This is a genomic window from Mesorhizobium sp. WSM4847, from assembly GCF_055811335.1.
Genome location: NZ_JBVVPY010000012.1, coordinates 1 through 57,671, shown reverse-complemented (window position 1 = coordinate 57,671; position 57,671 = coordinate 1). Strand labels below are relative to the sequence as shown.

Sequence of the window (57,671 nt, the reverse complement as noted above, 5' to 3'; positions counted from 1 at the left end):
GCCGGAGACGCGCGAAAGAGCCGTCTTGCGCCTGTCGCGCGGCGGCAGCGACGCGGTCGTGCATCGCGAATTCGACCTGAGCTCTCTGAGCTTTGTCGCCGACGGTTTCAATCTCCCCGAGGCCAAGGGTGACATTGATTGGCTCGACCCCAACACGCTTCTGCTTTCCAGTGCGCTTGGTCATGGCATGGCCACCCGCTCCGGTTACGCGCGCACCGTGCGACTGTGGAAGCGTGGCGCGGATCCCCTCACCGCGCCGGTAATCTTCGAGACCGGTTCCGAAACCCTGGGTGTGTCTGGCCATCTGGACCGTACCGCCGAGAGCGAGCGCGTGTGGTTCATCGAGCAGCTGGCCTACTTCGAGAAGATAGTCCGCATTGGCGATGATAGCGGGCCGAAGATTGAGATCGACCTTCCTAAGGACGCCTGGTGGGGTAACTTCGGCGATTGGCTGGCGGTAAAGCCGCGCACAGCATGGACGGTTGCCGGGACGACCTATCACGCCGACGCGCTGATCGGCATCTCGCTTTCCTCTTTCCTGGCCGGCGAACGCCGTTTCAGTACCCTGTTTGAACCGGACGAGAGGCGCTGTCTGCAGTCATTCTTCTGGAATGACGGGAAGCTCATTATCGCCTACCTGGCGAACCTCGTTCCGAGATTCGAGGTGTTCACGCCGGGCCCGCAGGAATGGACGCGCCGAGCCCTGGACACCGTTCCCGTGCAAGGGACTGTTCACCTCTGGTCACTCGATGCCGCAGATCACGAGACCAATGGGGAGGTTCTGGTCGGGGCTCATGATCCAATCACCCCGCCGCAGCTTTTCCTATTCGATCTCAATGCCGCGCCGCCTGTCAGCGCTTCAGTAATCCTGAAGCGCAGCCCGGAGAATTTCGACGCATCCGGCCTGGTGGTCACGCGCCACGAGGCAGTATCGATCGATGGTGAGATGATTCCCTATACACAGGTCGGTCCGGCGGATGGGAACGGGGATGCCCCGGTTCATCTCAGCGCCTATGGCGGGTTCGGCATATCGCTCCTGCCCTCCTACAACTCCTCGCTCGGCAAGCTGTGGCTCGAGCGCGGCGGCACGTGTGTGGTGGCGAACATCCGCGGGGGCGGCGAGTTCGGCACCCGGTGGCACGATGCCGGGCGGAGGGAGGGCAAGCGTCTCGCCCATGACGATTTCGCCGCCGTTGCCGCCGACCTCGTGCGAAGGGGCATTACGCTGCCGAGGCGGATTGCCGCCGAGGGCGGCTCAAATGGCGGCCTGCTGATCGCCAACATGCTTACCCGCTATCCTGAGCATTTCGGCGCGCTGTTCTGCACGGTTCCGCTTATCGATATGCGCCGCTACACCAAGCTCCTGGCGGGCGCGAGCTGGATCGACGAATATGGCGATCCCGACAAGGCTGACGATTGGGTTTTCTTGAGGGAAATCTCCGCCTATCACGCCGCGACACCCGGACAGCCCTATCCGCCGATCCTGCTCGCGACCACGAAGCGGGACGACCGCGTCCATCCGGGCCACGCGCGCAAGATGGCGGCAAAGCTGCAGGCCCTTGGCTATCCCGCGTTCTTCTACGAGCCCGGCGCGGGCGGCCACGGCTCCGGCAAGGACAATCGGGAGCGCGCTGCATTCAGTAGTCTTGGCATCAACTTCCTTCGCAGCGCGATCGGCTGGCACGCCGATAGCTTTCATAGACGACCGGGAGCTCGAGAAAGGCGGGCATCGAATGAGTGAGTAGAGGTCGAGGACTGCGACAAGGTGCAAATAATGCGAGCACGGTTTGCACAAACGCGCCCCGCACGCTGTCGATATCAATCAATACTGCAGGACTATTGCAGTCTACCATTTCTGAAGAGCAAGGAGAAATATCATGGCAACAAAGCGAGTGAAGGTGGCGCGGGGAGTAACAGCGGCCGTCGTCTTGATGCTGCTGGCACAGCCGGCTATCGCGATTCCAAAAGCCCCCTCCGCGTCTCCGCCTCCCCCTCCGCCTCCCCCTTACCCGTGCCCGTCTACGACACCAATCTAAGAGCCAAGCTCTGGGCAGTTCCGCCTGCGCCGCCTCGGGGTCATATTCGGGCTACGTTAATACGGTGCCTTCCCGCTTACTTCTATGGGACCAGCGCAGGCGGGCACAGCTACGGCAAGGACAATCCGAGCGGGCCGCATTCATTGCCTTGGGCGACGATTTCCTTGGCAGCGCGATCGGCTAGCACGCCGATAGCGTTCATTGGCGACCGGCAGGTCAACAAGGGCGAACCTTCGACGAAGTGAGTACAGGTCTAACAATGCGCGCAGAATTTGCGAATAATGCGCGCCAGTATTCTGTTGATAGCGATCAACACGGCAGGACTATTCACAGTGAAGTCTAACGAGCAAGGAAACAACATTATGGCAACAAAGCGAATGAACGTGTTGCGGGGACTCACAGCGGCCGTCGTCCTGTTGCTGGTAGGACAGCAGGCGGCCGCGGCAGACCTTGCAGAACCGTGCGACCCGGATAAGGGTGCCTTGTTCACGGAATGGCCAAGCCCTTGGCAGATCCGCCTGCGCGCGTTGGGGGTTATCACTGAGGATTCGGGCTACGTTAACGCGGTGCCCGGCTCCGGTCTTTCCTATTCGAACACCGTAACGCCGGAACTCGATATTTCGTATTTCTTCACGGACAACGTCGCAGCCGAGCTTATCCTCGGCACCACCTATGCCAACATCACAGGCCAAGGCTCGATTGGCGGGCTGGGGAATATCGGCAAGGTTTGGCTGCTGCCGCCCACGCTGACATTGCAGTATCACTTTACCGATTTCGGCGCCTTCAAGCCCTATGTCGGCGCCGGCGTGAACTATACGATCTTCTATCATCAGCAAGCCAGCAGCGCCGATGATCTCAAGGTCAAGAACACGTTCGGCACCGCGCTGCAGGTCGGGTTCGACTACATGGTCGACCAGCACTGGGGCGTCAACTTCGACGTGAAGAAGCTTTTCCTGAAGCCAGACTTCGACGTCACGGTGGCCGGCGCGAAGCAGACGGGAAAGGCGGAGCTCGATCCCTGGCTGATAGGCGCAGGCGTCACGTACCATTTCTGACAACGGAAGGCGAAGGCGGCTTACGCGCAGCCCGAGTCGAATGAAGGGCGCCTCGTGCGCCCTTTGCCGTCGGCCCGACGGTCCACTCTTGTCAACCCGACATACACCCAAGGTCAATGTGACTTGGGGTTATCCGAGCTGTCGGATATGCGACGCGTCGTCCTCCGGACACGGATCAACGGACTGACGCCAGCCATGCAGAGAATGTCGATAGCCAACGCCTTGTGCCTGGCCCCGTTCCGGCCGTTTCCGGTGCAGGAACAGGAAGGGAGTGTGATTGCAAGCGTCATCGGGCTTTGAACATTCCATCATTGTGGACATGGAAAATACCCTGCTGGCTCGGATGCCAACTCTTCAGTCTGGTTCACCCGGCCAGTTCCTGGAATCGGCGTAGGGCGACGGTCATGTTGACTGCCATCGAGGCCGCACCCGCGTGCTGGCTCCTTCGAGCAACGCTCAACGCTGCTGCACACCGGCGATGAAAAGCCAGATCCAACAATGTGTCTTCCGAAAACCGAAAGAGGTGAACAGATATGGTCAAGATCGGTTCGAACGGTGCACATCCACCGCTAGTGCTGAGCGATTGGGAGCGGGCACTGACGATCAACCGTCGCTATCGCGGGCTCACCGTAAATGTCCCCGAGGGGCCGTTCTGGCTGACTGGAGCCAACGCGTTCGTATACCGCCGGACTACCCATGGCGAGCAGCAGTTCATGCGGGTCGATGCTGCCACGGGTTTGAAACGGGCCGCCTTCGATCAGGCCCGTCTGGCGGCCGCGCTAAATGAAGCGAGCCATAAGAGCTATCAGGCCGGCGATCTTCCCTTCGAGCGTTTCGAACTGACCGAGGATGGTCGCAGGCTCGACTTCATGATTGAGCAGGTCCGGTGGAGCTGCGACATTGAAAGCTATGCCTGCACCAGCACAAACTTGGATGTGGACGCCCCGAAGTTTCAGCTCAGCCACCACTACACGCCACCGGCTGAGAACAACCGCGACCAGAGGAGCGACTCGCCCGACGGCAAATGGATCGTCTCTATAAAGAACTGCAATGTTTTGCTGCGCAGCAAGGACGGATTGCAGGATGTTGCGCTGAGCCGGGATGGATCCGAGGGCAATCACTACGTCTTTTCGACACTGAGCTGGTCGCCGGACTCGCGCCATCTCGCGGCCTACCGCGTTCGCCCCGGCTACAAGCGGGAGGTCCCCTACCTCAATTCGTCGACGGACCGGTTGCAGCGCGAATATTCGACAATGGTCTATCCCAAGCCGGGCGATGTCCTTCCGCTGCCCCAGCCGGTCCTGTTCGACATTGCCGGCCTGCGCCAAGTCGCGATTGACGACGCCCTGTTCTCCAACCCCTTCGAACTTTCCCCTTTCCGGTGGTGGGCGGACGGTCGCGGGTTTACTTTCGAATATAACCAGCGCGGGCATCAGCTCTATCGGCTGGTCGAGGTAGACGCCGCCACGGGCCGCGCACGCTCGCTGATCGAAGAGACCAGCACGACCTTCGTTGATTACCGGCCGCTGGTGATGAACCAGCACCGTACCGGGAAAATCTTTCGTTACGATGTCGACGACGGGAAGGAGATCATCTGGGCGTCCGAGCGCGACGGGCACGAGCACCTGTACCTGTTCGACGGCCAGACGGGCGCGCTCAAGAACCAGATCACCAGCGGTGAGTGGGTGGTCCGCGCGGTCAACCATGTCGATCCGGTCAAGCGCCAGATCTGGTTCGAGGCGAGCGGGAGGAACCCGGGGGAGGACCCCTATTTCGTCCATGCGTACCGCATCGGCTTCGACGGTGAGGGGCTGACTGAGCTCACGCCCGAGCCGGCCAACCACCATGTCGAGTTCTCTCCCGACGGCCGCTACTATGTCGATCTCTGGTCACGCATCGATCTGCCGCCCCGCATGATGCTCTACCGCGCCAGCGACGATGTCAAACTCATGGAGGTGGAGACCGCCGACATGTCCGAGCTCGTCGCCGCCGGCTGGCAGCCGCCACTCAGCTTCCACGCCAAGGGGCGCGACGGCAAGACTGATATTTGGGGCGTGATCCACCTGCCCGCCAATTTCGATCCGAAGAAGAACTACCCGGTGGTGGAGAAAATCTATGCCGGGCCCCAGGGCTCCTTCGTCCCAAAATCCTTCTCAAGACGGACAGAGCCGCTCACGCAGCTGGGCTTCGTCGTTGTGCAGATCGATGGCATGGGTACCAACAACCGCTCACGCGCCTTTCATGACGTCGCGTGGAAAAATCTGAAGGACGCAGGCTTTCCCGATCGCATTCTATGGCACAAGGCGGCCGCCGCGAGGTATCCGTGGTACGATATCTCCAATGTCGGCATTTTCGGCGGGTCCGCAGGCGGCCAGAGCGCGGTGAGCGCGCTACTCTTCCATCCCGAATTCTATAAGGTCGCGGTCGCCAACAGCGGCTGCTACGACAACCGGATAGACAAGATCTGGTGGAACGAAAAGTGGATGGGGTGGCCAGTCGGCATTGAATATTCCCAATCCTCCGCCATCGACAATGCTTACAGGCTGCGGGGCAAGCTGATGATCGTCATGGGCGAAATGGACCGCAACGTCGACCCGTCCTCCTCGCTGCAGCTTGCCGACCGACTCATCAAGGCGGGAAAAGATTTCGACATGGTCTATGTGCCTGGTGCCGATCACAACGTGCCAGGCATCTACACTGAGCGCAAACTCCTGGACTTCTTCGTTCGCAACATTCTTGGTCAGACCCCACCCGACCGAGCAAAAGAGCAAATATGATGCTTCGGCAGCTTCTGCCTATAGCAATCCTCGCGCCCGTTTTGTTGGCTATGATCGAGGCGTTAAGCGAGCGGAGAACTGCTCGGACGAGGGCCTGCGCCGATTCCTGCGCAATGGTGACCTTAGCAAGACGAAAACGGGAACGACATGGCGCCCCGCCTCTGCCTGCCTCTTCGATGACCGCACGCTTCTATCTTGCATGCGTCGTTTTGCCTCCGCTCGCCAATCGCGGCTTTCCCCGGAAGCGGGACGGAAGCGGGGCGGGCGGCGAGTTGCGACCGGAAGGGCCGCCGTCCAGGCGGATCGCATCCGAAGGACCGGAACGAAGAGAAGGACCCGAAGCGAGAGCGAAGGGTTGCGGTTCGACCCCAGAGCCTCGTGGGTGGCGATGATATCTTTCACGCTTGGGCCGAGCGGGACGCTCCGGCCGACCTTGGGGATGGCTCGTATCTCTTGAATCATCTTTTCCGCGAAGTCAGAATGTGGATGCGTCTTCGGTCAGTCCGCTGGCCGGCGGTCAGCGCATCATTTCGGTGACTAACCTCGACGAGCCGACGAGGCGGGCCGCCGGACGCACATCACCTCAAGTCAGCGACCCACACGCGACGCATGGCCAAAACCCAACCTCGCCCTGATCCGGAATGCTTGCCGCCAGGGCCTTGGCGACCTGCCGAGCCCTAGATTACCGGCACGAGTATAGGCGAGCCCTTGCGTATGGGGGGCGCTCGGCTTCATGCTCTCAGCCGAGCCGAACCCTACCGCGGCGCAGATACTCGGTAGTCGGCCCTGAACAACGTCTAAGGCGTTGATATGTTGATATTTCTAACCCGGGAAGACCAGTGGAAGCATCCGATTTCGTCGTTTTCGGCTGGAGTGCTTGCAGGCACCAGGCAAGCCAAAGCGCGAGAACCGTGAGGATCAGGCGCAGATTTTGGCCGCGGCGACCAGCAGCGCATTGATCGCATCGCCAGCATGACCGAGGAGAGCGTACCATCGATCGACTGCTCGCAAACCGGGCTCGCACTGGTGATCGCCCATTCGTCCCGATTGAACAACCGGCGGATTTTCAGCTCTTCCTTGTTCTTTTGTAGGTCCCGGGCGAGCACCTCCAGACGCTGCTGATAACGACGAACGTTGCCGCGAATGGCCGCTATCGCGTTGTCCCGCAAGACCGCTTAGGAGACAGGCCGCGCGATCGGTTGACACGATGCCCAAGCGGCGTCGCGGATATCGGGCTTGCGCAGGTTCAGACACCGTCGACCAGGGGCGGACGTGGCTATATCCGCGTTGCGCCTCGGCAAGCATCCCGGCGCGGCGCAGGGCTGGCGAAGGCGATGAGTTGGCGTCGGGATTTCGCGTGCGGTGCGCGCCGGAAAAGCCGCAAAGGTGCAGCCGGCATCGCCGAGAGAGGTGCCAGGCGGCGGCACTCGAATTGCCTCCGCCTGGCTTGGCTGGTTCATTCGGCCATGAACAGCGGCTGAACTCTGGCCCATTGATCGGCGGTGCGGAAGCCGCCCCGGGTCGTGTAGCTTTCGGGGGGAATTTCATCCAGCGCGGCAGCCATGCGTCGACTTTCTCCCTGCTGTTCTCGCCGAACAGGAAGTCGCGCTTTTGCGTCTTCACCTTCTCGAAACACTGCCGTGGGCGACATGCTTGCCGCCGATATCGGCGAAGTATCAGATTGGCAATTTCCTTGTCGCGCAACAGGTCGAAGAGTGCGTCGTCGGCTTGCCAGCAAGCGGCCATATCGACATTCAGGTGATTGGCAAGCGCCTCGATGACGGCGCTGCCGGCTTCGACCGTCTCGGCCATGACGATGGCGAGAACGCGCAGGACATCGTCGTCGGACAGCGTCGACAGCCGGGCGAAGACGCGCGCTGTGGCAAAGGCATCGCCGTTGCCGCCGACGACCGCGCCAGCCTCCTCCGGTTGCCCCAGCAGCGCCAAAACCTCGCGCCGCCTTCGCAGAATACGGCTTCGGCCTTGCAGGCTGCGAGGCTTGCCGCCACCGCTTCATTGGCGGTACGCTGCGGCTCGCGGCGAACCTGCCACAGGCCCGAACCTGTGATGGGATGCGCCCCCATCAGGCGCAGCGCGACACCCGGACGGTCGAGCATGGCCGCGCGCACCGCGGCATGGCAATGCAGATCGACATGGTTCTGCATCGGCCCGGTGAGTTCCGGTCGCGACGGCTATGCGGGGGTTTCTTCGTGCTCGCCGCCCTCGCCTTGCGGGCGGGCGCGGCGGGCATCCTTGCGCGACAGCCAGCCCTCGTGGCACTCGACCGCGCTGCGATGCGAGACTGATATGAAGACCTTGCCACCTTTTTTTCTTCGGCGTCTTTTCGTGGTCCCAAGACTTGGAAAAACTGCCCCGGTTCCAGCACGGCCACGTCGGCCAGCCGGCTTCCAGATAGGCGTCGCGTCTGGCAGCGATCGCCTCGTTCTGCTTTTGCCAGAACAGGTCGGCGTCGGCGAAATAGCTGTCCTCGCCGAACAGGTCGCAGACGATCAGGCCCGGATAATCCTCGACGACAAACAGCGCCACCTCTGAGGAAATCGACTGGCCGCCGAACAGCCATTGTTTCAACTGGTCGCCGCGCGGCGCGTATTGCTCCGGATCGGCATAAAGCGCCAGCCAATCCTTCTGCTGCGCCTTGGAGGCCATGGTCAGATTGCGCGCCGTCTCGGCGTCGATTTCCTCGCGCCGATAGGCCTCGCGGATTTTCGGCAAGAGGTCGCCGAGCGCCAGAATGCGTTTGACCAAAAGCTCGGTGATGCCGAAAGTGGCGGCGATGTCGGCACGCTGCAGCCCTCCTTGATCAGCCGCGAAAACGTCTCCCGCTGCGACACCTCGTCGGGATCGAGCCGGGCGAAGTTTTCGATCAGCAGGCCTCGAGCGCATCGGAGTCGTCGCCGTCTTCCATGATGGCGCAGGGCAAGGCATCGCCCTCACCGCGCTCGTCGGCGAGCGACTTCGCGGCGAGATAGCGGCGCCGGCCGGCGACGATCTCGAAGCTATCCGGCTCGATGTTGGGCCGCACCAGAAGCGGCACAAGGACGCCGCGCGCGCGAACGGACGGCAGCATGTCCAACACGTCGGGCGCGCTGGAATGGCCCCATGTGAGCGTGGAAATGCTGAGCCGGTCGAAAGGAATGTGGGCAAGCTGCATGGTTCGTCTCCTTCGTTGGGGGTGGAATTGTCCCCGCCGCAAGGGCCGAAGGCCGGCGCGGCGGGGGCGGTTTTGCGCCTTATCGGCGCTCTTGCTCCGCCGCGTCTGGCGGAAGCTCGGAATGGGATTTGGCAGTGCTTCCGCTGCCTGCCGCAGAAGCCGCTCGGCTTCGGTGATGTGGCCGGCGCTGCGCGCCGATTGGGCGTAAACGGAGAGCGGAAAGCGCGCCTTGAACCAGAGGTCGCGCTCGATGCCGAGGCCACGCCGAGCCTTGGCGCTTGCAAGCTCGGCAAGGCTGACGCTGCCGAGTTCCGGGAAGCCGAAGCCGAGGTCGCAAAGGCCGAACATTGTGTCGCCGTCGGCGTCGAGTTCGGTGAGAAGCCAGGTTGCTGGCCCGGTTGGATCGAATAGTCTTACCACCGGGACATGGTCGGTCTCGATGTCAGTTGCGCCATTGGCGAGCAGCTGGGCGCGCAGTTCGTCGGTGATCAAGATCATGGGAAAACTCCTCTCAAATCAGGTCGAGTTGATTTCTGTCGGCTTCATCGAGCAGCCCGGTATCGAGCGGCTTCTGCGCCGCGCGCGGGCGCGTCGGCCAAGAGGGCAAGGCGGTTGCGCGTGGTGACCGGCCGGACACGGGAATGAGCGTCTGCTCGCCTTGCGGCGTCGGTTCGGTCTGCAGGGTGTCGGGATCGCGCGACGCTCATGCCGCGATCTCATCTTGTTGCGCGCCTTCGGTCTCGGCGTTAAAGCCAAGAAGAAAATCGGCGGCTTTGGAGGCAAGGCTGGCGGCGCGGAAGATGGCGCGATTTTCCTCGCGCAGCACCTTCAGCCATGTGCCGATATAGTCGGCATGGCGCACGGTCGGCTCGATGCCGAGCGTCGAGCAGACAAAGGCTGCGGCGATTTCGGCAACCAATTCCTCGCGCGCATAGGTCTTGGAACCGAAGGCGCCGGAGAGGTCGCGCGCCAGCCGCGCCGGGTGGCCGGTCCAGTGGCCAAGCTCGTGGAAGCAGGTGCGGTAATAGTCGATCTGCTGAAAGAATGCCGGCTTCGGCGGCACCTGAATGGTGCCACTGCCCGGCATGTAGAAAGCGCGATCGCCGCCGATGCGGAAATCCGCGCCGCTTCCTCCAATAAGCGCCTCGGCCTGTGGGATGATCTCGCGTTCGGGCAGCGGTTCGGCGTTGCCGTAAAGGTGCTCGGGCAGGCCGTCGCACTGCGCGATGTTAAAGACGGTGAAGCGCTTCAAATAGGGCACGGCCTGCGGCTCGTCGCCGTCTGTCTTGGCGCGCTCCTTCTCGTTTTTGGGGACAAAGCGGTCGGCATGCACCATTGTTGTGCCGCGCTCGCCCTTCCTGACATTGCCGCCAAGAGCAAGCGCCTGCCGGAAGGTCAGCCAGTTCTGGCCGGGATAGCTGCGCTCGATGACGGCGCCCCACAGGATGAGGATGTTGATGCCGGAATAGCGGCGCCCGGTGGCGGCATTCCCCCGCAGACCGAGGTCGGCCTTTGCGCTGCCCCATGGCTTGACCCATGGCACGGTGCCGCGCTCCAGTTCGGCAATGATGCTGTCCGTGATCTCCTGATAAAGGCTGGCGCCCGGGCGCCCGCCCTTAGCCGCGCCAGCCTCTGCGCTGGCGCAACGCTTGTCGTTTGCACGCATTCCTTTCGTCCTCCGCTAACCACTCGCCGCGCCTTTCCCCGGAAGCGGGGTGGGCGGCGAGACGCGACCGGAAAGGCCCGCCGTCGGAGGCGGACCGCATCCGAACGACCGGAACGCAAGAGGAGGACCCGAAGCGAAGCGAAGGGTTGCGGGATGCCGCGGCGGCCTAGAAGGGAGTGCCGCCCACCGCGCGCCGCCGGGAAAGGCCAACAGACATACCGCGCCGGCCGACAGGCCGGCGACCGTCAGCAGCCGACAGGCTGCCCGCGCCAGGGGGCGAAGCCGGATGGCCGAGACCGCCTGAGCCTGTCGAAGAAAAAGCGGCCTCGGTTCACGAGCACCCGGCACGCGCTGTCAGGCGCGCGGGCGCCGTCAGGCTTAGGCCAAATCGGGTTCTTCCGCGTATTTGGTGCAGGGACTAACTTTTTCGGGTGTCCCTTTGTCCGGTTGGGTCAAGCGGCTGCCAGAAGTAGCCTCCGGAGGAGTGGATAGGCGGCGCGCCAGTACATCTGGCGCTTGATCGTCTTGAGGCGGTTGATCTGGCCTTCGACCGGGCTCGTACTCCAGGGCTGGGTGATTGCCGCCCGGGCAGCCTCAATGTCACGGCTGAGACCTGCTGCGAAGCGAAGCCAGTTCGCTGTTCATGGCATCCCCGATCCATTGAGCGAAGGCCTGCATCGTCGTCGCCACGTATCATCGCGGCAAAGCGGCGGGCCAGGTCAGCCGCGATTGAAAGTTCCGGAGCATGTTCATGCAGATGGTGGAGGAACCGCTCGGTCTGCTCAGCCGACGTCGCGTGCTTCACGCTCGATCACATCGAACGAATCGGGCCATTTCCTCGCTGCCGTGAATGTTCGGTGCGACGCGCTCTCAGTCGGCGGTGAACAACACCCGTTGGTACCGATCGTCCGATAAAAGTTGAACGCGGGTTCTGAGTGCGGCTCGACGTTGTTCTGGAAGCCGACGATTGAAGGCTATCAGCTCACAGCTGTCGCGATGGGCCTATTCGATGGCCCATCGGTTTGCATCTCTCCTAATACCATTGTCGGGGACAAGGGCGACTGCTGCGAGATCAGAGACGGTCTACCGCGGAACGACAGCTCGGCGAAAGAACGTCGTTCCTATCGCGCCCACCGATTTCTGCGCCGTCCGGACATCGGTTTGGGGCCGGTCGGGTTCATTCAATCAGAACGAGGTCTTGATGCCGACCATCACCGTCGCCGCGGCAAGATCGCCGCCGCTCATGTCGTCTTCGCCGCCAGTCTCTGCGCCGGTCGGAATGTCATAGGTGTTGTAGTCGCCGCGAGCGGTGAACACCTTTTCGTAGGAGCCGGAGACGAAGAAGCTGGTCCGCTCGTTGTACTGATAGCCGACGCTGCCGCCGACCATCAGAACCGGCGCCGATTTGAAATCATCCTCGAAGCGCTCGTCACCCGTCCAGTGATGATCGGTATCGCCGGCCGAGAACGTCATCCCGCCCTTCAGCGCAAAGCCGAAGTTCCAGTGATCCTTGACGTAGGTCGTATCGATGCCGGCAAAGGCGACCGGCAAGTTCTGCTGGTAGCTGGCGACCTTTGTGCCTCCTGGCCAGTCGCCAACCGAATCCCGGAAGCCGGCATCGCTGTGGACATAGGAGCCGCCATAGGCAGTCCACTTGACCGAGGTGTACTTGAAGCCACCGTTGACGTTAATCAGCAGCTGGTTGCTGACCTGGAAGTCATGGCCGATCGCGACGGTTGCCGAATAGAAGTGATCCAGATCGGTGTCGGAATGGCGCGAACGGTCGCTCCAGTCGTTCCAGCCATCTTTGGTCGAGAATGGCGGGATCCAGTCGTTCCAGCCATCATTGGTCGGGATCCAGTCATAGTCTTCCATGTAGCTGTCGCCGCTGAAGGCGATCTGGCCGGAAAGCTTGGCGGTCCAGCCGGCCTCGCTGCGCGCCGTCATCTCGGCTGAAATGACCGGAGCGGTGCCTTCCCAGATAAGGTGGCTCAGCTTCGAGCCGCTGCCGGGAGCCTGATAGACTAGCTCGTTGGCCTCGATGTCGATGACGCCGACGCCGCCAACGAACGAGAAATTGGGATTGTAGCGCGCCGGTTCGCTCACCACCGCGGCACTGGCCATCGCCGGCCAGGCAGCGAGCAACGCTGCCGCTCCACCAAAGAATTTCGCATACAATTTCATGAAACTACCCTCATAGGAATGATCCGTTATTCGGCTATACGCTGCGTAACCGGGGTGCACGTCAGGTGCGGTCGTCTATGCAGCGCCCCTGTAGGTTGGCAGATTGCCGCCCTCGGCTCGGTTCCTCAACACTCAAGGAAACGCCGTTAGCGTGACCCGATTGACGGCGGTTTTTGCCGATGCGTTCCGGGCGGTCGGCGTGACGGGAACCTTGCATTATCTGAGGCACACATTTGCGATGACGATGCTGGTACGATTGCAGCGGCAGGCAGCGACCACGCCGGACCTCAATCCGCTGAGATCGTGCAGGTTGCTTTGAGCAGTCCACAGCAGACACTCTGAGTCTAGATTATCCGACAGAGCCGAGGGCCGACTTCCTCGAACCCGTTCCGCAGATAGAAATCGAGCGTGCGCTTCCATTTTGGTTGCCCGGGCGCTCCAACCTCAAGTCGCTTCCAGCCACGAGCACGGCTTTCCTGGAGGCGACCTCAAGCAGATGAGGGGCAATCCCTTTGGAGCGCATGTCGGGTCGAACATACAGCTCCGAAATGTAGCCGAACTTGCCTCCTGCATAGATCGCCGTGCATTCATTCAGCACCATGATGCCGACCGGCTCGTCATCTGCACTTGCGATCAAAGCGACCCCGCCAGCGTCGGCAAGCACCGTATCCGCGCTTTGTCTGACGACCTCGGGCGTGGGCGCTTTCCCGCCAGTGAGTTCATCGAGTAGCGCGTGAATGAAACGGGCGACCGTCTCTGCGTCCGTTGCGTTGGCGCTGCGAGTAGATATGGAAGGCATATTCTCTCCTGGCAGTGGTCAAAATTCCGATTCCTGCTGCCATCCGCGCAGGTCCGACTCACTTTTAGATGTAATGTTGGGATAATGAACAGCATTTTTTCATTAAATTATGTTAAAAGACTGCAAAACAAATATTACAAGTATGCAGGATTCCGGATGACTTGATGTGAATTGCCGCAGATAGGAGACATTTTCACATCAAAGGAACCGGGTTACTTCGTTGTCGATGAGAATTTGAGAGCAGTGGCCGTCGACTTGACTCGTGAGTCCAATCGTCTCCTTGGGCCGGCTTGGCCACCAAGGTGGGCATCATCGGACAAATGAACTCCAGCCGGCCAGCACCGGAACTCACTCGTTTACGCACAGAATCGAGTCTAGCCCCGTCCCATCTGGTGGCTAGTGGAACGGATTGTGATCGTTTACTAAATTAGCAATTCTGCACGAAACGGCTTATTGTTGGTCCCAGCCGGCGGACACGACCACACCCCGCCGGTTAGGCCCGCCGGTCGGTTGCCTACCCCGCAGCGGCTGTCGGGCCGTCCCCATCACAGTTCGGACAATCAACGTGAGCCGAGATAGAACCAACAACCCCGCAACCGGGATCAAGGGCAAGCGCCACGGGCCGCCTGTGAACGACGAAGCAGAGCATTTCGAGTCTGCCCTGTCTGTGGCCTCACGTTCGACAAGCGAAACCGTGGCGAGGTGCTGCATCATTATCTCCCCGAACATGAGCCGTTGAAGCTCGATGGATAAATGGCCCGTCTTTCCCATATAGGGCCATGACACCTCCTACTCGGGCGAGAGATACATCTCCGCCTCCTTAGCGGCAGCCACGAAAGCCTAGCGACGACATGAGGGTCAATCCGATCGCCCTCCATCGCTAACAGGCAAAGCGTCCACGCCTTGTGCCAGCGAGGTCCTCTCCGGGTCCACCTCTTGAGCTGCTCAAGGGCTGCCCTCGCATTGTTGCAGCCATGCCTGCCGCCGTCCGATCAATCGTCACGAACACCCGAGGGACAAACCAAAGGGTTGTCATGAAGGGTAACTAGAGTGGGTCGGAATATTTGGTAGAAATTTCTGAGCGGACCGCGATCGGGTAGGGCTGCGCGGGCATCCAGGAGACCTAACCAAAGTGGCGTAATACCTCCTCCTCCTCGGCAGCAGCTAGGAATGCCTTACGGGCCTCCTCAGCTTCCATCTTGTCGGCAATCACGGCAATGCAAACGCGCAGCGCGAGGTTCCACTTGGGGCCACGCTTAGTGCAGTTCAGGAGTTCCTCAACTGCTGCCTCAGCAGTGTCGACGCTGCGCGTCTGATCGGGAGGCTCAGTTCTCACGCTGACCGAGGGGCTGAAAAAATGCGGCACGTTGCTGGGAACTAGGGCAGCCGCGGTCTCCTCAGCCCATTCTTGCTCTCGCCGCTCAAGCTCCTCCTGAAGCTCCACCGCTAAAGCGGCAAGCTTCGGCGGCAAAGGTCGGTCGTCCAACAGGCTTAGCTGCTTGCGCAACTTCCGACGATTATCTTCCGAACTGATCAATTCTCGGAAGGAACGATTATCCCTATCTCGGGTGGCCATAACGGTTCGCCTTAAGCTTTTTACGCAACTCATTTGGTTGCTGAAGGTTCCCGGAGGCGGCCGGATGAGTTGTCACAGCATTATTCGTTAAGGTCGAAGGCTACTGCGCGTCCAAACGCCGGAGCGGTCGCCACGATAACGTCGACCAGGGCCGTGTTACTGATTTCGAGGTCAGGGCCATCTTGGCGAACCGCAGCTATAACGGCCTTGACGGAGACTGCGCCACCGTGCGGGACCTTCTGGATGGCCTCGTGCACAAGCTCCACGGCTATGCGCTCGCAGTCCGTCTCGATGTCCACCTGAGGCCTCCCTGGACATAAACCCAAGCACCCATTTGTTGGCACGCCGCTTGTAAAAATCAACAACCAATTTCGTACAATGGGACCGCGAACAACTGTGGCGAGGACAACCGGCTCGCGCTAGATTGAACGGCTACTACCCGCCCTTATCGGATGCCACCGACAGGCCGAGGGCAGTAGCTGCTTCTATAGGCGCAGCGTGCCGAATATGGTCGATGTCGCCTTGATCGAAATGCTGTCCCCACGGTCAGCCCTGTTGAGGATTGCGATTATTGCGTGCTCTTCAATTGGACCAATCCCTTTGCACACTCATCCAACTCTCCGAACAGCTCTTGTGGCATTTCTGCACAAGAGATGCCGAAGGGACGAACTTCCCCTCCAACCAACTGTTTCATCCGGAAACAAAAAAACCCGCCGCACAGGAGAGCGACGGGTCGACCAAGCGACCACCGAGCGCGGGGTGGGTCGGGATTTGCCCGGTGCGCGGATCGTGAAAAAATCATACGCGGCCGGGTGCGTCGCGTCTACCAACCGGCAGTTGGCCTTTTCGGCACGGCGGACTTAATGTGGCGCTTTGCCCCTATAGGGTTTCGCGGTCGCCCATACCTTCCGGGAATTGAGCGCTTGAGAGCGAGCAACGTGCTTCCGCCTAATCCGCCTCTGGGCACCATCACCTTGCTGAGGTGTTGATGCAGCTGAAAAACCAGCAAAATTAAATGCTTAGGCTACCCGAGTGCTACGCACAGGTGTTACACATGGTCCTAGCTATGAGCCGTCCAACAAAGCATCGCAAGACCGGCGTTTGCTGGTTCCGAAAGCGGGTTCCAGCCGACATTGCCGTGTTGACCGGCCGCTGAGAAGTCAACAAGACGCTGGGAACTAAGGAAATACGCAGAGGTGCTTGCGGAGTTTGAACGCGAGTGGGCGCAGCTTCGGCTCGGAAATCGCTCGGTAAATGGAACCAGCTTGGGTCGTCCTGCTGCTGCCGTGTAGATGCGCTCACACCGCGCCTCATCACGGACCGGGAGGCGCACCGTTTTGCCAAGGCCGTGCACGACGAATGGCTTGCAAAATTCTACGACAATCCGAGTGAACAGCTCCACTGGCACACCGAGCTGTACGAGGGCATGTGGAAAAAATATCCGTTGCCATCAACCGATCCAGTTGCTGGAGTGGAAGGCATCGCTGATCCCATCCCGGGGACAATGCCAATCGAGAATGTCTTTTGGAAATCGATGAGGGATTGATGCATCGGCAGGGCTAAGGGTATCCTAGCCGACAACGGCTACAGTGACGATCCGTGGAGCATCCACAAAACTGCACTTGCAGTGAGGGCCGCTCTGCAGCGAGCTAGTCTAACGCTGCAAAGGCTTGAACGCGGGGAGTTTGAGCCAAGCGCGGAGCCCGGGTGGCTTCATGGTTCGGCAACTACTCAGCCAGCCGTCAGTCGCTCGCCGAAGACCGCGGCTTACGGCGAAATCAATCGCCCATGATGACAACCAGGCACCCGAGGACCACCGCCGCCAAACTGTCCGGGACTTAGCGAAACGCCTGTCCGCGACTTAGCGGAATCCCTGTCCGGCTTTTACGAAATACGCATACCGGTCACCTTCCGCCCTTCCATCGCTTAGAGGGTGCGGCATTCACCCCGGATTCGGTGATTCTCGGTTCGCCGGGGTGGCTGGTCTCGCACGAAGGGGGCGAGCATGCCCGGTTACGCACGATCGTGGCGCCGGTCTTCAAAAACCGCAGGGTGAAGCTGCTCGCAGCAGGTCGAGGCGATCGCCGCGCAGTTGTTCGAGACGCTGGCGACCCAGCCCCAGCCCGCCGACCTGCGGCGCCACCTCTCCTTTCCGCTTCCGGCCATGGTCATCAGCGCGCTGATGAGCGAAGGCGCAAGCACGCTGAGCGAAGCCGAGCGGGAACAACTACCGGGATTCCCGGCGGACCGTGACGACCTGGCCCGACTTTACACCTTTGAGCCCGGCGACCTCGATCTGATCCGGCGTTGCCGAGAGGACCGCAATCGCCTCGGCCGGCACTCCTCCGACTTGAACGTGACAGTCGATGCGTCGGATTGTCCCATCGCAAATTCTGACATCCCAGCGTCCCTCGCGAGCGCTCGCAATTCGGCTGGAGGTGCCAGACAGAAAGTTCGAAAAGCTTCCAAGAACCCCAGTTAAGCTTCTTTTCTTATTATTTCTACAACACTTAGCAGACATGAGAAACTTCCAAGTTTTGCACGTAGGCGGATGATCCACGTGGCACTCAGCCTGTAGATTATCCGCACTCTATCTAACGAGTGGGACCCTGGGCTCAAAACTCCCGGTCGGTGTATACCCAAGGGCCTGCTTCCTCGATCCGAAGCGCCGCATTGGCGACGGTCTCGTCGTCGGCATCGGGATAGTTCTCGCGAATCCATTCCTCCGCATCGATGTTCCAAGCCTCCACGAGATCGCCGGCATAGTGCTGGTGGTCCAGCGCTAGCCCGAGGTTCTCTTGGCTGCGGAAATCAGCGACGATTCCGTTTGCTAATGGAATGTCCATATCAGGCCTCTTGGTGAGTCGGGATCGATGATCCTACGGGCGGGAGTGCCGACCACGCAAGCAAATCTCATCGAGTCATGAATATGTGTTCTCGCGTGTGTAGTTTCAGAAAGGGAGCGGCAGGGCTTGAACCCAGTGCATTGCCGCAGCAGCTGCACCTTGAAGTAGCTCATACAGCTGGCCAGCGTATGCAATAACGACAGCACCGACCGCACCCGGTATCAGACCTTGAATCCCAGCATCGACGGTTGCATTAACACGGTCCACTAACCAGCCTCCAATGGTCCCTGCTACGCGCCGGAGCACGGTGCTGCTTGCGTGAACAGCTTCAATTGCAGGCTCAGGTGCCTGAGCTTGATGGCGAAGTTCCCCGATAGCGCGCTGAATTTCATCCAAGTCGCCTCTGGTAACAGGAAGGTCATCGATCGGACTTGGCGGATTGTTGTGGCCGATCATCCCCCGATCGCGTTGGCCGGCTCTGATCAGGTCTTCAAGTCTATCTAGGCGCTGAAGCATTTCCTGTCGAAGTTGTTCGACCGTCAGCGCGTCATCGTCCTCTACATCCTCAGGTGGGATGATGTCCGGCAGGGGATCGTTGATGCTATAGATTCCGTCGTCCTCTTCGTATGGCGCGTCATTCCCGATGTCGGTCGGAGCCCAGTCATACAAGCCGTCCTTTTCAATTTCCTCTACGGCTTTCTGCATCGTGTCGAAGTCGACAACCTCGGAAAACGTGTCCTGAATCTCTTTATCCGCGTTGTAAGGGCCACCCCAAATCCATTGGTAACCGCCCTCTGCACTTTCGTAGGGAGTCTTCTCGGCCGGATCTTCGAAGTGCTCCTGAAACCACGTAACCATAAGCTCGACCTTGGCAGCCCGAGAGAGCCTACGAAATCTAGACTTCGTGAACTCTTCCTCGCCGAATGAAATGAACGGTTTACGTGCCATGCCTCTCCTCGCCCTTGGCCTATATGCCAGTTTCTAGCCGCAAATGAAAAGCCGCCGGGGTGGAGACGGCTCACAGCCAGCCAGTTTCGGATATAATTCAGTATCACTATCATCTTTCCGATCTTGATCGCCGAAACCCGCTCCCGACCATCGGGAGAAGCATCGGCGGTCACACGCCACCGATCCGCGGAGCGCGTTCCGGGAGATCGGATGTAGGGCCAAGCTGGGGAAGGATTCGAACGGCACTTCTGGAGACCGTTGTGGCGGCATCGACGCTGTGCCATTTGCAGCGGGCCAATTCTCGCCCTATGGCTCCGTTTACCTCTGGCTGCAATCACGATCACCGCGACGGCGAAGCCGAGCGGCCGCAGCTGGCTGGCATCCTCTTGTGTTTTGATGGTGGAAGATCCGGCGCCAGACCGGGAAAGCCACCGCGGAAAGAGCGGGGTTGGCTTGCTCCTGGCGGATGCCGGCAGGGGTGTTCTGCCCAATAGCGATGCGCAGATGGCCGAAATTCATGAGCGGCGTCCTGGATCTCAATCGCTGCGCAGAATGCGTGCTTCGAGCGCGGCTGCCACGAAAGCTCGTCGAGCGGCTGGTGGATGGGTCTTACCGCGTAACACCTGCAGACAGGTGTCCATCGCTATTCTGCGTTTATTGGTCTCATGATGCAGATCCCGGAGCAAGATAGCGGCTGCGTCGTTGACGTCCAACACGATTCGCTCCGAGCTCCGGCGGCTAACCTGAACAATGACTGGCCTCTCAAATCTGATCAAGCCGGTCATCTCTCCCCTCCTCCACAGCCACTATGAGGCAAACAGCCCCGGGTCGCATTTATTTACTCAGCCGAACCCGACCACTGCATCTGCACCGCCGAACCTGGCCATTGGCGACCAAGCGATCGCCATGAGCTGCGTCTGGCCATGGTCAGGGTTGCGTGCGATCTGCGGTTTTGTAGTCGGTGGTGAGGAACTGCTTCTCATTCGCGTGGTCTAACTGAAACCTGGACATACTGCACTCTTTGACGCGCCTCGCGCCAGTCTCAAACACGTCGTCGAAGTCTACACCTGCACTTTTCCACTGCCCGATCTGCAGGCGGCGATCCACTGCATCGCGGAGGTTGGATCTTCCAATATGGCGACCCGCTTCGCAAAGCCGAAAAAGGCATTGCGCGCCGTGCTTACCGGCTTGCGCCCATCGTATGCATCGTAGCATGCCCTGAGGGCGGCTTCGTGGATCAGGTCTCTGCGATCTTCCGGCCATTCATTGAGAAAATCGATTGCATCCGCAAGGCCGGCAATCTCTTGGATGATGTGCGTAGCGCGCTTCACGAAAAGGGGGCTGCTGAAAGCCTCAGCGTTCATTCGTTCCTCCAACCTTCCAAATAGCCGATTTGCGGGAAGAGGCGCCGCACCGACGCGGCGACCATGGCACAGTGTGTTGTCAGGGCGATGACGGTTCAAGAAGAAGATCCGCGGCTGCGGCCGGGTGTGTAGCGATCCGCCAGCAGATCGTGCAATGGCTTGGTTGCTATCAAACGCGGTCGTCACTATTAAGCTATGAATTGATTCTGCACCGCCTAATCTAAGCCCGCAGGAGCGTTTTCATGACCGAAGAAGCTGAGACGAAAGCTGACAACCTCATCGAACTCCGCCCATGTCGTCTCAGCCTATGTTTCGAATAATCCGGTTCCCGTCGGTGAACTGCCTGGGCTTATCGGCCAGATCCACATCGCATTGAAAGGCACTACTGGTGGTACCGCACCAGTAAAGTCGGAAGCTCTCAAGCCTGCCGTACCGATCAGAAAATCGGTTACACCCGATTACATTGTCAGCCTTGACGACGGCAAGAAGTTCAAGTCGCTCAAGCGTCACCTGGCTACCCACTATGGCCTTACGCCCGACGAATATCGCGCGAAGTGGGGGCTGCCGGCGGACTATCCCATGGTGGCGCCGAACTACGGTGCGGCGCGCTCGGCATTGGCCAAGACCATGGGTCTGGGCCGCAAGCCGAAGGAACCGGGAGCGCCGGCACCTGCCAAGCGTGCCCGCAAGAAAGCCGCAGCCTGACCGCACTTTGTCAGGATCGATCAAGCGGATCTGGCATCATTTCGCACTTGCGATATAAAATTTGTGCATTGCAATATCCGCAGCTATCGGTATGATCATGTTGTCGGCCATCTACTCCTCCCAGATGTGGTGCCGACGCTGAATGGGGCGCACCTCCTCCCGCGTCTCATTCGAAATAGAGCCCGCTGCCACCTCCTCCCGGTAGCGGGCTTTTTCTTTGTCTGAGGCGCGATTTCGGTCCCAGGACCATCGCATTTAAGCGAGGCGAATTCCCCGAACGTCCAGGCCTTTCTTGCCCTGCCCGCATTGAACAAACACCTTCTGACCCTCCATCAGCATGCCGAGTCCTGAGCGGGTCAGCGCGGGGCATGAACGAAGATGTCGCTCTCACCGTTTTCAGGAGCAATCAAGCCGAAGCCCTTTTGGGGGATTGTACCACTTAACGGTGCCCTCGCTCTCCAACTGGGCACCCGTCCCGGCCGTGGACTTTCCAGCGCAACTCTCGCGGTTTGATCGCCGACCTACAGCACTCCCGAGACCTGGTGACCTCTTGGGGCTTTCTTCCGTTGTGACCTTGAGACGTGTTTTCCTCGGAAACGCCGCGGCTCCCGCCGCCTCAAGTACCCGGATGTGCAGATAGGCCTCGATGCCCTCCGGCAATTTGACAAAGCCAAAACCCTTGCTGGTGTTGAACCACATCACTTCGGCGTCGACAAGGTCCGCGGTTACGTTCGACGAACGCTGAAAGTAGATGGCTCGGAAGACTGTTCCGCAAAGAAAACGTGTCATCGTCATGGCGATGCCGGCGTGGCTGACGATGGTCTTTGTATTTGCCCATGATCGTCTCGACTTGCTTGAACAACGCATTGCGCTCTCGGCAGGATAACCTCAATCGGGCGATGCGTTCATGTCAATTCACCAGTTGGCCGCTTACCCGCTCTATCGCATTCCTATTCCGGCCGACCTGTACACGAGGTCGACGATGGCGGGTGAGCAATATGTGCGACATGTCGAGCTGGCGATCGGTACGCTTCCCATATCGCACGGCAGAGGGTTCGCACTGGAGGGCGACACCACAATCAACCTTTTCGATCGTGACATGCCGCGGGCTGCCGTCTCACGCGGATGCGCATACAAAATTTCGATTTACGCGCACTTTCCCCGCACAGCCTGCAGGAGGGGAGACGGGCAGCTTGTCGTTGAGTCGCCCGGCTAGATCAACCCTGCCTGCTCAGCCTCGTGGCGTAAATTCTGCCGCGGCCTTGGCCCGATCTGCTGGATCACCAGCCCGGCCGCCAGCGAGCCGAGATCGCCGCAATGCTTCAGGCTGCGCCGCCCTTGCGTGTAGCCGTAGAGGAAGCCGGCGGCATAGAGGTCGCCGGCGCCGGTGGTGTCGACCAGCTCCCGGATTTTGGTCGCGTCGACGGTGACGGTCTCGTCGCCGCGCACGATGACCGAGCCCATTTCTGAGCGGGTGACGGCAGCGATCTTGCAGTCCTTGCGGATCTGGGCCAGCGCCGCAGCGGACGCCTTGTCGGCCTCGACATCTTCCGGCCCGAGCTCGATGCAGGCGCCGAGATAGGTGTTCATCGAGCGCTCGCCGTCTGGGGTAACGAAGATCATCGAGCGCGCCGTGGGTGGCTCGCCATTGAGCGGCTTGGTGTCAAAGGCGACGCCCTGCGCATGGATGTCATGGGCGTAGATTTCGCCGAGCGCATCATTCGAGACCTTGCCGAAGAAGGCAGCGCGGCCGCCGAAGCTCGCGACGCCCGCCGCCGTGTTGTCGGCGCTGCCGCCGGAGGCTTCGATGGCCGGGCCCATGCGGCTGTAGAGCAGTTCGGCGCGCCTCGTGTCGATCAGGTTCATCGCGCCCTTGATGATGCCGTTGGTTTGCAGAAATGCCGTCGCACTGGGCGATGATGTCGACGATGGCATTACCGATACAAAGCACGTCATAGTTCGGCATCAATGATGTCTCCGCGAACTACCCCACCGGCTTTTTGCTATGCCGGCCGGGCGCCGGTCTAGCGAGTTGCCGCATGCGCTTGATCCAGCGGCCCTCACGCAGCTGCCGGTCCTGCTTCACGCAGCAAGTCGTCGGCTCTGTCCGTCTTCTCCCAGGTGAACTCAGGCTCTTCACGGCCGAAGTGTCCGTATTTCGCCCTATTGCGGTATATCGGGCGTAAGAGATCAAGCATCTTGATGATGCCTTTCGGTCGGAGATCGAAAAGCTCAAGAATAAGGCGCTCGATCCTTTTTTCCTCGACCCTTGCAGTTCCGAAAGTATTGACGAGGATAGACACCGGCGCGGCCACGCCGATCGCGTAAGCAAGCTGAACCTCGCAGACCTCTGCAAGGCCGCTGGCAACGACATTCTTTGCGACGTAACGCGCCGCATAGGCGGCCGAGCGGTCAACCTTGGATGGGTCCTTGCCCGAAAAGGCGCCGCCGCCGTGACGCCCCATTCCGCCGTAGGTATCGACGATGATCTTGCGCCCGGTAAGCCCGCAGTCGCCGTGCGGCCCACCGATCACGAACCGGCCGGTTGGATTGACCAGGAATCTGATCCCCGTCGTATCCAAGTCGGGCGGCAGGACCGGTTTTATGATCTCCTCAATGACGCCTTCGCGGACCGTGGCTTGTGAGACCGCCTCGTCATGCTGCGTCAACAGGACTATGGTATCCAGCGCCACCGGGCGGAAACCCTCGTAGCGTACGGACACTTGAGATTTCACGTCTGGACGCAGCCAGCCAAGCTGTCCCGTTTTCCGGATCTCTGCCTGTCTTTCGTCAAACGATGGGCGAGTTGGATCGGCAAGGACATCAATGTATCCGTCTCGTTGCAAGCGAATCCAAACATGAGGCCCTGATCCCCCGCGCCCTGCTCGAGATCCTGCCCTCGTCCTTCGTCAACGCCCTGGCTTATGTCGGGCGACTGCTCGGTGAGAGCCAGAACGACGGCGCAACGTCGACCATCAAAGCCGATGGCATCATCGTCGTACCCAATATCGAGTATCGTGTCGCGGGCAACTTGGCTGTAATCAATCTCCGCGTGGCTGGTGATCTCGCCAGCCAGAACGACCATCCCTGTCTTCACCAACGTTTCACAGGCGACGCGCGCCTTCGGATCGGTACGGAGGACCGCATCGAGGATTGCATCGGAGATGTTATCTGCCATCTTATCCGGGTGTCCCGCGCCAACGGATTCGGAAGAGAACACGAACTGCCTGGTCATGGAATGCCCTCGCTTCAAGTATTGGAGTTAGGTGGGGAGTTTCCGGACTGGGGTGGCTTACCGGTCGAGGATGCCTGGGACGTCGAACGCAGTGCAGAAGTCGGCAACGTCTCTTCGTACGCTCGCATGAACTTCCTGATCGTCGGGCTGGTGGCAGACGGAGTCGATGAAAGCGGCGATCTGCACCATTCCCCCTCACGCATGCCCATGGACGTCACTGCCGGCGACCCCAAGCGGATTCCGCTTGTGACTGCCGGGTCGCGCGGGTCGCCCGGCACCATATTAAAGTTCGTAATGATGCCTGCCCTTGCCAGGCGCTCGGCATAGGCTTTGCCTGAGAGCGGCCGGTCCGGAGATCAAGGATCAGCATGTGATTGTCAGTCCCGCCGCTGACCAGGTCATAAACACGATCCAGAAGCGCCTCGGCCAGAGTCTTGGCATTCCTGACGATCCGGTGACCGTAGGTACGGAAAAAGGGGGTCGCGGCTTCCTGCAAAGCAACAGCTAGCGCGGCGATGATATTCATGTGCGGCCCACCTTGCAGTTGAGGAAACACCGCGCGATCAATCCGTCTGGCGAGATTGTATTTACTCGTGGGATGATAGAGCGCCTGATAGCGATCTTCATTCTTCGACAAAATAAAGCCTCCACGGGGCCCGCGGATCGACTCGTGAGACGTGCTGGTGACGACGTCGCAATGGGCCACGGGATTCGGATGCGCTCCAGCGACAATCAGGCCGCAGTGTGCGCAATGTCGGCCACGAGATAGGAGTTCGCCTCCAGAGCGATTTCTGCCATTGCAGCGTAGGGACGTGTTGGTAATCGCTGCCGGAGAAGTTGCCGGCCCAACCATGGGTCGGATGGCCGCCCTCGGGGAGAGGCAAGCCCATCACTTTGTCTCCCGGACTCAACAGTGCTCGATAGATGGCCTGATTGGCCGGCGAGCCGGAATAGGGCTGGACGTTGGCGTGCTCACTGCCAAACAGCGATTTCAAGCGCCCGATCGCGAGGGTCTCAAGCTCATCGACGATCTCGTTTCCCGCGTAGTCGCGCGCACCCGGGTACCCCTGGGCGTACTTGTGCGTGAAGATCGAGCCGGTCGCTTCCAGCACGGCTGAGGAGGCAAAGTTCTCAGATGCGATGAGGCGTCGTCCGCTCCTGCCGTAGACCTAGTTCGTGAAGTGGCAATCGACGTGGACCAAGGAAGACCATCCGTATGTGCCGGGCTCTGCGATGGCTGCGTCAGCGGAGTTCTTCATAGTAGTGTCGCGCTCCCATCTGGGCAGATCTTTTTACGATCAAGCAGCAGTCTCCTTCGACCACGCGTCTGTACCGCCTCGAGCCGCTCCAGGTCCCGCTTGTGATACCAATCGTCGCGGGGCAGAAGATCGACCAAGAATTGAACCAACCCTCCGTCCTTGCCCCCTGCATTGAGATGATATGAGGACCAAGGACGTTGTCCGTTGCCGCAAAGAACGTCGGCTCTGGCGAGCATCCGGACGTGTCGCGCAACGTGCTCCCGACGAAAATCGAGAATCTCCGCTAGTTCGCAGACAGTCAGGTCGGCATGCGCGCAAAGGCCCAGGATCCGAAGGCGAACAAGATGTGCTGCTGTCATTAGGCGATCGATAAGTATTATCATTGGCCAGCACGACGCCAAATAGAAGAACTGAACCCTCGTCCTGCTGGCTTTGTCATTTCGCGCTCTTCGCAAATGCTGTTCGGCAGCGGAACATAAAACGCATTAGATTTCTGCCGTCACTGAACTCGAAAATTGTGGTGAGCGTACCATTGACGGCGATTTGCGGTCGCAAAGATTCCATGAATTTCTTTGAAGGATCTGTTGCAACGCCTAAACAAGAACGCGACGAGATTGGCGAGGTGCTGGTAAGACGGCAAGCTGGCGAACTGCTTGGCCAAGAGGGAGGCGATCGGCGCCACCTTTCCCCAGGCGACAGTGCTAACGTGCCCGATCCACCATTAACTTGATTTCGTGTCACGGAAGGATCGTAAAGCCGTCGTGCCGACGCTCAGCGCCATCTGCCGGGGCGCGGACGCAAGCCGGCATGAAGGCTCTGGAGGACTTCAGGCCCCGGGACTGGGCCGGCGACAACCGGCGATCACTCAGAGCTGGCGGCGCGACTGGCAGCACGTCGTGCCTCTTCGCCTATCCGGGTGTGCGCAGCATCATCTGGACGACGGATGCGGTCGAAATGTCCGCGGCGCGTCGGCGCCATTTCCAAAATAGCGCCTAATCCTGGTCAGTCAGGTCGCACCAGATCGATGTGGCTGACACGGAGGGCTTGTGCCAGTTCATAAAGCGTCACGATGGTGGGGTTCCTTTTGCCCTTCTCCAGCCCGCTGATGTACTGCTGGCTGAATCCGGAGATCTCGGCAAGCTGCTCCTGCGTCAAGCCGGTCTTCTCCCTGATCCTACGTGCATTTCGTCCGACCAGCTTGCGCACATCCATGCGCGGAGGTCAGCGGATCACGGGCCTTGAGTTTATCAACTACAATATGTAATCCACATTGTCATCGATTTGCCCGAACCATCTGCCGCGAGGGCAGCAAATCCAGGGATGCGATTTCGATGACGTTGGTCGCTCAAGCCAAGCACAGCACGACCTATCGGTCACGCAAGCGACGCACACCCGCGAGAACCCCGCAAGGGTCGATTTCGAGCGCTTCGGCTACGTCGAGGAACTCAATGAAGTCCATGCGACGTTCACCGCCCTCATACTTGGCCACGAAAGACTGCGGGCAGCGAAGCGCTTCGGCAACCTTGGCCTGGGTTAAGCCCTTGTTCTTGCGCGCCGCTATCAGCTGTTCCAGCAGCCGGCGTTGGCGGGCGATCGAAGGATCTCGGCATCAGACGATGCATTAAGTCTATTCCGATCGCGGATCGAGCATCCTTGCCGGCTCAACCTCCAGCACCGTAGCGATCTTCTCGACCATGTCGATGGTAGCAGCATATACACTGCGCTCAAGAGCGCTGATGTAGGTTCGATCAACACCAGCTTCATGTGCCAGCGCCTCCTGCGAGAGCTTCTTTTTCTCGCGAAGCCTACGCAGATTGCGGGCAAAGACCTCTCGGATTCCCATACGCGAGAGGCCACCCTCTTGTTGAGGATTTCACCACGGAGTATACTCTACAAACTAGGAGCAACTGGCACGAGCATCGACTTTGCCCGAACTACCTGCTGTTAGAGTTCGCGACTTCCCGGATGCGATCTGACGATAACTATCGCTCAAGGTCAGCGCTGTAGGTCACGCAAGCTGCGCCAGGGAACGAAGCCGAATGGTCTAGACCCATGTCGAAGAAAGCGGGCTCAGTTCACTGGCGCGCCATCAAAATCGATTTCGGCAATCCGGGATGGGCCGGATCGCCTTTGTTACTGCGGCGGCCGAATCAACTCACAAGGATCAACGTCAAGCGCTTTTGCGAGCCGGCCAAGCACACTGACGCTTGCGGAAACCCGAGCACGCTCGATCGAACCAACATAGCGCATGCTGAGCTCTGTGCGGGCAGCCAATTCTTCCTGCGTCAGGTCCTGATCATGGCGCAAACGACGCATGTTGATCGCCATGACCTCCTTGAGGTCCATGGCAAGATAGGGACCAGAACCGGAACTATCGTTCTAGGAACGATCGTTCCTATTCGATATGATTAGCCCAACGAGGAGATGTCTTGCCCTATCCGATGACGACAAACCCGAACCGCAGGAGGTCGCGATGAAACCCAAAGTTCAAGACGAAGTCCCGTGGTCGGACCGTCTGACCGCTTACGACAACGAGCACTTCACGATCTATATGAGGCTCCTGGACGCGTCCGCCGACGATGCCAGCGAAGACGAGATGGCGCAGCTCGTCCTCGGCATCGATCCGGTGCGAGAACCTGAGCGCGCCCGAATGGCGGTTCGCAGCCATCTCGATCGGGCAAACTGGATGGTTACGACTGGATACAAAGAACTGTTCGCGCGCTGACCGGCCCCAGGTGAGCTATTCCAATTACTTTCAGGCGAGGAAATCCAGATAGCCACGATCCATGAGCATGTGACCGCGCCGGACAGCACGGGGAATGCGATCGCGAAGGTGGTTGCGCGGATGCGTCCAGTCGACCTGGACGCGTTGCCGGCCCAACAGGGCCCTTGCGATTTGACGGTGCGATGCACCGCCTAGCGAGCCGTCAAGCGCCTGGATGACAAAGCGCAGACGGCTGGCGCGGGCCTCGGGCGGAAACAGCCTGTCGGGAAGTTGTCCGGTCGCGTGAAGAGCATTGAGGCATTCGAACGCATTCAACTGCTGTTCTTCCGATCGGCGGGCCAGATCGCGTCGACGGAAAGCCGAACGGGGCGCAAAACGTCCGCGCCCTGCACAACCAGTTGTAAATCCGGTGAGCATTTCGCAGCATGATATGCCGGCGACCGTCCGCCGTGATCACGAGTGCCGCCCGACATGGCAAGGCAACGAGATCAAACGAAAGCGTTTCGGGTGACAGTGCCTTTTCCGCAATGACCGGCAGAACATGAGGGCATTGGCGGAAGCACCAGAACACAAACGCATCATGCCTCAACGAGCTTGCGAACAGGAGCCCCCACCGCGTCAGATCGGCCGACGATCTCACCACTTCTATGCCGAAGCGCCTTTCTGCAAATTCTGCGTGCTCAAGCGCGTGCCTCAAGTCACGCTGGAAGGCCGGATTGCGCCGCAGGAATTCCCAGGCCCAGCCGCGTTGCGTCAGGTGCCGCGTATAGCGATAGGATTTCTCATCCTGCCAGTCCGGCCCGTCGGCGTCATTATCTATCATAACCATGTCAGGCGCCCGTGCAGAGTACAGGCGCCCACAGCACGGGACCGCCAAGATCGCCATTGTGGCGGACCGCAGCAAGGCTCGCCTCTGAGACATCCAAAAAGCCGGCAACGGCGCGCGTGGTGCCGATTGTCTGGGGCTTACCTATCCGGACCAGCGGCCATCCGGCGCGACGCAGGATTCGCTCCATGCCCAAATCCGTAACCGTGACGAAATGGGTGAGTTGCCGTGACAAACCGAACTCGATCATGCCAGCGAGAAGTTCATACGTGGCAACAGCTATACTCCCACTGCCCTTCGGTGCAGACGGTGGGAGATCAAGGGCGAAACGGCTGCTTTCCCAGACACTCGGTTCCTCGGGTGCCGCTCTCCCTTCCAATAGCCTCGAAAAGACATCTCGCAGCATCGTCGGCCCCGTCGAGGGCAGAAGGCGTACGCCGCCCCCGACGCGACCGGCGGAATCGCGCAACACGAGATAGTGCGGTTCCAGGGAATCGAATGAATCGATCTCGAAGCCGCCGGTGGTGCGCACGTTCCAGTCGAGCCGTTCCTTGAAGACGCGGTAGCGCAGGCGGTGCATTTCGTGAAGTTCGTCGGCAAAGGCGCCGTACCAGCCGGGCGCAATAAGTTCAATCATGATGGTCTCCTCGCAGGTATGACCCTGCCATTGGAGGCGAACCTTCATGCCGCGATTGCCTGTGCAATTGCACAGGTGGATCAAAGAGGGATTCTGTTCCTCAGAAAATTGATGATCGAGAGGAGGCCAGCAGCATCACCGCCTGATTTTTGGTGCGCACGCCGAGCTTCTTCTTGGCATTGTCCAGATGGAAAGCGGCCGTGCGCTCCTTGATTCCCAAGATGCAGCCGATCTCCCAGGCGGACTTGCCCTTCGCCGTCCATTGCAGGCATTCGTACTCACGGGGCGTCAGCAAAACGCCGTCCACCGCCAGACCACCCGAAAGCTTGCGGCGAACGCCAATGTGAAAGCACGTCGCCATAATCTCGAGCGTCTGTTCATATTGCTCGGCGATGCGCAGGAAAGTCGGATCAAGCCTGTCTGCCGCGAAGGTCATCGCAGCGACACCACCGCGGCGATCGAGAAGTGGAATCGTCAGTCCGCAGCAGATGCCGAATTCGGCAGCCTCATCGAAAAGCTGTTGCTGTCGCTTTGAAATGCCGGCATAGCCGAAATCCGGTCCCCACCGGAAGGGAAATCCGCTGTATCTTGCCCATCCTATGACCGGGTCGATCCTTTCATATTGGTGGCGCAAGTAGTGCGACGTCCAGCTGGAATGATAGTTCGATATCAGCCTCGGCTTTGTGACGCCATCAGGCACCAGAGACAGGTAGGCGAATGCGCGAATGTCGAAGGCGCCGACCGCGTTAGCCAGTGCGTCACGCAAATCGACCTGATCGACGCTCAAAGACAATTGTTCCAGCAAAGTTTTGAAGACGAGCTGCATTTTCTCCTGCGGCTGTTTTCAATTAAACCTGGGACTTTCTGCTTCTTGGCAGCTACGGCGAGAAGACTCGCCTCCGAGATAAGACGCTGGAGAAATTCACCGCGATGATTGCTCCCCCGACTTTCGATCATGTGAAGGGAGATGTGTGCGACCTCGACGCCGGCTGCCGTAAGCCGCGCGTCGGAAGCTGCGATGGTGGGCGGTTGGCATGGCGTAATAAAAATATCGAAGCTCGATGTGCTATCCGGATATGCAGATCTCGGACTCTCGATTGCGGGCGCGCCACAATCACCCTGATCCAGCGGGTCAAAAAAGGCGCCCTGCCGGCGGGGAGGTACACCGGCAGGGCGCGCCGCACAAACGCCCTGGTCGTTGGGCAACAGGACAGCGGCGGCAGAACTGATTTGGTTATCGCTTGCGATCGAAGTTATCCGAAGCATGCTTAGAATCTGACGGCTTGTAGTTTAGCAGTTTCGGTCGGCTCGGCGCGAAATGCGCTGTCAACCCGTCTTCAACATCGGGACACCAATGAGCGACGAGCCCTAACGACAGCCTGACGTCAAAGCGTCTGGCCTGAGGGAAAGTTCATCCAAGGGACCACTACATTGGTTACCCGGGACGGCGTCGACCTCCGGCTCGTTCCCGTCGGCGTTCGCATGTTCATATCGCACCCTCGGCCTTCAACGCGCGATAGGTTGTCTCGACAGATTTAGCAGTTGCGTCGACGATTATGTCGATCTCCTTTCGGGTGATGATCAAAGGCGGGGCAAAGCCGAGGATATCGCCATGCGGCATGGCGCGGCCGATGACACCGTTCTCGAACAGAGCAGCGGCGGCGCGAACGCCGACCTGCAGATCGGATTCAAACGGTATCCTTTGTTTTGGATCTCGCATCAGATCTACGGCGGAGAGGATTCCGACACCACGAACCTCGCCGACGATGGGATGTCCCGCCAGTTCGGCATTCATGCGGGCATGCCAATACGGTCCGACGTCGCGGACATGCTCCAGGATATTTTTTTCCTTTAGGAGTCGAATATTGGCGAGTGCGGCCGCAGCGCAAAGTGTGTGACCCGAGTATGTCCAGCCATGGCCGAGGGCGCCGTGCTTCTCTGTTCCTTGTTCCAAGACCGACCAGACGCGGTCGCCAATGATTGACCCGGAGATGGGCAGGTAGGCGGAACTCAAACCTTTGGCGATGGTCACGAAGTCCGGCCGCATGCCATAGAGGTGGGAACCGAATTTCTCACCGGTTCGTCCAAACCCGCAGACCACTTCGTCGGCGATGAGGAGGATATCGTACTTGTCGAGCACGCCTTGGATAGCGGTCCAGTATCCTTTTGGGGGTGGAACGATACCGCCTGTCCCAAGCACCGGCTCTCCGATAAAAGCTGCGACGGTCTCCGGGCTTTCAGCGAGGATAAGGGCTTCAAGTTCATCCGCGCAGCGTTTCGAGAACGCTTGCTCACTTTCGCCGTCATGCGCCTGGCGATAGTGGTGCGGCGTGGTGGTATGGCGTACCAAGTCCAGCGGCAGGTCGAAGAAATTATGGAAGAAGGCAAGGCCTGTCAGGCTCCCTGTGACCAGCCCAGACCCATGATAGCCGCGATGACGCGAGATGATCTTCTTCTTTTCAGGGCGGCCGAGGATGTTGTTGTAGTACCAGACCAGTTTGATATTGGTCTCGTTGGCATCGGAACCGGACAGGCCGAAAAAGACCCTTCGCATGTTTTGACCAAAATATTCGACGACGGCCTCTGCCAAGAGGGCGACTGGCTCCGTACCTTGACTTGCATAGACATGGGCAAACGGCAATTCGTGCGCCTGCCTGGCAATGGCCTCGGCAATTTCCGTGCAGCCATACCCCATATTGACGCAGTAGAGCCCACCGAAACCGTCGAGGCTCTTTCGGCCTTCGGTATCCCAGATGTACACGCCTTCCGCACCGGCCATAATCCGGTTTGGCGTCTCGCCTCGGCTGTGCTTGGCCAGATGCGTTGACGGATGAAAGACGAAGCTTCGATCCTTTTCTCTGAGTTGCTCGGTTCCCAGATTGCTCAAGCGCATGGTCCCTCTCCTCGCCATAGTTGGCGGAGGCACTTGGCCAGCCGCCTGTTTAGCAAATAGCATACTTGAAACGTCTCTCGAGTTTCTCGGGAATGCAGGTTATTCGCCGCGGAATTCGCGGGATCGCCCCCCCGATTGCCGTGAAAACTAAGGCGCTACCTTCGCCTTCGCCGATAGGGTTGAATTGGTCTCACTGATTCTGCGACGACAGGGCGAGTCCTGGAAACATGAACAGCTTACGACGCGCATGCGCCCAGCATAGCGCCGATTTTAGCGGTCGCGGTCCCCTGGAGGAGCGGGTTGTTGCCGCTATATGCAACGGTTTGCAGGATGCCGTTAAAGGAAGAATTGCGCTCGGGATGCTGTTCCCGCCGGTCGCGCGAGGTACGATAGAGCGCCGCCGGCGATGTTCCGCCGAACGGCCGGTTATCCCTGACATGGGTTCTGATGGTCCGGATCGGTTTTGCTCTTCGCCCAGGTGGTGGCGCAGGTGATCAGGGGCAAGCACATTCGCCTCGATTAGCGCATGCACCGGGTTCTGTGCCGCGGCACAGGCTTCAACCCGGTCGGCCGGCGCCGAGAGGCTGAGGTCGTGCCCCCGCGCATTGCGATCGCTTTGCAGCGGCTGGTGCTCGGCAAACTTCTTAAAAGGATAATAGCCAGCAGCTTCGGCCCGGCAAAGACGCGGTGAGAGCGCCTCGCTATCGACATCTTGATTCGCAGCCGACCAGCGCCGCCAAGTTCGGTCGTCACTGTGTTGCTCTTCTTGCGATCGCATATTCGTGGTTGCTGCGCAGGGCGGGTTGCGCAGTCCGAGCGGCGGCTCGCGCGACGCGGGCGAACCGACAGAACTCTTTGCGCCGCCCGGAAAAGCTACCTCCATCAATGCTGGCCGATCGTGCAGTCTTGAAACGCTGGCTCCAGCCTCAAACGTCACTGCGACCAGCCGCTCCTTTTCTCTCGAAACCAGCGCCCTCGTCCGACCTGATCACTCGATCTGATGTTTCGAGCAGGGATCCTCCTAGTGGCCTAGTGGTTGGACTCATGACCTGCAGCCTTCAGCCAAACTCAGCAAATCGGACGTTCTCCGTGGATTATTATCAGCGGCTCGGCAAACTCGGAACACGCCGGCAGACGCTGCTAAGGTTAGTCGCGCCAGCGGATTGCGAGGATCTTCAGGTTAAGGACCTTAGGTAGGGCGATCATAATCCAAGATCCCGGTAGGTGCTTTCGCCATAGCTCCTGGCGCCATCGGCACGCTGAGCGTTTGAAAGCCGATGAAATTCGTTAGGCCAATGGGCAAGCGCGTGCTTGATAGCCTTCATCTTGAACGGCACGTGCACAACGCATTTGTCCCTGATGATGGGCGGACAGATCGCATCTTGTTGTCGCGAACCGTTGAGGTTTGCTGCGATTATCGGAAGAGCTAGATCAAGTGCCAATTCCATTTCCCAGCGCACGAAGCGATAAAGGTTTTTCGTTTTCTCACCGATCAAGACAAGTACCTGGCTCGATCCATTCATTCTGTTGCGAAGATTGCGTTTAACATAGTCTTCGTCCTGTGCTCGGCTCGTCATATTGTCCAGATCGTGAGCGTTCGCGAATTCAAAACTCACATTCTCGCTGGCATTCCACCCTTTCATAAAGCGGTATGCCCAAGCGTCTTCATCGCCATCAAATATTACATAGGTCGGATCGCTGTATGCCATTGTTGTCTCTTAGTTGTTTTGACGAGCAACCCACTGGGTATGCTCCCTTGAGAAAGCCAGTTCGGCCTCGTTCACCGCCGCGGAGAATGCCTCATCAGAGTTGGCGTCCGTAATAAGGTCGGCAGTCAATCCGATCTCGTGAGCTGTCAACGTGTAAGCCGATGCCAATTCGTTAAATTTCTTGATCTGGGTCCACCCGATAAGCGAGGCGGCGATAACGATTAGCGGCTCTGTCGGCCAGCCTGGCATCGCTGGGTCAGCGATGCGTACTACGATGAACGAGAACCCCAGAGCGTAAGCAATGACACCAAGGCCCATCCAAATTTTCGCGGATCTCTTGTTCGAGCGCGCTTTCTTCTCGTACCACTTACGTTGATCGCAAATTCGTTTCTGCAGATATAGCTCTTTTCGTGCTTTTAGCTGCGAGTCCCTTATCGACATCATCTCGTCTGTTGTTTGTGGGGATGCTGAATCCTTGCCGCTCAACGCGCTGCCAAGGTGACGATTGCTGTCAAGGATACCTTCCATGAGCTTGCGAAAATCAGCTCTAGCGTCGGCCGCACGCACGTCATCGAACGGCTGTGCTCGCATAGCAAAGCGCCAGGTCAATGTCTTTACTGACTCGGCCAAAGCTCTAGCTTGGTACCAGACCTGCTCGGGCTTTGTGACCGACCGGAAGATGAGGATTCCCATTGAGCAAAGAAACACCGCCGCATACACACCGAAATAGGCTTTTGATGGCGAGAAATCCAAAGAGAGAACAGACGCGAAAAAAAGAAGAATGTACTCTGCCCGGATCAGGCGAAGAAATGTCGCCTGCTGCTCGTTAGATGCCACGTCAGCGCTATTATAAAGTCCAGGATATTTCATTTTTTAGAGCACGCCATTCTATTTTATGGCAGCAAATTCTTTAAGCCAGGATTTGGCAAACGTAACGTTTGCAGTCGAGCTTATAGAGCCTAGTCTTGAGCTAGACGCGGTCCCTCTGTTTATAAACAGGACTGCAGGTCCGGTCCCATCGATGTAGGGGTATAAGCCCAAAAATTCTTGCCCAGAGAAAATTTCCGAAGAATTTTTTGCCACGGGGAGAACTGCTACCGCGGTCCGAAAGCCATCGAAAAAGCCAAGCTCCCAAGGCATCCATCTGGATCCTGGAGAATTGTTCGAATGCACATAGATTAGCGTCTTTGACTGCCTCATACGGGTCCGCAGCAACTCGGCAGTGGCCGAGGAGACCTTTGTGCGGTCCAGTTGTGAATCTTCGATCCAATCTACGTAAGCAGTGAACCCAAGCTCCTCAAAAATTCGCTTCACACCGAGAATGATCTCTGCGTCCTTGAAAGAATGTGACAGAAAAACGTCGAATGACGATCTGGCTGTAGCTGCGGCCATCTCTTCCTTTAGAACGATCGATGCGGCTCTATGTCCTCGAGTGGCATTCGCAACTTTTTTCAGCTCTGCCTCGGTCAGTAGCACTATTCAAATCCCCCATGTTCTGTTCGCAACCTATGAACTAGACGCCCATTCGATTAAGCGACCCATTGTCTCGTGAAAACTGGCACTTCGGGAAACCGCAATGCTCTCCAGCCGGTAGCGCAACCTCCACCTTCTCGAAGACCACGTCCCCTGGCAGCGTGACCGGGCTTGTCACCCACCTACGCGACCGCGGCCCAGCGATGCTCCTCGCTCAGAAGGCTGCGGAGACCAGCAATGTCAAACAGGACAGACGATCTCCTAATCTTGATCAGCAACGAACTTAGGACTTAAAAAGGCGATGGAGCGATCTCCGACGAGGGCCGGTTTGCTCGCCAAGGCCGAGCGGGCCAGCTTGCACTCCCGCTACCCGTCGGCTTGCCAACGCTGCCCCCCCTACACGGGCGCTGACCGCGACTAAGCTCAATCGTCACTGATCGCCATTCCAGGGCGAAGGTTCCCCATTGAGGTAGCTGTAGAGGCACTTTTCGGCACTCCGCATCTCAGATATAGACGCCTCCTCCACCAGGCACGATCCGGTTGGTTTCTCGCCGCAACCGTGCTTGGCCAAGTGCGTCCGATGGCTGCTTCGATCCGTCTCCTGGAATCGATCGGTTCCAGATTGCTCCAGCGCATAGTCCTTCCTCGCAATCAACTGGCGGATAGCGCTCGGCCACCTTTTCCAGAATTTAGTATACCGCAAATGTCCCTTGAGTTTCGTCGGAATGGACGCTTTTTGCCGACGAATCTACGGGAGCCGAGCCAAACGCCGTGGAAACTAAAGCTTTTCGGGTTTTACCGTTGCCTCAGGGCGGACAAGGGTATTGGTGAATTGGACTTCACTGGTTTCGTAACGACAAGGCTATAGTATTGATCGATCCCTAAGCCTGCCTGCAGCAGTCCCTCCATGAAATCCTGATAGGCGGCCATAGAACGAGACGCGACCCGCATCAGATAATCGACGCGGCCCCCAATTGCCCAGCAGTCCAGGATTTCCGGAATCTCTTGGATTGCAGTTTCGAAGTGTCGTTGGTCCTCAAGACGATGGCGATCCAGCACGACCTCCACCAATACAAAGATCATGCCACCGATGAGAGCAGGACTCAGTCGCGCGTAGAATCCCTCAATAATCCCTGCGGCCTTGAGTGCTCGGAGCCGCTCCGAACAGGCCGACGCCGAAAGATGAACTCGTTTTGCAAGCTCACTTTTTGAAATCCGACCGTCTGCCTGAATTTCGGAGAGAATCCGGACGTCCCAACTATCGAGTTGCACGGGATCGGGTTTCGACTTCATAACCTGTTGCTCTCAAGCAGCGATCGACAGCGCGTTGTGCGCCGATCAATTCTATCACCAATTGAAACGACCGACATAGTAATGAAAGGCCGTTCTCGGCCCGAGATGTGCCAGAATGGGGTACGAAAATCAGCTGAGGGAGAGCGATCCGCTGAGAAAAGCTGCAGAAGTGTTTTGGCTATCGGCCCGACGCCTAACGGGGCAATGATGCAGCTGGAGAGGATAGTCGGCGGCGTCGGGGACGTCCTGATAAATAGATAACCCATTTCTTGAATCTCCGCTGCCGTACTTAATAGAGCGCCGCGACAGCATTCGAGCCTCGATCGCGTGGACGGCACACTCAATGCAGTATTCACTGGCACATTCAGCTTCGGGGTGAATTGAACACCTTGCTCGTCCGGCTCGCCGAGGCGCAGGGCACCGCAAATGCCGCTCGTCCTACGGCTTGCCCAACAATTTTGCGCTGGAGTCTGGCCGAAATCATCCAACCGGGAAGACTCAAACGCCGATGTTGCGTGCGATGCTGTCGGCCGCCATGCGCTTACGCCACTCAAGAGGCCCGGAATTGTGAATGGAATTTCCTTCAACATCGACAGCCATGATGACAGGCATATCCTGCACCTCGAATTCATAGACTGCTTCCATGCCCAGGTCTTCGAAGGCAATGAGCCGCGCTGACTTGATCGATTTTGATATCAGGTAGGCAGCCCCCCCTACTGCGATAAGATACGGCGTTTTGTATCTTACGATCGACTCGATGGCCGCCCGTCCCCTTTCCGCTTTGCCTACCATCGCGAAAAGCCCGGTTTCGGCGAGCAGCTTGTCCGTAAAATCGTCCAAGCGGCTGGAGGTTGTTGGGCCAGCCGGTCCGACCACCTCATCTCTCACAGCGCGGACGGGTCCAACGTAGTAGATAACGCGACCCTGCAGATGGAACGGAAGCGGCTTGCCGGCGTCGATCAACTCGACCATTCGCTTGTGGGCGGCGTCACGACCTGTCAGCACCTTTCCGGACAGAAGGAGCGTTTCACCACAGCGCCACGATGCCGTCTCTTCCTTGGTCAACGCATCGAGGTTGACCCTTCGCACGCCGGCTGGACTCAATTCGTCGGTTCCAATGTCGGGCCATGCGCGCAAATCGGGCGGCTCCAGCGTGATTGGTCCAGAGCCATCCAAGGTAAACTTCAGGTGCCGGTTGGCGGCGCATTGCGGGATGAGCGCCACAGGCTTGGACGCCGCATGAGTAGGATAGGTCGCAACCTTGACGTCAACGACCGTCGTCAGACCACCAAGGCCTTGGGCGCCGATACCAAGCGCGTTGATCCGCTCATAAAGCTCAATCCGCAGTCCCTCCTCTGCGCTTGACGCCCCCCTGGCGATCAGTTCCGCCATATCGATGGGGTCGTTCATGGCTTCCTTGGCCAGCAGCATCGCCTTTTCAGCGCTACCACCGATGCCAACGGAGATCAGGCCGGGCGGACACCACCCACTGCCGAGGGTCGAAACGGTATCGACTACCCAGTCGGAAACAGACCCGCTGGGGTTCAAGGTGGTAAAGCGTGCCTTGTTCTCCGATCCGCCGCCTTTTGCGGCAATGGTAATCTCAATCTGGTTACCCTGCACAAGGTCAACGTGGACGACTGCCGGCGTGTTATCGCGGGTGTTGACCCGTCCGGCGAGAGGATCGGCAACGATCGACGCCCGAAGCGGATTGTCCGGATCGAGATATGCCCGACGGACGCCCTCATTCACGAGGTCTGCGAAACTGCCCGCTGAGTTGATGCGGACGTCCATGCCGACCTTGGCGAAGACCACCACTAGGCCGGTGTCCTGGCACATCGGCCGCCGCCCGAAGGCCGCCATGCGGGAGTTCAGCAGAATTTGGCTGATTGCGTTCTTTGCCGACGGACTCTGTTCGCGCGCGTAGGCCTGCGTAAGAGACCGGATGTAATCTGGAGGATGGTAGTACGAGATGTACTGAAGAGCGTCGGCAACGCTCCTTGTGATGTCCTTGCCGGCGATGGTCCGTCTTCTATTTCCCACCGGATTCATCCAAATGAGCTGAGGCCGTTGACCATTTTGAGGATTTGGAAGCTTCGGACCCCCTGCTCGCCGCCTTCATATCCGTAACCACTCTGCTTGACACCCCCATAAGGGGCGTCCGCGGAAACCCCTTTCAGGTAATTCACACTGACAGCGCCTGCCGAAAGACTGTTGGTCAGCTTTCGTTGTGTATCGGCAGCTTCCGTGAAGAAGTAAGCGGCCAAACCATACTCGGTGGCGTTGGCTTCCTCAATCGCCTCCTCGAGCGCGTCGAACGGCGCCACAGTGAGGATCGGTCCGAACGGCTCTTCATGAAGCACTCTCGCTTCCTTGGGTACGTCCGTCAGGATGGTTGGCGGCCAGTAAAAGCCCGGTCGGTCGAGGCGGGCGCCACCGGTCTCGATGCGGGCGCCTCGTTCGACCGCATCCTTGGTCAGGCGCTGCATGGCTTCGATTCGCCGGGCGTTCGCCATCGGGCCCATGTCCGTTGCAGCGTCGTCTGGTAGGCCGATCCTGATCTTGCGGACCGCCTTCGTCATCCGGGACAGAAATTCCTCATAGCGGGACCGAGCGACAAAAATCCTGCTGGGAGCATTGCAGCTCTGCCCCGCGCACTCGAATTTGTATTCCGAAATAGCCGGTATCGCCCTTGCGAGGTCCGCGTCCTCGCACACAATAACCGGGGAGTGTCCACCGAGTTCAAGGATGCAGCGCTGCAAATTGTTCGCTGCGAGCGTGGCCAGCTGTTTTCCAACGGCCGTGGAGCCTGTGAAAGTCAAGACCTTCACGATTGGGGAACTCAGGAGATGCCGGGATATATGCACCGGAACACCGAAGACAAGATTGACCACGCCGTCGGGGATGCCTGCTTGGCGCAACGATTCAACGATATGGACAGCCACGCTCGGGGTCTCTTCAGCCCCTTTGAGGATCACCGGGCAGCCTGCCGCCAGCGCGGGGGCGAGCTTGCGCGCGATGAGAACGGCCGGATAGTTCCAAGGCGTAAAGGCAGCAACGACACCGAGCGCCTCCGGGACGATCATCCTGTTCGGGCCCAACGGAATCGGGGCCGACAGCTCATCGGCATGCCGGCCGTTCCATTCCAGCGTTTCGACCGCGCGCGCATATTCCCCTGTCGCTTCACCAATCGTTTTTCCCTGTTCGGACGACAGGTCCCTGGCTGCGACTCCGGCCTTCTCTGCAAGACAGCCGGCGGCAGATACGAGGATCTCGCCACGCTCTTTGGCAGGTCGTGAGGACCACGCCTTGCGGCTGCGTTCTGCCGAAGCAAGAGCCTCATCCAAGTCCGAAGCCGTCGCCGAGGCCACCGAGGCAAATACCTTCTCCGTCGCCGGGTTGATCACCGGCAAAGAGGCTCGGCTACCACCGGCTCGCCATTTGCCGTTAATGAAAAGCTCGTAGCTCCTGGCGTCGGACATCGCGGGCTCCACTTGTCTGAATTCTGGCCATACGAGTGCTGTTTCGACATCGAAACAGCACTCGTATGGCCAGTTTCATCGCGATGGTCGCGGCGGGTCAAATATCGAATATTGCCGAAGTCCATCTGGAATCCAGATTGATCTGATCCTGATGGCCGCAAGCGGTCATGCCCCAGCTTTGAGGTTGAACGGTCGTCAGGTCGCCTCAGGAGCAACCGCTGCCCAGCCCCGGATTTCAATCAATTCTCTGGCGACCTTCGGAATGAGCTTGCGGACCGCGGAAACAGCCGCACAACGCTCATCTTTGGGATTTACAGCAAGCACCACGGAGCGGGTAATCACCGGATCGACGATCTTGACCGTCCGGACCAGCCCTTGAGAGGCTTCTTTCTGAACGGCAGACGGGGCGAGAATAGAATGCGCTTTCCCCTCTACGACCATGTTGATGATCGTTGAGAGCGAGTCCACTTCAAACTTGACGTCCAGCGCGCAACCGTGTTGTGCGACGACGTCAGCCACCGAACGCCTGACATTGTTATTGCGCATGGGAACCGCCAACGGGAATGCATGCAGGTCCGCCAGAGATATCGCATCTTGGAACGGTGGCTCACCGGACGGGACTACCAGACAAAGGTCTTCGCGCGCTAGCACAGTCATTCGCCCCACACTGTCCGCAGTGCGGTACAGAACCGCCAGATTGAAGCGTCCAGCGGCCATCCACTCCTCCAACGGTCCCGTCATACCCTCGACCATCTTGAGGGACACCTTGGGCAGTTCGTTTTTCACCGCCTCAAGCAGCGGACCGCTCAGGACGCGAGCAGCCCCAGACGGAATGCCAATAGTCACCTCTCCGGCAGGGGAAGCAGCTGTGTTGGTCAATTCCGCCTCGGTAAGTCGAATTTCTTTGAGAATCGCCCGCGCCCGCTCGAGCAGTTTGGCTCCCGACGCCGTCACGCTCACGCCGGTCCTGTCGCGTATCAGCAGCTGAGTGCCGAAGCCTTCCTCCAGTTGACGCACATGCAGGCTCAGCGCACTCTGGGCGACATTAAGGAAGCCAGCGGCCTTCGTGAAACTGCCTGCTTCGACCACGCCGACGAAGTATCTTAGCTGCCTGATTTCCACGGTACTCTTCCGAGGGCGAACTGCAATTGATGTAATCTATCTCGAAATGTGATGGCGCGACAGCAATAACTGTGCCACGCCGATTGTCGCGGCAATCAACGGGCGAGGCGTGTCCTCCCGTCAGGTCTCATCAGTTGGTAAGGAATCAAACGCCCAGCTCGGCTTTCGTGCCCATGGCGATGATTTCACGAGCCCTTCGAATGACCGGTGCATCGACCATCTTTCCGTCCAAGGCGAAAGCACCTCTGCCCCGCGCCGCGGCATCATTTTCCGCCGCAACAACACGATGGGCCCACTCGATTTCCTGTGCGCTTGGCGAGAAAGCCTCATTGAATATGGCCACCTGTGTCGGATGGATCGCCAAAGCTCCGGCAAAGCCAAGCCGACGCGCGTGCACCGCGGCTTCACGGAGTTTATGCGTGTCAAAGAACTCGCCGATACTTCCTATGAAGCCTAGCGGCAGCAAGCCGGCCGCACGGGCGGCAAACAGAACAGAAAGGTTCGGCCCCAACAGAAGGTCGAATTCCGGGGCACCGCCAACAGCGGCACTGAAGTCTTCGGGACCGAGCGCCATTGCGATCATCCTGGGATGCGCCGATGCAATAGCTGCGAGCCTTTCCAAGGCGGCCGGGGTCTCGATCTGGGCAAGGAACCGGATGCGTCCCAGCGGAAGATTTCTTTCTCGTTCAAATTCCGAAACCGCATTGGCGGTCTCTATTACCCACTCTGCCGAATCCGTCTTCGGAAGCACCAGTGCGGTAACACCCGCCATTACGGCTGCATCGAGATCAGCCGCCAAGGCGCGCAAACCACGATTCACGCGGACCAAAACCGATTTACCCTTCCGGCCCACCTTTGCAACGCATGCAGGAAGCTGCTTCCGTGCTTCGCCCTTCTGATCCTGCGGAACAGAGTCCTCCAGGTCGAGAATGACGCCGTCCGCCCCGCGCTCATGGGCAGCCTCCACAAAGCGCGGAACGTGAGCGGGTACGAAGAGCAGGGATCTCCAGCGGGGAACAGACATCGCGCTTTCAACTGGCGGAAAAGTGTCCATGATCATGGAGTCGCCTCTGCGATCGATCGTGGCGAGGACGGTGGCAGTGAGCTTTCTGGATGCCCGATGCGCTGAGATGACCCGACATATCCACACTCCCTGTACGTCTCGAGCGCACACACCCTTCCGAGACGCCCGCTCACGCTGACGCGGCTCTTTCGCGCAAAATCCCCAGAACCTCTTCTCGGACAGTCTCCGTATGAGCGCCAAGAGCCGGAACTGGGCGCAGCGAGGGGCGCCGAGAGTTGAAAATCGCCGCCGGTGCTATCGTATCGACAGTTCCTTCCGGTGTTCCAACCTGCACCCTGCGAATGTGTGGATGCCTTGAAACATCCGCCACTTCGTTTAGTCGGCCATATGCCAAACCGGCCGCCTCAAGCTCCTGCATTGCTTCGTGGCAGGATAGTTCAGAAAACCGCCTGTCAATAATCTCATCGAGTTGCGCACGGTGACTGAGGCGCTCCATATTATCGGCAAAAGCAGATGCGCGTGTAAGCTCCGGCCGCTTCAGAAATTTCTCGCAGAAATTCATCCATTCGCGCTCATTCTGAACCGAAAAGATGACGTCTTTGCCATCGGCGCAACGATATGCGCCATACGGCGCGAGCGACGGGTGTTTCACGCCCGCGCGTACCGTGAGGTAGTCGCTATAGTCGTTTTGCAGAACCGGCACGTTCATCCAGTCGGCGATGGCGTCGAACAGTGATACCTGAATGCTGGTCCCTTCGCCGGTGACCTCGCGGTGATAGAGCGCCTGAAGAATGGCACTGTGTGCTGTCATGCCCGCCGAGATGTCACAAACCGAGACCCCTACACGCGCGGGCCCTTGGTGGGTGCCGGTGATCGCACATAAACCTGACTCAGCCTGGACGATGAGATCATAAGCCTTCAGATGGGAATACGGCCCTTTCTCCCCGAAACCGGAGATGTCGCAGGTGATCAGCCGCGGAAAACGTTGACGGAGATCCGCAGACCCGAAACCCAGTTTTTCGATACTGCCCGGCTTCAGATTCTGGATAAAGACGTCAGCAGCGGCAATGAGCGTGTCGAGGACCTCGCGGTCCGCCTCCAACCTCAGGTCCAAACAGACTGACTCCTTACCCCGGTTGAGCCAGACGAAGTAAGCGCTCTGCCCCCGGACCAACTTGTCGTAGTTTCGGGCAAAGTCCCCTTCCAGCCGTTCGATCTTGATTACGCGGGCACCGGCGTCCGCAAGGCGAGACGACGCATAAGGCGCGGCCACTGCCTGCTCCACAGCAACGACGGTGATCCCCTCAAGGCAGTTTTGCATCGCCACACACCGCAATTTTCATCTAACGTTTTCGTTTTGAGTCCGACGACGATTCAGCATCGCCAGCAACCGGTTTTGTTCATTCCCAACGATTGAGAATGCCTCGTCGACACCCATTCCGGGCTTTGCGAGCATCATGTCCGCCTGAGTAGCAGCCGCCACGTGGATCGTTGCCCGGGCGGAGAGGTCCGTTTCCGTGCAGCTTCCGCCAACGTAGGCTCCGATCTTGTTCTTTTTGCAGATCAAAACAGCCCTAGCTGTCTCAGCGATTGAGCCGACGTCGGGGGTCTTGATTTGGACAAGATGCGCCGCCTTCGCTTCGGCAAAGTGGCGGATATCCTCAAGCGTGTTGCATCTCTCATCCACGACAATGCGCGCGCCGGAACCCCCGTTGTCCAAGATCGATACGATCTTGGCGTAGTTCTCAATTTGAGCTAGTGTAGAACCAAAGTCCGCCGGGGATTCGATGTTGATCGTAAAATCCGGAACGGTATCGGCAACCTTGCAGATGAAGTCAGCGATCCGTTGCGGCTCCAGGCCGATTTCCAGGCCTATCCAGCCGTACACGTCGAAATGCAGAACCGGTTCATATCCTGGGCGGCCAATTTCGCGGATGCGCGCTGCAACCCATTTCACGAATTCCACGAAGGTCTGGCCTTTGACGCCGAATTTCTGCTGGGAGTTGATCAGGCCGTGGGGAAGCACATCCACGGCCTTCAGTATCATTTTGTCGACGTTGATTTCGCGAGCATCGCCGCCGCTCTGGCAGTAAATCGGGACGCGGCGCGTCGGTAGCGGCAGATCAAATTCAGCGCATACGACCTCTGCCATGGTCCTTCGCCGGAGGTGAGCCGCAGCTCGAAGCAGCGCCTGACTGACGCCGTATTCAATCGCGAGAGGTAGCCGCTCATGTTCGTGAGGCTCAAGAACCTTCCCGCATGCGTCAAGGAAACGAGATACATCGACATCCAGGAGCCGTGGCACCATGACCCGCAAGGTCAGATCCGAGATTTGATTGGTGTCGAAGAGAGGGTCACGTCCGCCAGCACCAGAATACTGAACGCCCATCATGTCGCCCCAAACAACCGTGTCGTCGGCAAGCACAAGCCCGACGCTCAGGGAAGATGCCGGAACGCGAATGGACTTAAAGTCGGGCGTGACGGGTTTGCCCACATAGACAAGACCGTCCTGCACGGCGCCGGACCTGATCGCTGCTTGGTCGTCATAGAAAAATGAGCCGTTGCCAGGCGCAAGAAGGACGTCTTTTATCTGCATTTTACTTCGCTCGATTCTTTTTCGGACCGCGTTGACGGGCGGATGCAGCTCGGCTCTTTGCCCGTGAAGTATGCATCATTGTGCGTTGAGTTCGCCAATATAGTGTTCCGGACAGTGCCATCGCGTTTTCAGATGGCCTGCCCCAGACAACCGCTATCGCTCCAGCTCCTTCATTAAGAAATCGCGCTGTGGCGACTAGCGTGGGTGGTCAACAGGTTGTCCTCGTCTCCTCAAGATCGGCCATCCGCCTGAGCGCCTGCCGTTTTCAGCTGAACAGTTGCCCGGCGACATGCCGCTGCGGCGCGCAATCGCAGACACGTTGGCATCGGGCTGCATCGTTTCGCCCACCAGCCCGCATATGGGCAGTCAAAGGCAACTCACATCGACGCACAAATCGCAGCGGAGCGAAATCGGCGTTGCGCCTGATGTCTCGGCGTTGGACCGATCGAGAAGCTGCTCGCCGACGAGGCTTACGACAGCCTCGGACCCGCATTCTTAGGTCGCCGTCGGCTGTTTTCCAGCTAGAACGTCTGGACGTCGGGGGCTCCATGGTCTGGCTTCCTCTAGATCGCGTGCAACACGAAGTAGTGTGGCCTCGTCCCCAAAGCGGCCAACGATCTGAAGGCCGATAGGAAGCCCACTGGCACTTTGTGCCAAAGGCAAAGACACGGAGGGTTGTCCAGTGACATTGAATATCGGTAAGTGACCGCCCTCCCGAAAGTCCGCCTCAATAAATTCTTCTACGGAGATTGTCTCGTTAGTCAGAGTGTAGACGCCGCTATGTAGCCGAGCCACGGTCGTCATAGTCGGGGTCAGAAGAACGTCGAAGGCATGGAATGCCTCGCCAATATTGCGTCTCATTCGCCGGACAGCCCCATCCGTTTCTGCCCAAACTGATATAGGCCGATTCCGGCCTCGTTCATAAAGCTTTAGATTGACTGGCTCCAAAGTGTCCGCGCAGATGATGCGCCCCATGGCGCGCGCCGCGGTATCGAGTTCGCTTGCCCCAAGATCTGACAACCCGAGCACCATGGTCGTTAAATCTTCAAATTTGAACGGCGGTTCGATGTCCGTCACCGAGTGACCCATTTCCTCTAGAAGTGAGGCGGTCGATTCCACCGCCTGCACAATTTCCGGATCGATGTCGACGGGGCCCCACTTCGTTCTCGCAACCCCAACCCGGAGGTGACCGGTGGATTGCGAAAGCTCCTCAAGATAAGGGCGGCACGGCTGGACGATGATAAATGGGTCGCCTGGGTGGGGGCCGGAAAAGACGTCTAACGCGGCGGCCACATCGCGCACAGTCCGACAAACAATAAACGTTCGAGACAGGCCAAACGATGAGTCCTCTCCGTCCGGGCCTCCAGAAATGCGTCCTCGGGACGGGTTCAGACCAACAACGCCGCACCAAGCTGCTGGTTGCCGTATAGAGCCGCCCCCGTCGCTGCCATGTGCGATTGGAGTGATGCCAGCGGCGACTGCCGCCGCAGCCCCTCCCGAAGAGCCCCCTACGGAGCGGTTCAAGTCCCATGGATTACAGGTGATGCCATTCAGAATCGTTTCGGTCATACCTGAATTTCCAAACTCCGGTGTTGTAGTTCTTCCGACAGTTCGGAGCCCAGCCTTCCGCGCCCGGCGAAAAAAGTAGCTTTCGATATCGGGACGGTAGCCTTTGAACAGACGGCTTCCCTTTTCCTGAAGACGGCCAGCTTCCGTGACTCCAAGATCCTTGCGAAGGAACGGCACACCATTGAAGAGCCCTTCATCCGCGCCAGCAACCGTCTCAGCATCTTCGTAGAATTCGATAACGGCATTGATGCGTGGATTGACCTCATCGTGGGCCTGCCGGGCCAAACGCGTCAGTTCCGCGGCGGTCACTTCGCCGGTGCGCACGAGAGAGGCCAAACCGGTCGCATCGCACTCTACGTATTCACTAAGCCTCATTGCGGGTATCCCTTATTCTACTATGAAACGTTGTAATCTTTGGAGCGGTGAACAGGATTAAGCGCATTCATCGCGCCTTGGAAAACAACGGAGGTTTCGCTCCAGCGATGTGGCCGCATCGCCGCATCGTCATAGATCGGCAGTCGATCTCCCCGATAGCGTACCTCGCCCTCGCTTACCCGCACGTTGGGTGATAGCAAACCCGCGATGGCCATCGCGCGCAAAGATCGGTGTCAGGCACTCGCAGGTCCTTGCCGAGTGCACAAAGAATCCATGAAGGCCGTCATTACATCGAAAAACTACAAAGGCGTTCCTTGTGCCGCCATCCACGGTCATCCTGTCGCCGGTGGAGGGCGCATGGTGAAACTTGACAGATGTAAGAGTTAGTTAGTTAGTTAGTTAGTTGCCCCAATCGCCATTTTCGGTTGCCGATCAGTCCAAGGCCGAGCCTCTTCCAGGTCACGTACAATACGGACCAGTGTAGCTTCATCGCCAAAGCGGCCGACGATCTGAAGGCCGATTGGCAATCCCTGGGCACTCTGCGTGAGAGGCAAAGATACGGAAGGTTGTCCAGTGACATTGAATACACCTAGGTGACCACACTCCGCAAAGCCCGCTTCAATAAATTCATCTCCGGAGATTGCCTCGTTGGTCAAAGTGAAGATGCCACCATGCGGGCGGGCGACGGTCGACATTGTCGGTGTCAAGAGAATATCAAAGGTTTGGATTGCCTCGCCTACATTAAACCGCATTCGCCGGATGGCTTCATGCACCTCTGCCGCGGTTGATATAGGTAGATTCCGCCCACGTTCATAAAGCTTAAGATTGACCGGCTCTAAGGTGTCCGCGCTGATGGTGCGGCCCAAAGCCCGCGCCGCGGTTTCGAGCGAGTATGCCCCGAGGTCTGTCAAACCGAGCATTATTTTCGTTAATTCTTCGAATTTGAACGGTGGCTCGATCTCGGTCACCGAGTGTCCCATTTCCTCGAGAAGCGAGGCGGTCGAGTCGATCGCCCGTAGAACTTCTGGCTCCAGATCAACCGGACCCCACTTCGTCCTGGCCACCCCGACCCGCAGATGACCTGTGGGTTGTGCAAGCTCGTCCAGATAAGGACGGTTCGGCTGAACGATGATGAATGGGTCCCCGGGCTCGGAACCGGAAAAGACGTCCAGCGCAGCAGCCATGTCGCGCACGGTCCGACATAGAACAAAAGGCCTAGATAGACCGAACGACGGATCCTGTCTGTCCGGGCCACCAGAAATCCGACCGCGGGAAGGGTTCAGCCCGACCACACCACACCATGACGCAGGATTGCGAATCGACCCCCCGCCGTCGCCGCCCTGTGCGATTGGCGTAATACCAGCAGCCACTGCCGCCGCAGCCCCTCCCGAAGAGCCCCCTGCCGAACGATTCAAATCCCATGGATTACGGGTGATGCCATTGAGAAGCGTTTCGGTCATATCGGACATGCCAAGTTCTGGTGTTGTTGTTCTTCCGACTGTTCGAAGCCCGGCATCCCGAGCGCGACGAAAGTAAAAGCTATCGGTGTTGGGACGGTAGCCTTTGAACAAACGGCTTCCCTTTTCCTGAAGACGGCCCGCTTCGGTGGCTCCAAGATCCTTGCGAAGGAACGGCACACCATTGAAGAGCCCTTCATCCGCACCAGCAACCGTCTCAGCATCTTCGTAGAATTCGATAACGGCATTGATGCGTGGATTCACCTTGTCATGGGCTTGGCGCGCCAAGCGCGTCAGTTCCAAAGCAGTCACTTCCCCTTTATTAACCAGGGCTGCCAAACCGGTTGCGTCGTATCCTGCGTACTCGTTTAGTTTCATTGATTCAGCCTTAGTTTGATTGTTCCTAGCAACGACGGCATTCAAACTCAGCGGGGAGAACTGCGCAGGCAGGCCGAATCATTTGACGCGGCCGGAGGGTGTCATGTCGCCAGCCAGCAGGCGGCAATGTGCTTTGGCCCTACGTCGATAGCCGGCGGTTCCTCCTGCCGACAGCGATCGAAGGCGAGTGGGCAACGCGGATGGAAGCGGCAGCCCGTCGGTATGCGGGCGGCACTGGGCACCTCTCCTTGCAGGGCCGGAAGTTCGCCGCGACCTGCGTTGCCGCCAATCTGCGGCGTCGCGTTACGCAAAGCAACAGTATACGGATGGCGTGGGTTGAACGTGATGTCCTTGGCGCTACCGATCTCGACCAACCTTCCAAGATACAAGACGGCAATCCTGTCGGCGATCAACCAGGCAAGAGGCAGGTCGTGGGTGATGAACAGCAGCGCCATATTGTGCTTGTCGCGCAGATCAACCAGAACCTGAAGAATCTGTGCACGTATCGAGACATCGAGCATCGACACAGGTTCGTCAGCGACGATGAGAGCCGGCTTCACAGCAAGCGCTCCGGCAATCACGACGCGCTGGCGCTGCCCACCAGATAGCTCGTGTGGAAAGCGGGCGAAGAAATCATCGGGAGGATTGAGTCCAGCCGCCGCAAGCGCTTCGCTGACCCGTTCCGTGAGTTGGGCATGGTTCTCGACCAGCCGCAGGGAGCGCAACGGCTCTGCCACAATGTGGAACACGGTGTGTCGCGGGTTGAGGGCCTGATACGCGTCCTGGAAGATCATCTGTACGCGATGGCGGTAAGGACGCAGGGCCGAGGAGCCTCGCTCCGATGTCATGTCGCGGCCATCGAACAGCAACCTGCCGCCTGTCGGCTGGGCAAGTTTGGTGATGACGCGGCCCACCGTCGTCTTGCCACTTCCTGATTCCCCGACCAGGGCGACGATCTCACCGCGCCCGACATTGAGGTCGACCCCGTCCACCGCGCGCACGGCGCCAGCAGGTCGACCCAGGACACGGTCGAACGCACCGCCCTGGATAGGAAAATGGACCTGCAGGCTCTCAAGTCGCAGGATATCGGCGCTGTTAGGCATGAGCTGCGACCTTGTCTTCTTGCAAGGACCGGTGAAGGTGACAGGCGACGCGTTCCCGCCCGAACTTATCGAGGCTGGGGACTTCGGTCGCGCAAATCCCCATGGCCGACGGGCAACGCGGATGGAAGGCGCAGCCTGAAGGTCGATTCACTAAGTTGGGGGGATCACCGGGTATTGGCCGGATCATCTTTTTGCCGCTCGCCGGGTTCGGGATCGAGTCGATCAGCAGTCTCGTGTACGGGTGCTTAGGCTGGGCGAAGATCTCGGCGACAGCGCCATCCTCGACGATCCGGCCGGCGTACATGATCATAACGCGATCACAAGACTCGGCCACCACAGACAGGTCGTGAGTGATCAAAATCAGGGCAAGGTTAAGTCTCGATCGCAACTCACCCAGCAGCTTCAGAATTTGGGCCTGTGTTATGACGTCCAGCGCCGTGGTGGGCTCGTCACCAATGATGATCGAGGGGCGACATGCGAGCGCCATGGCAATCATCACCCTTTGACGCATACCGCCCGACAACTCCTGGGGATAGGCAGCGCCGCGATCCGCGGGAATGCCGACGAGCTCTAGCAGTTCTCTTGCCCGCTGGGTCGCCTCACCACGCGACATGCCGAGCTTCAGCATACAAGGCTCGGCGATCTGCTTGATGATGCGGTGAACAGGATTAAGCGCATTCATTGCCCCCTGGAAGACAACGGAAGTTTCGCTCCAGCGATGTGGCCGCATCGCCGCATCATCGTCGATCGGCAGTCGCTCTCCGCGATAACGCACCTCGCCGCTGCTGACCCGCGCGTTGGGTGATAGCAGACCCGCGATCGCCATTGCAGTCGTGGTCTTCCCGCTGCCCGACTCTCCGACGAGGCCAACGGCCTCTCCGGCCCGGAGCGCGAAGCTCACGCTGTCGATCGCACGCGATGAAACGCCCTCGAGCCCATAGTCGACAGAGAGCCCGTTGACTTCCAGAAGCGGAGCCTTCTCCTGGGAGGAGTTTGTCATGGGATAACCCTCCGCCGTGGATTGAACGTGTCGTCGAGGGCATTGCCAATCAGGACGAAGCTAAGGGAAACCGTGAGTACGCACAGACCGGGAGCACCGAGGTACCACCAGGCTCCAGCGCTCGCCGCGCCGGCGCGCTGGGCGAGCGAAAGCAAAGTACCCCATGAAGGCTGCAGCGGATCGCCCAGACCGAGGAACGAGAGCGACGTCTCGACATAGATTGCGCCGGCGACGACCAGGGCACCATTGGCTGCTATTTGCGGCGCGAGATTGGGCAGGATGTGCCGCATCATGATGCTCAGATTGCTGCTGCCCGCAACGCGCGCGCGATCGATGAATGTTCGCTCTTTGAGTGACAGTGTCTGGCTGCGGACGATACGTGCGACGAACGCCCAGCTCGTCATGCCGATAACGACAATGATCACGAAAAGAGAAGGACGAAAGCCGAGGATATCCCCGCCGCGCCCCATCACCTCGAGAACCACGGGTGTAATGACCAGCGCCAGCACGAAGGACGGAACAACGAAGAAGAAATCAGTCAAGCGCATCAGCCAGACGTCAACCCAGCCGCCAAAGTAACCTGCCGTCATTCCGACCGTGGTTCCGACGACGAGGCTGATCACAGTCGCCAGTAGTGCAATCGTAAGCGAGATCCGGGCACCATGGACGACCAGATTGAGCACGTCTCGCCCGACTTCGTCCGTGCCGAGCAGATGCTCGCCTGATGGGGGTACGAGGAAATCGCCGGTTGCATTGATCGCTGTCTGAAGCGGCCCCGCCAGAATATTGGGCATCGCTGCCACAACAAGAAAGAATACCAGACATACGAGGCCCACCTGAGCGCCGCCATAGCTAAGAAATTGACGCAGAAAGCCTTTTATCGCGCGCGCCCGGCCTCGCGGGGAAGATCGAACAATACCGTCGCTCATCGCCGGACTCGCGGATCTAGAAGGCCGTAGGCAAGATCGGCTACGAGGTTTGCGAGAACAATCGAGGCACCGAGCAACAGGAATACTCCTTGAAGGACTGGATAGTCCCGTGCATTGAGCGCCTCCACCGTCAGGCCGCCGATCCCGGGCCAGGTGAATACGGCTTCGACGGTTATGGCACCGGCCACCACGTAACCAAGGTTCAGCGTCACGAGAGTCACGACCGGCAGCATTGCATTGCGAAATGCATGTCGCATCAGCATCTGACCGTTGGAGAGTCCTTTGGCCCGTGCGGTCACCATGTAGTCCTCGGTGACAACGTCGCTCATCGCTGCACGAGCGACCACGACGTATTGGCCAATCAGTCCAAGGGCCACCACGGTGACCGGAAGCGCGAGATGCCTCAAGTAATCGAGCAATGAATCAATGGACCCGGTGATCGCCCCGGGAGAGTATGCACCGTAGCCCGGAAACCAGCCCAGTGACGTACTGAAAATTACCACCATGAGCATCCCAAGCCAGAAAGATGGCGTAGAGTAGAGTGCCAGAGAGGCTCCAGTGGCGATATGGTCGACGGCTCCTCCTCTTCGCCAGCCCGCATATAGGCCAAGCATAACACCGCACAGAATGGCGATGAATTGTGCAAGGCCGACCAAGGCGATGGTAGCCGGCAAACGCTCCAAGATCAGGTCAGCGACATGCCTACCCCTGAACTTGAAGCTGTAGCCCAAATCGCCATGCAGAGTTGCCGATAAATAGTCGACCACCTGATCCGGGAACAGAGGCCGGTCGAGGCCCCAGTTTTGGCGCTGCGCCTCGATCTGTTCAGGGGTCACGCTGATGCGTGCCCCACTAAGCAGAAGCGCGGAAGGATCGCCCGGAATGACCCTGAACAGGATGAAGTTCAGCGTCGCCACCATCAGAAGCGTCACCGCCGCTCGAAGGAGAATGCTAGCAGTGCGCCGGCTAGCCCCGCCTCCCGTCTTATTGGAAACCATCTTAGAGGGGCCTTAGGCGATCGAACGGAAAGTAGCCCCACATCGACATGATGTCCTGCGTCCCCCAACCGCTAAAACAATCCTTGCGACGGGCCTCGAGGACCAAGGGGTAACACAGCATGATATATGGCGCTTCGATGTAAATGAGACGCGCCGCCTGATCGACCAGTTCCTGGCTCTTCTTGAGGTCGACTGTAACTTCGGCTTCAGCCATGAGCTTGTCGAATTCGTCGTTTGTCCAGTACGATCTGTTTTGGCTGCCGACGAGCTTGCTGCTGCCTAAGGCGAGCAGATCGTAAGACGTGGGAGACATCCAAGTCCCAGAAACCACCAGATCCCAGCCTCCGCCACCCTTCGCCGGAGCTGCGTAGCGGGCTTGGAGTGCGCCGGAGTCGATCTGGATCACCGTGACAGGTATGCCGATTTGCCCCAACCAGCCCGCGATAAGCTGTATGGCCGAGATCGGCATTTCAAGAGTACCCGACGAGGTCCCTGTAATCAGCTCCAGATGGAAGCTCGCTCCCTCCTTGTCCTCCCGGACGCCGTCGCCGTTGGCGTCCCGATAGCCGGCGGCGTCAAGCCGGCGACCCGCCTCGGCAAGATCGAAATGACGCCTGATATCTTTCAGGTCCGAATAATAATCACTCGCTACCGGCATGACGAGACCAACGCCAGGGTCAGCGTGGCCGCGCATGGCGCGATCGATTATGGTCTTCTGGTCTATCGCATAGCCAATCGCATCGCGAAATGCCGGATCCTGAAGCGCCTTGGTGCTACCTGCCCCCTTCCCGGAGATCGTGTTGAAGGCCAGGTAATTGCGCTGCTCAGTGCGCTGTTGACCGACCACGATGTCGGGATCCTTCGAAAGATCGGCCCATTGAGCAGTAGTCAGGCTGAGGCCATAATCGAGGCTGCCACTCTTTAGACCTTGGGCAATGGGATCGGCGGTATCGAAGAAGCGCATGATCATGCCAGCTGCCGCCGGCTGCCCAGTGCGGAAATACGGGTTCGGCTGGAAACGGGCAAACTGGCCTTGCTGGAACTCCGAAACGATCATCGGACCCGTGCCTACCAGCGGCGGATCATTGCGGAATGTCCCACGCGCATCGGCATAGCTGACGTCCTTCCAGATGTGCTCGGGAACAATCAGAATCACATTGTCAATCGGCCATTGAGTGGGGACCTTGGTCACCATTTGCAGAGTCTCGTCGTCGATGGTCGCGACGGACTCGACGTTCTGCATACCGTCAGTACTGTTAGTACCGACGTTCAACTCGTCGGGCTTGCCCTTGGAGCCGAGCAAGTAGTTGTAGGTGAATGCGGCATCTCTGGCCGTGGCAGGCTGGCCGTCCGACCATCTCATGCCCGGCCATATCTTGAAGGTCCAAGTGAGGTTGTCATCTCCAACGGACCACTCCTTGGCAAAGCCCTTCCGGTCAGGGTGGCGCTGGGCGTCCACGCCGACTAGCATGTCATAAGACATCGATAACGGCCAGTTCGAACTCCAGGTGGCAAAGGGGTTCATCGTGTCGGGCGCGAAAGTCCCGCCGACCCGCACGATGTGATCGCTGCACGATGAGGCGAACGCCTTTGAATTCATAATCCACGGCGCCGCTGATCCTAGCAGCATTGCTTTCGCAACTGTGCGGCGAGTGAGTAGCCAGTTGTTCATTGTGTCCTCCCTTTATGCCCAGGCTCGTCGTCCAGATACATGCGTTCACATGAACCATGACGCGGCGATTGCCGGTGTTATGCGGGCCCCGAATTGCGCGTCGATACCCCAGGGATGCCCCCTGCCCACTTCCTCAAAAATAACAGTTCCAAAAGGGCGGGCGAGCGAGTTGGCCTGCCTTACCGCAGGAATTCGGCGTTTTGTTCGTGGGTCCGTAGAGGGCGAACATGTCAGCCCCCACGGGCGTCCGCAGGTTGGTTCGTCATCGTTGTTTTATCGGATCGTTCAGCGAACAGAATGTGCCGACCAGACGCGAAGGAGCCTCCACTTTGTATCGACGTTCAGTGGAGGATCACCTACCCGGCGGCGTGCGTCAAATGCCGTTTCCATATTGTCGGCATCTACTAACGAGATGGATTTGGATTGCATCTCATGACCGGTCGCGTCCCACCTGGTGGATGCGCGGAAACGGTGTTGGGTGCCTACCGCAGCCTCGGCACTCAGCCTATGGTTCCATCAGCGCGTCCGGCGCAGCGCAGGTCGCGACGGGAGCAGTTCGACAGAAAATAGCCTGTGGCGGCGCCGCCGAACGATAAGGTGAAATCCAGCGCCATCGCTCGGTGGCGGGGGCATCGGCTGAGCGCGCTCAACGTAGCGGACGAAAGCCCGCAACGTGCCGGCTTGCTTGCTGAAGGCGTAGCTGAGGGAGTGCCGCAACTCGATATACCGCTCGGCCTTCTCGCCGAGGAATCGGGCGAAGGCCGTCATGCGACGTCTCCCCGAAAGGGGAGTGCGACCTCGGCGAGCTGCGAGGTCGCGACCTTTACGTACAGCGCCGTTGTATTGATGCTGCGGTGCCCGAGAAGATCGGCGACCTCCTTGATCGGCCTTCGCTGCCTGACAAGCTGGGTGGCAATGCTGTGGCGCAGAAGATGCGCACCTCCGACCCGCCCAAGTTCGATCCCGCATGCCGCAACCGCTTCCGTACGATCCTCGAAACAGGCGACGCGCACTTGAACGGTCCCATGGGCGGCGTGAAGGACAGGAACAGATACGATGCAAAAAGACGCAGAGGCAGTCTTCGGAATTACGATGTCGTCGCCGACTGGGCCGACGGCGTCTATTACTTTCGCCTCCCAGCGGCCACAGCCTGCTCCATCGCAACAACTGTGATCCCCTCAAGGCTATTCTGCATTGGTGACACACCGCGCTTTTCACCCAACATTTTCAGTTGCTCGACGGTTCAGGATCGCGAGCAACTGGTTTTGTTCGCTCCCACCGATGGAAAATGCCTCGTCGACACCCATTCCTGGCTTTGCGAGCATCATGTCCGCTTGGGTTGCCACCGAGACGTGGACAGAAGCTTGAGCGGAGAGATCCGTTTCGGTACAGCTTCCCCCCACATATGCCCCTACCTTAGTCGCCTTGCGGATGAGAACGGCGCGCGCCGTATCGGCAATTGAGCCGACATCGGGGGTCTTGATTTGGGCGAGATGGGCGGCCTTCGCTTCGGCAAAGAGCCGGATATCCTCAAGCGTATCGCACCTCTCGTCTACGACAATGCTAGCGTTGGAAGCCCGGCTGTCCAAAATCGATACGATCTCGGCGTAGTTCTCAATTTGAGCTTGCGTCGAACCAAAATCCGCAGGAAACTCGATGTTGAGAGTGAAACCCGGAACGCTCTCGGCAACCTTGCAGATAAGGTCGGCAATGCTTTGCGGCGCCAGGCCGATTTCCTGGCCGATCCAGCCACACACATCGAAATGCAGCACCGGCTGATAGCCCGCGTGGCGGATTTCGCGCGTGCGCGCCGCAACCCACTTCACGAACTCCATGAAGGTCTGCCCGTCCACGCCGAATTTCTGCCGTGAGTTGATCAGGCCGTGGGGAAGCACATCCACCGCTTTGAGAATCATCTTGTCGAGGTTGATTTCCCGAGCATCGCCACTCTGGCAGTAGGTCGGAACCCTCCGCGTCGGCAGCGATAGGTTGAATTCATTGCATACGATCTCAGCCATCGACGTACGGTGAAGATGAGCCTCTGCCCGAAGGAGCGCTTGGCTGACGCCATACTCAATCGCGAGAGGTAGTCGCCTGATGTTCGACAGGCTCGAAAACTTTAAAGCAGGCATCAAGATATTGCGACTCATCGACATCGAGAAGCCGCGACGTGACAACGCGCGACGTCAAATTTGAGACCTGGCTGGTGTCGAACAGAGGGTCTCGTCCCCCGGCCCCAGAGTACTGGACGTTCATCATGTCGCCCAAACGACTGTGTCGTCGGCAAGGACAAGCCCGACGCTGAACCCAGGCGTTCTCGGTGGGCCGACATAAATGAAGCCGTTTTGGATTGCACCGGACTTAATGGCGTCCTGATCGTCATAAGAAAAATGCACCGTTGCCAGGTACCAACAAGACATCTTTGATCTGCACTTCGTTTCGCCCGATTTGTTCCAAAAGCACTGCAACTGTGCGTCACCTGCCAACGCGTTCGCCAATATAAAGTCGGAGGCGGTACCATCTTGTTTCCAGATGGGGCACTTGCCGACTCGTACGGACCTTGACGTTTGCAGATCTGACCAGCTTCAAGACGTTGCACAGATGCGTTTGGTTGCGGTCCAGATGTTTCCTCGCCACGCGTCCGTGTCAACTCGTGGGTCCTTAGCATATTCGTCGAACATGTCGGCGCCGGACGGGGTCCCGAGGTCGTTTTCGAAAAAATTACCAAGTCCATAGAAGATGGGTCGGCCCTTATAGATTTCTATGCCCCGTAGCTGATGCGACCCAT

General features: G+C 58.9%; 47 protein-coding genes and 11 pseudogenes (1 of these 58 running past the window's edge). 10 read left to right on the top strand and 48 right to left on the bottom strand.

Translation table 11 applies throughout. The annotated features are described in order from the left end of the window. The 3 genes from AC0L28_RS18525 to AC0L28_RS18515 all read left to right on the top strand — a co-directional run. Positions 1-1,741: the 3' portion of a prolyl oligopeptidase family serine peptidase gene (locus tag AC0L28_RS18525; protein ID WP_473479270.1), read on the top strand. Its footprint begins 389 nt before the window's first position; 1,741 of the gene's 2,130 nt are visible here — the last part of the coding sequence; the start codon falls outside the window, past its left edge; it ends in the stop codon at positions 1,739-1,741. A gap of 657 nt (positions 1,742-2,398) precedes the next feature. Then, complete coding sequence (locus AC0L28_RS18520; RefSeq protein WP_065011139.1) at positions 2,399-3,091, top strand: OmpW/AlkL family protein; 693 nt, start codon at positions 2,399-2,401, stop codon at positions 3,089-3,091. A 533-nt stretch (positions 3,092-3,624) separates the two neighbouring features. Continuing rightward, entirely contained in the window at positions 3,625-5,868 is a 2,244-nt protein-coding gene (locus AC0L28_RS18515; protein ID WP_473479267.1) for a S9 family peptidase, read from the top strand. Between the two features lie 918 nt (positions 5,869-6,786). Here the strand turns inward: AC0L28_RS18515 and AC0L28_RS18510 are convergent. The 6 genes and pseudogenes from AC0L28_RS18510 to AC0L28_RS18485 all read right to left on the bottom strand — a co-directional run bounded on the left by AC0L28_RS18510 (position 6,787) and on the right by AC0L28_RS18485 (position 12,890). Continuing rightward, on the bottom strand, positions 6,787-7,680 hold the full coding sequence (locus tag AC0L28_RS18510; RefSeq protein WP_473479264.1) for a hypothetical protein: 894 nt from the start codon (positions 7,678-7,680) through the stop codon (positions 6,787-6,789). A 201-nt stretch (positions 7,681-7,881) separates the two neighbouring features. Next, entirely contained in the window at positions 7,882-8,772 is an 891-nt protein-coding gene (locus tag AC0L28_RS18505) for a hypothetical protein (RefSeq protein ID WP_473479261.1), read from the bottom strand. Next, complete coding sequence (locus AC0L28_RS18500; protein WP_473479259.1) at positions 8,753-9,040, bottom strand: ParB N-terminal domain-containing protein; 288 nt, start codon at positions 9,038-9,040, stop codon at positions 8,753-8,755. The genes AC0L28_RS18505 and AC0L28_RS18500 overlap by 20 nt, the downstream gene beginning before the upstream one ends. A gap of 79 nt (positions 9,041-9,119) precedes the next feature. Beyond that, positions 9,120-9,538 (bottom strand): annotated as a pseudogene (locus tag AC0L28_RS18495) (DUF2958 domain-containing protein). Positions 9,539-9,743: 205 nt separating this feature from the next. Continuing rightward, entirely contained in the window at positions 9,744-10,706 is a 963-nt protein-coding gene (locus tag AC0L28_RS18490; RefSeq protein WP_473479256.1) for an ArdC family protein, read from the bottom strand. A 1,185-nt stretch (positions 10,707-11,891) separates the two neighbouring features. Beyond that, entirely contained in the window at positions 11,892-12,890 is a 999-nt protein-coding gene (locus tag AC0L28_RS18485) for an omptin family outer membrane protease (RefSeq protein ID WP_473479253.1), read from the bottom strand. Positions 12,891-13,041: 151 nt separating this feature from the next. On the opposite strand from AC0L28_RS18485, the gene AC0L28_RS18480 reads away from it, so the two are divergent. After that, a complete protein-coding gene (locus AC0L28_RS18480; protein WP_473479252.1) occupies positions 13,042-13,209 on the top strand; it encodes a hypothetical protein in 168 nt (55 codons plus the stop codon). 30 nt (positions 13,210-13,239) lie between these two features. On the opposite strand, the gene AC0L28_RS18475 is transcribed toward AC0L28_RS18480, so the two are convergent. The 3 genes from AC0L28_RS18475 to AC0L28_RS18465 all read right to left on the bottom strand — a co-directional run bounded on the left by AC0L28_RS18475 (position 13,240) and on the right by AC0L28_RS18465 (position 15,564). Beyond that, on the bottom strand, positions 13,240-13,689 hold the full coding sequence (locus AC0L28_RS18475; RefSeq protein WP_473479250.1) for a GNAT family N-acetyltransferase: 450 nt from the start codon (positions 13,687-13,689) through the stop codon (positions 13,240-13,242). A 1,123-nt stretch (positions 13,690-14,812) separates the two neighbouring features. Then, entirely contained in the window at positions 14,813-15,265 is a 453-nt protein-coding gene (locus AC0L28_RS18470) for a DUF982 domain-containing protein (RefSeq protein ID WP_473479247.1), read from the bottom strand. An 80-nt stretch (positions 15,266-15,345) separates the two neighbouring features. Continuing rightward, on the bottom strand, positions 15,346-15,564 hold the full coding sequence (locus AC0L28_RS18465) for a hypothetical protein (RefSeq protein WP_473479244.1): 219 nt from the start codon (positions 15,562-15,564) through the stop codon (positions 15,346-15,348). A 920-nt stretch (positions 15,565-16,484) separates the two neighbouring features. Between AC0L28_RS18465 and AC0L28_RS18460 the strand changes: the two genes are divergently transcribed. The 3 genes and pseudogenes from AC0L28_RS18460 (at position 16,485) to AC0L28_RS18450 (ending at position 17,747) form a co-directional block, all read left to right on the top strand. After that, entirely contained in the window at positions 16,485-16,811 is a 327-nt protein-coding gene (locus AC0L28_RS18460; protein ID WP_473479242.1) for a hypothetical protein, read from the top strand. A gap of 389 nt (positions 16,812-17,200) precedes the next feature. Further along, positions 17,201-17,450, top strand: a pseudogene (locus AC0L28_RS18455) (cytochrome P450); the annotation flags it as partial. Beyond that, the gene (locus AC0L28_RS18450; RefSeq protein ID WP_473479562.1) at positions 17,430-17,747 is read left to right on the top strand and encodes a DUF4158 domain-containing protein; all 318 of its coding nucleotides are present in this window, start codon (positions 17,430-17,432) and stop codon (positions 17,745-17,747) included. The pseudogene AC0L28_RS18455 and the gene AC0L28_RS18450, both read left to right, overlap by 21 nt. A gap of 133 nt (positions 17,748-17,880) precedes the next feature. Here the strand turns inward: AC0L28_RS18450 and AC0L28_RS18445 are convergent, their stop codons facing one another. The 4 genes from AC0L28_RS18445 to AC0L28_RS18430 all read right to left on the bottom strand — a co-directional run bounded on the left by AC0L28_RS18445 (position 17,881) and on the right by AC0L28_RS18430 (position 20,423). After that, positions 17,881-18,111 carry a hypothetical protein gene (locus AC0L28_RS18445; protein ID WP_473479240.1) on the bottom strand — a complete coding sequence of 77 codons (231 nt, stop codon included), beginning with the start codon at positions 18,109-18,111 and terminating at the stop codon, positions 17,881-17,883. 105 nt (positions 18,112-18,216) lie between these two features. Continuing rightward, complete coding sequence (locus tag AC0L28_RS18440; protein WP_473479237.1) at positions 18,217-19,059, bottom strand: hypothetical protein; 843 nt, start codon at positions 19,057-19,059, stop codon at positions 18,217-18,219. A 536-nt stretch (positions 19,060-19,595) separates the two neighbouring features. Continuing rightward, complete coding sequence (locus tag AC0L28_RS18435; protein ID WP_473479235.1) at positions 19,596-19,844, bottom strand: DUF982 domain-containing protein; 249 nt, start codon at positions 19,842-19,844, stop codon at positions 19,596-19,598. Between the two features lie 276 nt (positions 19,845-20,120). Further along, positions 20,121-20,423 (bottom strand): DUF982 domain-containing protein, encoded by a 303-nt coding sequence (locus AC0L28_RS18430; RefSeq protein ID WP_027056410.1) that lies wholly within the window; start codon positions 20,421-20,423, stop codon positions 20,121-20,123. 242 nt (positions 20,424-20,665) lie between these two features. Here AC0L28_RS18430 and AC0L28_RS18425 point away from each other — a divergent pair. Continuing rightward, positions 20,666-21,128: pseudogene (locus AC0L28_RS18425) on the top strand (Ros/MucR family transcriptional regulator). Between the two features lie 1,212 nt (positions 21,129-22,340). Here the strand turns inward: AC0L28_RS18425 and AC0L28_RS18420 are convergent. The 3 pseudogenes from AC0L28_RS18420 to glyA form a co-directional block, all read right to left on the bottom strand. Continuing rightward, positions 22,341-23,094 (bottom strand): annotated as a pseudogene (locus tag AC0L28_RS18420) (adenosine kinase). A gap of 94 nt (positions 23,095-23,188) precedes the next feature. Then, positions 23,189-24,363 (bottom strand): annotated as a pseudogene (gene metK, locus AC0L28_RS18415) (methionine adenosyltransferase). Positions 24,364-24,420: 57 nt separating this feature from the next. Next, a pseudogene (glyA, locus tag AC0L28_RS18410) lies at positions 24,421-25,622 on the bottom strand (serine hydroxymethyltransferase). Positions 25,623-26,287: 665 nt separating this feature from the next. Here glyA and AC0L28_RS18405 point away from each other — a divergent pair. Then, a pseudogene (locus tag AC0L28_RS18405) lies at positions 26,288-26,597 on the top strand (transposase); the annotation flags it as partial. A gap of 27 nt (positions 26,598-26,624) precedes the next feature. Here the strand turns inward: AC0L28_RS18405 and AC0L28_RS18400 are convergent. The 4 genes from AC0L28_RS18400 to AC0L28_RS18385 all read right to left on the bottom strand — a co-directional run bounded on the left by AC0L28_RS18400 (position 26,625) and on the right by AC0L28_RS18385 (position 27,968). Next, positions 26,625-26,834 carry a helix-turn-helix domain-containing protein gene (locus AC0L28_RS18400; protein ID WP_473479233.1) on the bottom strand — a complete coding sequence of 70 codons (210 nt, stop codon included), beginning with the start codon at positions 26,832-26,834 and terminating at the stop codon, positions 26,625-26,627. 154 nt (positions 26,835-26,988) lie between these two features. Then, positions 26,989-27,183: a helix-turn-helix domain-containing protein gene (locus AC0L28_RS18395; protein ID WP_473479559.1), complete on the bottom strand. Its 195-nt coding sequence runs from the start codon at positions 27,181-27,183 to the stop codon at positions 26,989-26,991. Positions 27,184-27,249: 66 nt separating this feature from the next. Further along, on the bottom strand, positions 27,250-27,465 hold the full coding sequence (locus AC0L28_RS18390; RefSeq protein ID WP_473479230.1) for a helix-turn-helix domain-containing protein: 216 nt from the start codon (positions 27,463-27,465) through the stop codon (positions 27,250-27,252). A 290-nt stretch (positions 27,466-27,755) separates the two neighbouring features. Next, positions 27,756-27,968 (bottom strand): helix-turn-helix domain-containing protein, encoded by a 213-nt coding sequence (locus AC0L28_RS18385; protein ID WP_065012446.1) that lies wholly within the window; start codon positions 27,966-27,968, stop codon positions 27,756-27,758. Positions 27,969-28,095: 127 nt separating this feature from the next. Between AC0L28_RS18385 and AC0L28_RS18380 the strand changes: the two genes are divergently transcribed. Further along, the gene (locus tag AC0L28_RS18380) at positions 28,096-28,347 is read left to right on the top strand and encodes a DNA -binding domain-containing protein (RefSeq protein ID WP_473479227.1); all 252 of its coding nucleotides are present in this window, start codon (positions 28,096-28,098) and stop codon (positions 28,345-28,347) included. Between the two features lie 30 nt (positions 28,348-28,377). Here AC0L28_RS18380 and AC0L28_RS18375 read toward each other — a convergent pair whose 3' ends face one another. The 28 genes and pseudogenes from AC0L28_RS18375 to AC0L28_RS18240 form a co-directional block, all read right to left on the bottom strand. After that, positions 28,378-28,662: a DNA -binding domain-containing protein gene (locus tag AC0L28_RS18375; RefSeq protein ID WP_473479224.1), complete on the bottom strand. Its 285-nt coding sequence runs from the start codon at positions 28,660-28,662 to the stop codon at positions 28,378-28,380. Further along, the gene (locus AC0L28_RS18370; protein WP_473479556.1) at positions 28,550-29,170 is read right to left on the bottom strand and encodes a transcriptional regulator domain-containing protein; all 621 of its coding nucleotides are present in this window, start codon (positions 29,168-29,170) and stop codon (positions 28,550-28,552) included. Before AC0L28_RS18370 ends, AC0L28_RS18375 begins: the two co-directional genes overlap by 113 nt. A gap of 7 nt (positions 29,171-29,177) precedes the next feature. After that, a complete protein-coding gene (locus AC0L28_RS18365) occupies positions 29,178-29,810 on the bottom strand; it encodes an acyl-homoserine-lactone synthase (RefSeq protein ID WP_473479553.1) in 633 nt (210 codons plus the stop codon). Between the two features lie 100 nt (positions 29,811-29,910). Beyond that, positions 29,911-30,636, bottom strand: a complete 726-nt coding sequence (locus AC0L28_RS18360) for a helix-turn-helix transcriptional regulator (RefSeq protein ID WP_473479221.1) — start codon at positions 30,634-30,636, stop codon at positions 29,911-29,913. A gap of 660 nt (positions 30,637-31,296) precedes the next feature. Then, entirely contained in the window at positions 31,297-32,703 is a 1,407-nt protein-coding gene (locus AC0L28_RS18355; protein ID WP_473479218.1) for an aminotransferase, read from the bottom strand. A gap of 311 nt (positions 32,704-33,014) precedes the next feature. Further along, positions 33,015-33,390: pseudogene (locus tag AC0L28_RS18350) on the bottom strand (IS66 family transposase); the annotation flags it as partial. 515 nt (positions 33,391-33,905) lie between these two features. Further along, positions 33,906-34,412 (bottom strand): TIR domain-containing protein, encoded by a 507-nt coding sequence (locus tag AC0L28_RS18345; protein WP_473479216.1) that lies wholly within the window; start codon positions 34,410-34,412, stop codon positions 33,906-33,908. A gap of 9 nt (positions 34,413-34,421) precedes the next feature. Further along, entirely contained in the window at positions 34,422-35,282 is an 861-nt protein-coding gene (locus AC0L28_RS18340) for a DUF4231 domain-containing protein (protein ID WP_473479213.1), read from the bottom strand. A gap of 18 nt (positions 35,283-35,300) precedes the next feature. After that, on the bottom strand, positions 35,301-35,888 hold the full coding sequence (locus tag AC0L28_RS18335) for a hypothetical protein (protein ID WP_473479211.1): 588 nt from the start codon (positions 35,886-35,888) through the stop codon (positions 35,301-35,303). Positions 35,889-36,680: 792 nt separating this feature from the next. Then, complete coding sequence (locus AC0L28_RS18330) at positions 36,681-37,178, bottom strand: Lrp/AsnC family transcriptional regulator (RefSeq protein ID WP_473479208.1); 498 nt, start codon at positions 37,176-37,178, stop codon at positions 36,681-36,683. A gap of 498 nt (positions 37,179-37,676) precedes the next feature. Then, a complete protein-coding gene (locus AC0L28_RS18325) occupies positions 37,677-39,230 on the bottom strand; it encodes a fumarate hydratase (protein ID WP_473479205.1) in 1,554 nt (517 codons plus the stop codon). Then, positions 39,227-40,660: an NAD-dependent succinate-semialdehyde dehydrogenase gene (locus tag AC0L28_RS18320; RefSeq protein ID WP_473479202.1), complete on the bottom strand. Its 1,434-nt coding sequence runs from the start codon at positions 40,658-40,660 to the stop codon at positions 39,227-39,229. The genes AC0L28_RS18325 and AC0L28_RS18320 overlap by 4 nt, the downstream gene beginning before the upstream one ends. A gap of 195 nt (positions 40,661-40,855) precedes the next feature. Continuing rightward, positions 40,856-41,782 carry a LysR family transcriptional regulator gene (locus AC0L28_RS18315; protein WP_473479199.1) on the bottom strand — a complete coding sequence of 309 codons (927 nt, stop codon included), beginning with the start codon at positions 41,780-41,782 and terminating at the stop codon, positions 40,856-40,858. Between the two features lie 145 nt (positions 41,783-41,927). Further along, the gene (locus AC0L28_RS18310; protein ID WP_473479196.1) at positions 41,928-42,842 is read right to left on the bottom strand and encodes an HpcH/HpaI aldolase/citrate lyase family protein; all 915 of its coding nucleotides are present in this window, start codon (positions 42,840-42,842) and stop codon (positions 41,928-41,930) included. A 133-nt stretch (positions 42,843-42,975) separates the two neighbouring features. Continuing rightward, positions 42,976-44,127, bottom strand: a complete 1,152-nt coding sequence (locus AC0L28_RS18305; protein ID WP_473479551.1) for a CaiB/BaiF CoA transferase family protein — start codon at positions 44,125-44,127, stop codon at positions 42,976-42,978. Positions 44,128-44,145: 18 nt separating this feature from the next. Next, the gene (locus AC0L28_RS18300) at positions 44,146-45,402 is read right to left on the bottom strand and encodes a methylaspartate ammonia-lyase (protein WP_473479193.1); all 1,257 of its coding nucleotides are present in this window, start codon (positions 45,400-45,402) and stop codon (positions 44,146-44,148) included. A gap of 495 nt (positions 45,403-45,897) precedes the next feature. Further along, on the bottom strand, positions 45,898-47,346 hold the full coding sequence (locus AC0L28_RS18295; protein ID WP_473479190.1) for an amidase: 1,449 nt from the start codon (positions 47,344-47,346) through the stop codon (positions 45,898-45,900). 44 nt (positions 47,347-47,390) lie between these two features. Continuing rightward, positions 47,391-47,576 (bottom strand): annotated as a pseudogene (locus AC0L28_RS18290) (ABC transporter ATP-binding protein); the annotation flags it as partial. 165 nt (positions 47,577-47,741) lie between these two features. Then, positions 47,742-49,181, bottom strand: coding sequence for an amidase (locus tag AC0L28_RS18285; protein WP_473479187.1), 1,440 nt, complete (start codon positions 49,179-49,181; stop codon positions 47,742-47,744). Between the two features lie 101 nt (positions 49,182-49,282). Then, positions 49,283-50,284, bottom strand: a complete 1,002-nt coding sequence (locus AC0L28_RS18280; protein WP_473479184.1) for an ABC transporter ATP-binding protein — start codon at positions 50,282-50,284, stop codon at positions 49,283-49,285. Further along, the gene (locus AC0L28_RS18275; RefSeq protein ID WP_473479181.1) at positions 50,277-51,284 is read right to left on the bottom strand and encodes an ABC transporter ATP-binding protein; all 1,008 of its coding nucleotides are present in this window, start codon (positions 51,282-51,284) and stop codon (positions 50,277-50,279) included. Before AC0L28_RS18275 ends, AC0L28_RS18280 begins: the two co-directional genes overlap by 8 nt. Continuing rightward, positions 51,281-52,213 carry an ABC transporter permease gene (locus tag AC0L28_RS18270; RefSeq protein WP_473479178.1) on the bottom strand — a complete coding sequence of 311 codons (933 nt, stop codon included), beginning with the start codon at positions 52,211-52,213 and terminating at the stop codon, positions 51,281-51,283. Before AC0L28_RS18270 ends, AC0L28_RS18275 begins: the two co-directional genes overlap by 4 nt. Continuing rightward, a complete protein-coding gene (locus AC0L28_RS18265; protein WP_473479175.1) occupies positions 52,210-53,211 on the bottom strand; it encodes an ABC transporter permease in 1,002 nt (333 codons plus the stop codon). Before AC0L28_RS18265 ends, AC0L28_RS18270 begins: the two co-directional genes overlap by 4 nt. Before the next feature lies 1 nt (position 53,212). Further along, the gene (locus tag AC0L28_RS18260) at positions 53,213-54,883 is read right to left on the bottom strand and encodes an ABC transporter substrate-binding protein (RefSeq protein ID WP_473479172.1); all 1,671 of its coding nucleotides are present in this window, start codon (positions 54,881-54,883) and stop codon (positions 53,213-53,215) included. 516 nt (positions 54,884-55,399) lie between these two features. After that, entirely contained in the window at positions 55,400-55,651 is a 252-nt protein-coding gene (locus AC0L28_RS18255) for a hypothetical protein (protein WP_473479170.1), read from the bottom strand. After that, entirely contained in the window at positions 55,648-55,896 is a 249-nt protein-coding gene (locus AC0L28_RS18250) for a tyrosine-type recombinase/integrase (RefSeq protein WP_473479167.1), read from the bottom strand. Before AC0L28_RS18250 ends, AC0L28_RS18255 begins: the two co-directional genes overlap by 4 nt. A gap of 201 nt (positions 55,897-56,097) precedes the next feature. After that, positions 56,098-57,316: pseudogene (locus AC0L28_RS18245) on the bottom strand (methylaspartate ammonia-lyase). A gap of 203 nt (positions 57,317-57,519) precedes the next feature. Then, a pseudogene (locus AC0L28_RS18240) lies at positions 57,520-57,671 on the bottom strand (CapA family protein); the annotation flags it as partial.

Excerpts from the sequence above, each read along its gene's own strand:
- AC0L28_RS18520 (WP_065011139.1), top strand. The coding sequence starts at position 2,399 with ATGGCAACAAAGCGAATGAACGTGTTGCGGGGACTCACAGCGGCCGTC.
- AC0L28_RS18515 (WP_473479267.1), top strand. The coding sequence starts at position 3,625 with ATGGTCAAGATCGGTTCGAACGGTGCACATCCACCGCTAGTGCTGAGC.
- AC0L28_RS18510 (WP_473479264.1), bottom strand. The coding sequence starts at position 7,680 with ATGGCCGAGACGGTCGAAGCCGGCAGCGCCGTCATCGAGGCGCTTGCC.
- AC0L28_RS18505 (WP_473479261.1), bottom strand. The coding sequence starts at position 8,772 with ATGCGCTCGAGGCCTGCTGATCGAAAACTTCGCCCGGCTCGATCCCGA.
- AC0L28_RS18500 (WP_473479259.1), bottom strand. The coding sequence starts at position 9,040 with ATGCAGCTTGCCCACATTCCTTTCGACCGGCTCAGCATTTCCACGCTC.
- AC0L28_RS18490 (WP_473479256.1), bottom strand. The coding sequence starts at position 10,706 with ATGCGTGCAAACGACAAGCGTTGCGCCAGCGCAGAGGCTGGCGCGGCT.
- AC0L28_RS18485 (WP_473479253.1), bottom strand. The coding sequence starts at position 12,890 with ATGAAATTGTATGCGAAATTCTTTGGTGGAGCGGCAGCGTTGCTCGCT.
- AC0L28_RS18475 (WP_473479250.1), bottom strand. The coding sequence starts at position 13,689 with ATGCCTTCCATATCTACTCGCAGCGCCAACGCAACGGACGCAGAGACG.
- AC0L28_RS18470 (WP_473479247.1), bottom strand. The coding sequence starts at position 15,265 with ATGGCCACCCGAGATAGGGATAATCGTTCCTTCCGAGAATTGATCAGT.
- AC0L28_RS18450 (WP_473479562.1), top strand. The coding sequence starts at position 17,430 with ATGGTCATCAGCGCGCTGATGAGCGAAGGCGCAAGCACGCTGAGCGAA.
- AC0L28_RS18445 (WP_473479240.1), bottom strand. The coding sequence starts at position 18,111 with ATGGACATTCCATTAGCAAACGGAATCGTCGCTGATTTCCGCAGCCAA.
- AC0L28_RS18440 (WP_473479237.1), bottom strand. The coding sequence starts at position 19,059 with ATGGCACGTAAACCGTTCATTTCATTCGGCGAGGAAGAGTTCACGAAG.
- AC0L28_RS18435 (WP_473479235.1), bottom strand. The coding sequence starts at position 19,844 with ATGACCGGCTTGATCAGATTTGAGAGGCCAGTCATTGTTCAGGTTAGC.
- AC0L28_RS18430 (WP_027056410.1), bottom strand. The coding sequence starts at position 20,423 with ATGAACGCTGAGGCTTTCAGCAGCCCCCTTTTCGTGAAGCGCGCTACG.
- AC0L28_RS18400 (WP_473479233.1), bottom strand. The coding sequence starts at position 26,834 with ATGGATGTGCGCAAGCTGGTCGGACGAAATGCACGTAGGATCAGGGAG.
- AC0L28_RS18390 (WP_473479230.1), bottom strand. The coding sequence starts at position 27,465 with ATGGGAATCCGAGAGGTCTTTGCCCGCAATCTGCGTAGGCTTCGCGAG.
- AC0L28_RS18385 (WP_065012446.1), bottom strand. The coding sequence starts at position 27,968 with ATGGACCTCAAGGAGGTCATGGCGATCAACATGCGTCGTTTGCGCCAT.
- AC0L28_RS18380 (WP_473479227.1), top strand. The coding sequence starts at position 28,096 with ATGAAACCCAAAGTTCAAGACGAAGTCCCGTGGTCGGACCGTCTGACC.
- AC0L28_RS18370 (WP_473479556.1), bottom strand. The coding sequence starts at position 29,170 with ATGATAGATAATGACGCCGACGGGCCGGACTGGCAGGATGAGAAATCC.
- AC0L28_RS18365 (WP_473479553.1), bottom strand. The coding sequence starts at position 29,810 with ATGATTGAACTTATTGCGCCCGGCTGGTACGGCGCCTTTGCCGACGAA.
- AC0L28_RS18360 (WP_473479221.1), bottom strand. The coding sequence starts at position 30,636 with ATGCAGCTCGTCTTCAAAACTTTGCTGGAACAATTGTCTTTGAGCGTC.
- AC0L28_RS18355 (WP_473479218.1), bottom strand. The coding sequence starts at position 32,703 with ATGCGCTTGAGCAATCTGGGAACCGAGCAACTCAGAGAAAAGGATCGA.
- AC0L28_RS18345 (WP_473479216.1), bottom strand. The coding sequence starts at position 34,412 with ATGGCATACAGCGATCCGACCTATGTAATATTTGATGGCGATGAAGAC.
- AC0L28_RS18340 (WP_473479213.1), bottom strand. The coding sequence starts at position 35,282 with ATGAAATATCCTGGACTTTATAATAGCGCTGACGTGGCATCTAACGAG.
- AC0L28_RS18330 (WP_473479208.1), bottom strand. The coding sequence starts at position 37,178 with ATGAAGTCGAAACCCGATCCCGTGCAACTCGATAGTTGGGACGTCCGG.
- AC0L28_RS18325 (WP_473479205.1), bottom strand. The coding sequence starts at position 39,230 with ATGAATCCGGTGGGAAATAGAAGACGGACCATCGCCGGCAAGGACATC.
- AC0L28_RS18320 (WP_473479202.1), bottom strand. The coding sequence starts at position 40,660 with ATGTCCGACGCCAGGAGCTACGAGCTTTTCATTAACGGCAAATGGCGA.
- AC0L28_RS18310 (WP_473479196.1), bottom strand. The coding sequence starts at position 42,842 with ATGATCATGGACACTTTTCCGCCAGTTGAAAGCGCGATGTCTGTTCCC.
- AC0L28_RS18305 (WP_473479551.1), bottom strand. The coding sequence starts at position 44,127 with ATGCAAAACTGCCTTGAGGGGATCACCGTCGTTGCTGTGGAGCAGGCA.
- AC0L28_RS18300 (WP_473479193.1), bottom strand. The coding sequence starts at position 45,402 with ATGCAGATAAAAGACGTCCTTCTTGCGCCTGGCAACGGCTCATTTTTC.
- AC0L28_RS18295 (WP_473479190.1), bottom strand. The coding sequence starts at position 47,346 with ATGAGGCTTAGTGAATACGTAGAGTGCGATGCGACCGGTTTGGCCTCT.
- AC0L28_RS18285 (WP_473479187.1), bottom strand. The coding sequence starts at position 49,181 with ATGAAACTAAACGAGTACGCAGGATACGACGCAACCGGTTTGGCAGCC.
- AC0L28_RS18280 (WP_473479184.1), bottom strand. The coding sequence starts at position 50,284 with ATGCCTAACAGCGCCGATATCCTGCGACTTGAGAGCCTGCAGGTCCAT.
- AC0L28_RS18275 (WP_473479181.1), bottom strand. The coding sequence starts at position 51,284 with ATGACAAACTCCTCCCAGGAGAAGGCTCCGCTTCTGGAAGTCAACGGG.
- AC0L28_RS18270 (WP_473479178.1), bottom strand. The coding sequence starts at position 52,213 with ATGAGCGACGGTATTGTTCGATCTTCCCCGCGAGGCCGGGCGCGCGCG.
- AC0L28_RS18265 (WP_473479175.1), bottom strand. The coding sequence starts at position 53,211 with ATGGTTTCCAATAAGACGGGAGGCGGGGCTAGCCGGCGCACTGCTAGC.
- AC0L28_RS18260 (WP_473479172.1), bottom strand. The coding sequence starts at position 54,883 with ATGAACAACTGGCTACTCACTCGCCGCACAGTTGCGAAAGCAATGCTG.
- AC0L28_RS18255 (WP_473479170.1), bottom strand. The coding sequence starts at position 55,651 with ATGACGGCCTTCGCCCGATTCCTCGGCGAGAAGGCCGAGCGGTATATC.